Here is a 56,340-nt window from a genome sequence, read left to right on the forward strand (position 1 = left end):
GACGCGGAAACCATCGATGCCCTGCTCGAGCGGATCAGGGCCATGGTCCATTCGCCGCGCCGACTGCTGTTCGAGATCACCGAAAGCTCCCTGATTGCCGAGCTCGACAACGCCCGCAGCGCCCTGAAGCGCCTGCGCCGCACCGGCGTGCGCATAGCGCTGGACGATTTCGGCACCGGCTACTCGAGCCTCTCCTCACTTCACCAACTGCCCCTCGACATGGTGAAGATCGACCGCAGCTTTGCAGCAAGGCTCGATGAAACGAAGGGCCGACGGCTGATCGAGGCGATTCGCAGTCTGGCCCGCGCGCTGTCGCTGGACTGCGTGATCGAAGGCATCGAGACTGAAAACCAGCTCTTGAGCGCAAGGGTTGCCGGTTTCGCGCTGGCGCAGGGCTTCTTCATTGCCCGACCGATGCCGCTCGAAGAACTGATCGCGCATATCGACAAGGTCCGGCCCCAGTCGATTCGCGCGGCCTGACCGGCCCCGCGCTTCAACCTGCCATTTTCGACCCGTAGTCGATCCGGATGCGGACCCAGGTGCCAAGCTGCGGCTTGCCGTTGATCCGCGGCGGAACCACCTGGAACTGCCACGCCGCACTCTGCACCGCGCGGCCATACCCCGAACCGCGCGGCGATTCGCCAAGGATCTGGCAGTTTTCGACCTTGTAGTTCTCAATCGTCTGACAGGCGATTTCGCCCCATCCGGTGCGCGGGGCATTGGCGGGAATGTAGCCACCGAGTTCGGCACCGCTGGGTTCACGGTACCACTGGGCACGGTAGAGAATCGCACCGCCCGGCCCTTCGCCCGGCCCATATGCGGAACCGGAACCGCTCCCCGATTCGCTGCTGACGGCAGGGGCCGGCGCCTTCATCTGTCCGATGTCCGCTGACGCGAAATCCTCGTGCGAGAGCTTCAGGAAGGTGAAGGCGGGCTTCTTCACGACAGGCGTTTCAACCGGCGGCGTGATCACCGGAGGCTTCTTGACCTCTTCCTTCTGGACCGGCTCGACCTTCTTCTTTTTCTCTTTCTTTTCCTCGGCCTTGGGCTTGTCCTTGGCTTTCTCGCCCTTGTCCTTTTCCTGGCCGGTGACATCGAAGGTAACCGGATTGTTGCGCTTCTCCGGCATGCTGACCACCCCGCTCTGGTAAATCGCCAGAAGCAGGACGAGCGCGATCACGCCCGCGGACAGCAGGGACGAGACGATACGTTGGCGGGGCGAACCGGGCTGGTAGCCGGTGACAGCCCGATTGAGCTCGGAGCGCATGGGCGGCCTCAATAGGGACCGAAACTGCGCATCGCAATTACGGCCTTGCTGCAGGTGCCCGCAATCTGACGAACCGTTGCTTAACCGCGTCAGTACCGGCGCGCGACGGCGAATTCGACCGCTTCAGCCATGGCATTGCGCGCTTCGCCGGAGGGGAAGCCTGCAATCGAATCGATGGCGCGCTGGGCGAAGTGGCGGGCCCGCTCGCGGGTTGCCTCGACGCACTTGTGGCGATTGATCAGTTCGACCGCGTGGGCAAGGTCCTCGTCCTCGGTGCGGAAGCCGGCAATGGCTTCCTGCCAGAACTTGCGTTCTTCCTCAGTGCCTCGGGCATAGGCGAGGATGACCGGAAGGGTCATCTTGCCCTCGCGGAAGTCATCGCCCTTGTCCTTGCCCGATTCGGCAGCTTCCGAATCGTAGTCGATCGCATCGTCGACAAGCTGGAAGGCGATCCCGAGATTGCGTCCATAGGCATCGAGCGCCTGCTCTTCGGCTTCGCTCTTCTCGGCCACGACCGCGGCGATCCGGGTCGCCGCCGCAAACAGCGCCGCAGTCTTCGAACCGATGATCTGGAGGTAGTGCTCCTCGCTCGTCTCGATCTTGCGCTGGGCGGTCAGCTGGTCGACTTCGCCCTCGGCGATGATCGAGCTGGCCTTCGACAGGATCTTGAGGACGCGCAGGCTGCCGTCCTCGACCATGAGTTCGAATGCGCGGGTGAACAGGAAGTCGCCCACCAGGACCGTCGCCGGATTGCCGAAGACGATATTGGCCGCCGCCTTGCCGCGCCGCAGGTCGGAACCATCGACGACGTCGTCGTGCAGCAGGGTCGCGGTGTGAATGAATTCGACGGCCGCCGCCAGCTTGTGGTGACGGGTACCCTGGTAACCGCACAGCTCGGCTGCCGCGACCGTCAGCATCGGGCGCATGCGCTTGCCGCCGCCGGAGATCAGATGTCCGGCAAGCGCCGGGATCAGCGGGATCTCGCTTTGCATGCGGTCGAGAATGACGGAATTGACGCTGTTCATGCCTGCCGCAGTCAGGGCGAGCATGGGAGCCAGGGAGGGCTGCGTCTCACGTGAACGCAGGTTAATCACTTGTGCAGTCATCGCCCCGCGCATTGCGCTTTCAGCGGCTTGAACGCAAGTGGGAATGCCGCCCGGAGCGCCATTTGCGCAGGCTGGCACAGTAACAAGAGCCGTGCTAGCGGGGCTCCACCATGACCCAGGACACTCCCGCCACCGATCCGGTGCTCGCCGGCTTCCGCTCCAGCATCGACAATATCGATGCCGCCCTGATCTTCATCCTGGCCGAGCGCTTTCGCATCACCCAGGCCGTCGGCGCCTACAAGGCCGAGAAAGACTTGCCCGCTTCCGATCCCGGCCGCGAGGAACGGCAGATCGCGCGCCTGCGCAAATTGGCGGAGGACGCAAATCTCGATCCCGACTTCGGCGAGAAGTTCCTGCGCTTCATCATCGACGAAGTGATCCGCCATCACCAGCAGGCAAAGGCCGGCTGAGCCGGCCTTTCGCGCTATTATTCTTCGACGTAGTCCTGAAGTTTGCTCATCAGGGTCTGGATGCGCGTGGCAGCATCGGTGAACGTCTTCACGTCATCGCGATTGCCGTTGCCGCGCGCTTCCTTCGCTGCCTCGACGTAGCCTTCCATGTCGGCTTCGAGGGCATCGACGAGGATTTCGACTTCGTCCTGCGTGAGCGACAGTTTGATGGTCTCGTTCATGGGTACTCCTTGATTTTCGAACGCCGCCAATGAAGCGGCAGGGCCGGCGCTGCAACCGCGCACGTGGCGCGCATCCCCAGCTTCCGACCCCGCATTCCTTCAGGTCGCGGTGCGCGGCAGCTGCAACTTGACCAGCAGGCCGCCCAGGTCCTCGCTCTCATCGAGTTCGACCCTTCCGCCATAGATTTCCACCACGTCGCGGACAATGGCAAGGCCAAGCCCGGTGCCGGGCTTGCCAGTATCGAGACGGGCCCCGCGATCGAAAATGCGGGTACGCTCGGCAGCCGGGATCCCCATGCCGTCGTCCTCGACCCAGATCTCGCAGAACTGCGGGTCCTGCCCAGCATCGACCGTGACGAAGACGCTGCCTCCGCCATACTTGGCGGCATTCTCGATCAGATTGCCGAGAATCTCCTCGAGGTCCTGTTTCTCCACCGCGACGGTCACGCCGTGATTGCCATCGAGGTCGAAGCGCGTGTCATCGTAAAGGCGCTGGACGGCGCGCAGCACTGCCTCGAGACTTGGCCACACGCTGGCACGCGACATCCCGGCCGCGCGGCGCCCGACGGCCCGGGCCCGGGCCAGATGGTGATCGACCTGCCGCCGCATCACCGCCGCTTCGCGGATCACCGTGTCGGACAGGTCGGGCGACTTGGCCGTGGCCGCATTCATGATGACCGTCAGCGGCGTCTTGAGTGCATGGGCCAGGTTGCCGGCGTGGCGACGCGCCTCCTCCGCCTGCAGTTCGGTATGCGACAGAAGGGCATTGAGTTCGTCGACCAGCGGCTCGACTTCCTGGGGCAGCGGGTCGGTCACGCGGCTGGCGCCCGTCGTTCGCAGCTTCTGGATCGCGCGGCGCACATGGCGCAGCGGAAACAGGCCGTACCAGGTCTGCATCCCCGCCATGAGCAACAAGCCGAAGCCGAGCGCGACGAAGCTGTAGACGAGGATCGAGCGGATCATCTTGATCTGTTCGTCGAGATCCTCGCGACTGGCCGCGACAGTGAACATCCATTGAGTGTCGCTGCCCGGCAGAATGATCGAGCGCTCCATGATCCGCAGCGGCTCGCCGGGGAACTGGTCGCTATCGTAAACATGCGGCTTTGCGTCGAAGTTGTCCTCGGGAACGTCGAGGCTTCGATCCCACAGCGAGCGCGAGGGGAAATCCTCGTGCCCCTTGGCGCGAATCTGCCAGTACAGGCCGCTGTTCGGCTCGAGGAAGCGCTGGTCGCCCAGCGGTCGGATGAAGAACACCTCGCCATCCGGACCGATCTCGGCCGAACCGATCATGCCGGTGAGCATGTAACCGAGCTGTTCGTCGAAATTGCGGGTGACCAGCGAGGTCAGCGTGCGATCGAGCGCCAGTCCGCCGAACAGCAGGAGGATCGAGATCCACCCGGCCGCAATCAGCATCATGCGCCGCGCGAGCGAGCCGGTATGGCGGGCCTTCACCGTCTCGGCGACAGTTGCCTCGCTCCCTGCCCCGTCTGCTCGCGGAGCGTCCATCTGCTCCTCAGTTTCGCGGTGCGTCCGCGGGATCGTCGAGGCTGTACCCGAGACCACGGATCGTGGTGATGACATCGGCGCCCAGCTTCTTGCGGATCCGCGTGACGAAGACCTCGATCGTATTGGAATCGCGGTCGAAGTCCTGATCGTAGATGTGTTCGATCAGTTCGGTACGGCTGACCACCTTGCCCTTGTGGTGCATCAGGTAGGACAGCAGCTTGTATTCCTGCGCGGTCAGCTTGACCGGTTCACCGGCCAGCGTGACGCGGCCCGAACGCGTGTCGAGGCGCACGTCGCCCGCCATCAACTCGCTCGAGGTATTGCCAGAGGCACGGCGGATGAGCGCGCGAAGTCGGGCGATCAGTTCCTCGGTCTGGAATGGCTTGGCGAGATAGTCGTCCGCGCCGGCATCGAGCCCGGCGACCTTGTCCGACCAGGAATCACGGGCGGTAAGTACAAGCACAGGGAAATTGCGCCCTTCCCTGCGCCACATGCCAAGCACGGTGAGGCCGTCGATCTCGGGCAGGCCGAGATCGAGGATGACGGCGTCGTAATCCTCGGTCGATCCAAGAAAATGGCCGTCTTCGCCGTCTGTCGACAGGTCGACGGCATAGCCGTTCTGCTCGAGCGTGGTCTTGAGCTGGTTGCCGAGCGTAGGTTCATCCTCGACGATCAGGATGCGCAAATCAGGTCTCCCTTGGAAGTCACCGACGAGATGGGGCGTAAGCCCGCGAGCGTCAAGCGAAGCACAGGCTCGTATCCTCAGCGCGACCGGCCGATGACGCGGCCCGTGCGGGCATCGACATCGACGAAATAGACCTTCCCGTCCTGAATGAATTTCAGGCGATAAGCCATTGCCGCAGGATCATATTCCGGTCCGAGGTACTGCATTCCCGACATTTTCGGAAGCACCTGCTGCTCGATCTCGCGAAGGGAACGCACATTGCCTGCCTTGCGTTCCTTGCGAACCTGCCCCTGCTCTGCGCCCGGCTCGGCATGGACCGGCATGGCGGTCGCAACAAGGCCAAGGGCCGCAACCGATAGAAAAGAGGCAAGAAGTTTTGTCATCCTGACTGGGTGCCTAAGCTTGCGGCATTGAACAAGTCCTGAATGCGGCTCAAAGCTGGCAGCAATGTTTCACTGTTGCGCAGATCCCACGTGCTTGCCAGCCCCCCGCTGCTCGCTGTAGGGCGCCGGCCATGGCAATCGCACCAATTCTCAGCTGGGAAGGCCTTGGCCTGATCCAGGGCTCCGGCTGGCTCTTCCAGGACCTCGACATCAACATCGGCCCGCGCGACCGGCTGGCGCTGATCGGGCGCAACGGCGCCGGCAAGACCACGCTGCTGCGCCTGATTGCGGGCCAGGTCGAGGCGGACAAGGGCAAGCGCTCGATCCAGCCCGGCACCCGCGTCGTCACCCTCGAGCAGGACCCGTTCTTCACCGGCTTCGACACCCTGCTGGATTTCGCGATCAGCGGCGACGATGCGCCGCAGCGCCATGAGGTGGAAGCCATTGCCGACCAGCTCGGCATCGATCTTTCGCGTGAGGCCGCCAGCGCATCGGGCGGCGAGCGCCGGCGCGCCGCCCTTTGCCGGGCGCTGGCCTCCGAGCCCGACCTGCTGCTGCTGGACGAGCCGACCAACCACCTCGACCTTGCCGCAATCGAATGGCTGGAATCCTGGCTGCAGCGCTACAACGGCGCCTTCGTAGTCATCAGCCACGACCGCACCTTCCTGACCCGCCTGACCAATGCGACGATCTGGCTCGATCGCGGATCGCTGCGCCGCAAGGAAGTGGGCTTCGGCGGGTTCGAGGCCTGGGAAGAGGAAGTCCAGAAGGAAGAGACCCGCGCCGCCGAGAAGCTGGACGCCAAGCTCAAAATCGAGGCGCACTGGCTCGAACGCGGTGTCACCGCCCGGCGCAAGCGCAACCAGGGCCGCCTCGCCAAGCTGTGGGAAATGCGCGCCGAACGTGCCGCGATGCTCTCCCCCACCGGCACCGCCAAACTTGCGGTCGCCGGCGACGGCAGCAAGACCAAGTCGGTCATCGTAGCCGAGCACGTGACCAAGCGCTTCGGCGCCGAAGACAACCAGCGCACTGTCATCAAGGATTTCTCGCTGCGCATCCAGCGCGGCGACCGCATCGGCATCGTCGGCGCCAACGGATCTGGCAAGTCGACCCTGCTCAAGATCCTGACCGGCGAACTGACCCCCGACGAAGGCTCGGTCACCCTGGCCAATACCCTGACCACCATCGTCATCGACCAGCAGCGCAGCCTGCTCAAGCCCGACATGAAGCTGCGCGACGTGATCGCGGAAGGTAGCGACTGGGTCGATGTTCGCGGCGTGCGAAAGCACGTGCAGGGATACCTCAAGGACTTCCTGTTCGACCCCGGCCTGATCGACGCCCGGGTGGGCACGCTCTCGGGCGGCGAACAGTCACGCCTGCTGCTCGCCCGCGAATTCGCTCGACCGTCGAACCTGCTCGTGCTCGACGAGCCGACCAACGACCTCGACCTCGAGACCCTCGACCTGCTGCAGGAAGTTATCTCGGACTACGACGGCACGGTCCTGATCGTCAGCCACGACCGCGACTTCCTCGACCGCACCGTCAACCTCACGCTTGGCCTCGACGGGACCGGCCATATCGACATGATCGCCGGCGGCTACGCCGACTGGGAAGCCAAGCGCAAGCAGCGTTCGGCCCCGGCAAAGGCGAAAGCCAAGGCGGAAAGCGCCGCCCCGCCACCACCCGCACCGCCGAAAAAGACCAAGCTGTCCTACAAGGACCAGCGCGACTACGATCTTCTGCCCGGTCGGATCGAGGAACTGGAAGCGGCCATCGCCCGCGACGAGGCGGCCATGGCCGATCCCGATCTCTACACCCGTGACCCGAAGAAGTTCGCCGCCCTCTCCGCCGCGATCGAGAAAGCGCGAGGCGACAAGGAAGCGGCGGAGGAACGCTGGCTGGAACTGGCAGAACAAGTCGAAGGCTGACGCACCGCGGCAAGGGCCCGGTCACGGGATGCGGTAGAATGCCGCAACCCGGTCCAGCGCCAGTCCCAGCACGAGCTTGCCGCTGCGGGCCGGCCAGCCCAGTGCCTTTTCGGCAGTGGGAAGCCCTTCCCCCGCGCACACCACCCGCCAAAGGACATCGGACAGTCCGGCTCCTGCCGCTTCGATGGCACCGTCGAAGCGCGCCTTGGCCGCGACCTGCCGCTCTCCCGGAGTCAAATCGGCGTCGGGGCCTCCCGATGCCCGCACCGGATCCCAACGCATCGTCATGCGCGGTGCCAGCTGCGCCAGTTCCCAATCGATCCGCAGTCGCTCGCCCGCAGCGAAGCGGCAGTCATCCAGATGGCCGCGCGCGTGAAGCCAACTGAGGGGCGATTCGGCGAGATTGACGGCCACGGTGCGCGGCGAACGCGCTGGGGCGACCCTGGCGCCGCGCCTGCGCACGGGACCTTCGCTGGTCAATTCACGCTCGACGAGTTCCTGCTTCATACATGCCTCCAATGCTTGGGATCGAGCAGGAACCTTGCCGAATCGGCATGTCTGTAGGAAAGTGAAAACCAAATCGGTTACACAGGACCAGCCATGATAAATCGCATCCGTGACATCCGCCTGCAGAAGGGCCTTACGCTCGCCGATGTCGCGGCAGCCTGCTCCCCGCCCACGACGGCGCAGACGATCGGGCGGCTCGAAACCGGCATGCGCAATCTATCGCTGGCATGGATGAACCGAATCGCCGCTGCGCTCGAGGTGGAACCCGAAGTCCTGCTGCGCAGCGAAGCCAGCGAACCGGCGCGTATCGTTGCCGTGCTCGGACCGGACGGCACCGAACCTGCGCGCGCGCGGCTCGAAGCGGTCACGCCCAGCGACCTTGCCGGCGATACCCCGTGGCTCGTGCTCGAAGTAGAAGCCTCCTGCGGGGAATATCGCGCCGCCGACCAGGTCTGGCTGCGCCAGCACCCACCCGAGGAAGCCGCCCGCCTGATGAACCGCGATGTCCTGGCCCCCCGCCCCGGCGGCCGTTTCGCTTTCGGCCGCCTGATAGACCGCGACGGCGATCGCATCGCCCTGCTACCCCCGGCCAGCGGACAAAGGCAGATCATCGTGGAACATCCCGCATGGCTGGCCGTTGCCGAAATGCTCGTACGTAAGCTTTGAACCGCGCACCCTAAGGCCGCCGTTATGCGAATCCTCTCCATCGCCACGCTCTTCCCCAACCCGGTGAAGCCTTCCTTCGGCGTCTTCGTGGGCAACCAGATGCGGGCGGTCGTCGCACGCGGCGAAACCGACCTGACGATGATCAGCCCGATCGGCATTCCACCCTGGCCGCTTTCGCTGCGCGAGCCCTATGCCCGGCTGAAAACCATTCCCGAAGTGAGTGATGCCGTCGGGCTGAAAGTCCACTACCCGCGCTTCACCACAATCCCCAAGATCGGCGGCGACAGCAATCCTGGCCGGATCGCCGGGGCCATCCTGCCGCTGGTTCGCCGCCTGCACGAGGAAAAGTCTTTCGACCTTGTCGACGCGCAGTTCTTCTTTCCGGACGGCCCTGCCGCGGCCATCGTCGCGCAAGAACTGGGCCTGCCGCTCACGATCAAGTCGCGCGGCGCCGACATCCACTATTGGGGGCAGCGCCCGCGCGCGCTGGAGCAGATGCAGGAGGCGGCACGGCAGGCTTCTGGGCTGCTCGCGGTCTCGCAGGCGCTGCGCGATGACATGATCGAACTGGGCATGCCGGGCGAACGGATCGACGTGCATTATACCGGACTCGACCGTGAGCTGTTCCATCCGGTCGAGCGCGGCGCGGCCCGCGCGCTCGTATCCGCCATGCCCAACCTCGGCATATGGTCCCAGGGGCCGCTGCTGGTCACCCCGGGAGCGCTGATCGAACGCAAGGGACAGCGCCTCGTCATCGAGGCCCTGACCCACCTGCCCGAAGCGCGGCTGGCGCTCGCCGGGTCCGGCGAGGACATGCCGCAGCTCGAAGCGCTCGCCAGACGCCTCGGCGTCGAGGACCGCGTCCACTTCCTCGGCCTCGTCAACCACGAGGTCCTGCCCAACCTCCTGTGCGCTGCCGACGTCCTTGTCCTTCCCTCTTCCAGCGAAGGACTGGCCAATGTCTGGATCGAGGGGCTGGCCTGCGGAACCCCCATCGTCATTCCGGACATCGGCGGAGCAGGCGAAGTCGTGAAGGATTCGAGCGCCGGGCGACTGGTCGAGCGCAATCCCGAATCGATCGCCAAGGCCGTCGCGGAGATCCTCGCCGATCCGCCCAGCCAGTCCGACGTCGCCGCCAATGTCAGCCGCTTCAGCTGGGGCGTGAACGCCGAAAACATCGTGCGCTTCTGGAAAAGCGTGCTGGAAGACCGGAACGTCAGCATCCCGGCCTGAAGGCGCCGGACGCAGAATCGAAAAAAGGGGCGGTCCGGAGCGTTTGAAGGCCTCCGGACCGCCCCTTTTGCGTCAGGGCTTCACATCAATGCTCAGGGGCGTCCGACGCCCTCGCGCGCCTTGCGCTCCTGCCGCTCGATCGCGGATTCGGTCGGCACGAAGCTGTCGCCGCTCACGCCAAGCCAGATCAGAATCGGCGCAGCCATGTAGATCGAGCTGTAGGTACCCACGAAGATGCCCAGCACGATGGCCGCAGTCAGGCCGAAGAGGCTTTCCGGCCCGAACAGCAGCAGAGGGATCAGCGCGACCAGCAGTGTGGCCGACGTCATCACCGTACGCGCCAGCGTCTCGTTGACCGACATGTCGAGAAGTTCCGGAAGCGGCATCTTGCGATACTTCTTCAGGTCCTCGCGGATGCGGTCATAGACGACGATGGTGTCGTTCAGCGAGTAACCGATGATGGCCAGGATCGCGGCGATGATCTGCAGGCTGAATTCGAGCTGGAACAGCGCGAACATGCCGAGTGTCAGCGACACGTCGTGGAACAGCGCGAAGAGCGCTCCGACGCCGAATTGCCACTCGAAACGGACCCAGATGTAGATCGAAATCGCCAGCATCGCGGCCAGCAGCGCATAGAGCGCCATCTGGCGGAATTCTCCGGAGACCTTGCCCGAGACAGTGTCATTTCCGTCGATGCGCACGTCGGGATGGTTCGACTGCATGGCGCCCACGATCCGGTTAGAAATCGCTTCGGCCGCGCCCGGGTTGCCCTCGGCTTCATCGGGCAGGCGCACGCGGATCGAGACCGAGTTCGGATCGCCGAAACGCTGGATGATCGGGTCCTCGAAGCCGAGCGCCGAGATCTGCTTGCGCAGGTCCGCGACCGGGGCTTCGGCCTCCTTCGTGAAAGTGGCGCGCACTTCCAGGCCGCCAGCGAAGTCGACGCCATAGTTGAGGCCCCGGGTCATGACCAGGCCCCAGCTTGCCGCGATGAGCACGACGCTCATGATGTAGAAGGGAACACGCCACTTCAGGAAGTGGATGTTGGTGTTCTCGGGAACGAGTTTCAGGAGGCGCATGGCAGCAGGCCCTTACACGTGCAGTTCGGTCGGCCGCGCCTTGCGCAGCCAGGAGGCGACCCACATGCGGGTCAGCGTCACGCCGGTAAACACCGAGGTGAACAGGCCGATGATCAGAACGACGGCAAAGCCGCGAACCGGACCCGAGCCGAAGGCGAAGAGCAGCGCACCGGCGATCGCGTTGGTGACGTTGGCGTCGTAGATCGCGCGGCTCGCTTCCTTGTAGCCGTTCTCGACCGCGGCAATGACGCGCCGGCCCTTCTTGCGCTCTTCGCGCATGCGTTCGTAGATCAGCACGTTGGCGTCAACGGCCGCGCCGATGGTCAGCACGAAACCGGCGATGCCCGGCAATGTCAGGGTGGTGCCCATGACCGCCATCACGCCCAGGATCATCATCACGTTGAAGATCAGCGCGATCGTCGCGTAGATGCCGAAGCGGCCGTAGGTCACGATCATCAGCAGGACGACGAGCAGCGAGCCCACGCCCATTGCGATCAGGCCCTTCCTGATCGAGTCGGCACCCAGGTCAGGCCCGACCGTGCGTTCCTCAACGACGGTCAGGTCGACCGGAAGCGCGCCGGAGCGCAGCGCGATGGCGAGCTGCGTAGCCGACTGGACCGAAAAGCTGCCCGAGATCTGCGCGCTGCCGCCGAGGATGGGTTCGTTGATGTTGGGGGCCGAGAGCGCCTTGCCGTCAAGAATGATGGCGAAGCGCTTGTTCACGTTCTCGCTGGTCAGCTTGGCGAACTTGGCGCCGCCGGTCTGGTCGAAGGTGATCGACACCACCGGAGCGTTGGTCTTGGGATCGAAGCCCTGCTTGGCATTGGTGAGCTGGTCGCCCTTGATGCCGCCGAGGCGCTTGACCGCAAGCATCGGTACGCCGCCCGAACCGGGCGAATTGGGATCGGCCCAGGGCACCAGTTCGTCGCCCGGCGGGACAATGCCCTGCTGGATGTCGTTGGGCGCAGCCGTCTCGTCGACGAGCTTGAATTCGAGCTTGGCGGTCTGGCCGATCAGGCTCTTGAGCGCTTCGGGATCGTCGAGACCGGGAACCTGGACGACGATGCGTTCCTCGCCCTGGCGAATGATCGTGGGCTCGCGCGTGCCGAGTGCGTCGATACGCTTGCGGACGACCTCGATGGCCGAGTCCATTGCATCGGACACTGCCTGGTCCAGGCCTTCGCGGGTCGGCGTCAGCACGAAGCGGTTGCCGTCCTCGACCTTGATGTCCCAGTCGCGCTGGCCGGTAAGGCCGGCGCCAGAAGTGAGCGCGAGGATTTCGTCACGCGCGGCGTCGACCTGCGCGGGATCCTTGAGCATGAAGCTCAGGCGACCGTTGCTGCTGGAGATATCGCCGATGGCAATGCGCGGATTGGCGAGACGCAGGCGTCCGCGAACCGATTCCTCCATGTTCTCCAGCCGCTGCTGCGCGACCTGGCTCTTGTCGGCCTCGAGCAGGATGTGACTGCCGCCGGCAAGGTCGAGCCCCAGATTGACTTCGGGGGCGGGAAGGACGCTGGGCCAGGGAAGGCCGGAAACGGAAAACAGTGAAGGCAGCGCGGCTGCGGCGATGACAAGCGTCAGGCCCCAGTACCAGAGCTTCTTCCAGGTAGGAAATTCGAGCATTGCCTTGGGCTTCTCTCCGAGAGGGCGCGCCGGAATAGACGCATCCCGGATGTGTTTCGGGCCTCACGTGGCCCGGGCAGAATCGACTCAGTCGTTCGCGGGCTTGCTGCCTGCGGGCGGAATCACGTCGACGATGGTCGACTTGAGCGTCTTTGCACGCACGCCCTGCGCGATTTCGACTTCGGCGTAGTTCTCATCGACCTTGATGACCTTGCCGATGAAACCGCCGCCGGTCAGCACTTCGTCGCCCTTCTTCAGGCCCGAAAGCTTGGCCTTGTGCTCCTTCTGCTGCTTCATCTGCGGACGCAGGATGAGGAACCAGAAGATCACGGCCATCGCCACGAACGGCAGGTACTGCACCCAGGCGGGCGGCCCGCCGGCAGGTGCAGCGGCAGCGAGCATGGGAAGAATCGAGTTATGCATGAAACAGATGCGCCTTCTTGTGTGGTCCCTCGAACGACTCGCCTGCAGTCATCCAGACCGATGCGCGCCTGCCCGGGAAATCCACTTCACGGAAATTCCAAGTGCGCGGGCGGTTAGCAATAAAGCGAAGCACTGGCAACGCGCGGCCTCGGAACGGTACCGGGACGGGGCGAAACATAGGTGCGACGGGAAACCGTTCAACCCATGCACAAAAGTATGTTCTTCGCGCTTGCGCTCCTCGAATGAGGTGCCTATAGGCGCACCCCTCGGTCGGGACGTAGCGCAGCCTGGTAGCGCATCACACTGGGGGTGTGGGGGTCGGAGGTTCGAATCCTCTCGTCCCGACCAAGATTTTCCAGGACATTCGGAAAATAAGGAAGCATCGCGGCGCAGCCGGTCGCGATGCCCAGCGTGTACCGCAAGGCAAACGCAGCGTTTTCCTACACGCGCCGATTTGGTTACCTACCTGCGATCGCCAATTGCATTGCAGGAGTGTCCCATGCCGCTGCTCGATTCGCTGATCAGCCCGATTTCACACATCATCGACAAGGTCATTCCCGATCCGGACGCCCGCGACCGGGCCAAGCTGGAACTGCTTCGACTCGAAAATTCGCAGGAAATCGAGAAACTTCAGGCCAGCCTTTCCGCCGTCGTCGCCGAGGCCGGATCTACCGATCCATGGACGAGCCGCGCCCGTCCCAGCTTTCTCTACGTCATGTACGCCATGATTCTCTGGGCCCTGCCGATGGGCCTGATCGGTGCCTTCAGCCCTTCGACCGCGCAGGCCATTGCCACGGGCATGACCGCCTACCTGCGCGGCATTCCCGAACCGCTCTATGCGCTTTTCGGTACCGGCTACCTTGGCTATTCCGCCATGCGCCAGTGGGGCAAAGCCAAAGGAAGCGACCGTTAACCGCTGCATGACATCAGGAGCGTACGGATTTTCGCGGTAAAACATTCCTAAGCTTTACCGTTCTAGGAGCAGATCGAAGCTTGCTCCTTTTCGTGTCGGACGCAGCAAGGACAACAGAATCGTGGGTCGCTCAATCTTGCGCACTTTCCTGGCAATCGCGCCTGCCTTGGCCCTTTCCGGATGCGGATCGGGCCGGGAAGCCGAACTCGAACAGCAACTCGCAAAGGCCAAAGCCCAGGCGCAGGAACAGGCCCAGGCACGCGAAGCTGCCGAGCGCGAGGCCGCGGCTGCGCGAGACCAGGCCCGCCAGGCCGCCCTTTCCGACTTCTACGCGGGGTCCGGCGACGACGAGGGCTATGCCGATGACGCGCCCGATTCCGATTCGGCCCCGGCCGACGATGCCCCTCCTCCCGATCCGAGCCTGCCTGCCATCGACGCCTGAGCGAGCCGATCAGCCACCCCGACTTGCATGGCCATGACCAGTCGCTAAGGCTGTTCCCGAAAGACGAGGACCTTGCGCCGCTGCGTGAGAGACCGCACTCAAGGGAATGGTAAAAGATGGCATCGAAGCTGGTCTATGTTCTGAACGGGCCCAACCTCAACCTGCTCGGCCAGCGCGAACCTGGAATCTACGGCGCCCAGACGTTGGATGACATCGCCGCGATGCTGGTCGAACGTGGGGGCGAACTCGATTGCGAAATCGAGATGCGCCAGTCGAACCATGAGGGTCATCTCGTCGACTGGCTGCACGAAGCACAGGCCGAGGGCGCGCACGCGGTGCTGCTGAACGCGGGTGCCTATACACATACCTCCATCGCCCTGCTCGATGCGATCCGCGCGATCGATACGCCGGTCATCGAAGTGCACTTGTCCAACCCGCACAAGCGGGAGGAATTTCGCCACAAATCATGGGTCGGCATGGCAGCCAAGGGGACGATCGCCGGCTTCGGTGCGAATAGCTACCTGCTCGCCCTGGAAGCTGTCGCCTCACTCTGACTTGCGAGAGTTGGCAACCGTCCCGACCTCCGTCAGCCTACGCGCTGAAAACGGGAAAGGACTTGCCGCAGATGTCGCAAACACGTGAAGGCAGCTGCTTGTGCGGCAGCGTGCGCTACGAAGTGGACTGGCCCCTCGCCGCCCTTGTCGTGTGCCACTGCACCCATTGCCAGAAGCAGGCGGGGAGCGCCTTTTCACTCGTGGGCGTTACCGCGCGCGAGGGTCTGCACCTTACCGGTGAACTGAAAACATACGAGGACAGCGGCACCACGGGCCAGACGGTCTATCGGCAATTCTGCCCGCAATGCGGCTCACCGGTGCTGACCGATACGCCCGCGGCCCGTGAACAGGGCATAATATTCATCAAGGCAGGGACGCTGGACAGCACCGAAGGGCTGGAGCCTTCGCTGCATTACTGGTGCGACAGCGCGCACGACTGGTTCGCGATACCCGACGGTGTCCAGAAGCTAGCGAAGCAGTAGCACGTCAGCCGCCCAACGGGACGCCGGGCTGGTTCTTCGAGGTTCGGATGGTCAGCGAGGTCTTGACGCTGTCCACGTTCGGCGCCGGCGTGAGCTTGGAAGTCAGGAACTCCTGAAAGCTCTGCAGGTCGCGGCTGACGATCTTGAGGATGAAGTCGATCTCGCCGTTGAGCATGTGGCACTCGCGCACTTCGGGCAGGCCCTGCATGTGCTCCTCGAATGCCCGCAGCGCTTCTTCCGCCTGGCTCTTCAAACTCACGAGCGCAAACACGGTGATCGTGAAGCCAAGCTTGGAGGCGTCGAGATCCGCATGATAGCCTTGGATGATGCCTGCTTCTTCAAGGCTGCGAACGCGGCGCAAGCACGGCGGCGCGGTCAGCCCGACGCGCTGAGCCAGCTCGACATTGGTGATGCGTCCTTCGTCCTGCAGTTCGGCGAGCAGTCGACGGTCGATTTCATCGAGATTGAACATTAGAACCTTCCTGTCGGCCGCAGCCCTGCAGCCACCCCTGATTGCAATTTCCACATCGAAAATGCGGCCAAGCTGTAATATTATTATCCCATAGCGTAATCGTCCCGCTTTGCAACGCCCCGAAACTGCCTGCTTCCGCTATTTCGCCACTTTGCTAGGATATTTTTCGGGTCAATTTGGCACCCCAGCGGAAGGACGTGGTTAACCTCTCACCCTCTAAGCGGACGGGACGCTCCTGGAGATTAGATGCATTTCGACGATCGCCTTGCCACGGTTATGCGCTTGCCCGCCTCCGGCGATGCACTCGCGCGTATCCAGTACAGGCAGCTCGTCGACCTGCTCGGCCGCCTTCCCTGCGATGCCCAGTCGGACATGCTCGAGGCCGGACTGGCCCGTGTCGAGGAACTGGCCGCCCGTATTCCCGCAGCCGACCGTGCCCGCCTGCTGCGCCAGCCCCTGCAGCCGATCACCAATTCGCGCCTGCTGGCGATGCTCGCTGCCGACGAGCCCGATGTCGCCACTGCCGCGATCACCGGCGCGCGCCTGCAGCAGGACGAATGGCTCAAGCTCATTCCCGAACTGCCGGTCCGCGCGCGCGGCATCCTGCGCCACCGCCGCGACCTTGAACCGAAAGTCGAAGCCCTCCTCGAACGGCTCGGAATCCGGGATCGCGGCCTGCCTCCCGTAGCCAATCCGGTGCCAACTGCAATTGAACCTAGCGGCCCCAGCCTCGATGACATTCTCGACCTCGCCGACGAATCCGCGATAACAACGCAAGCCGCGGCGCAGCCTGCGACTGCAGAGCCTGCGCCGCGCGCACAGCCCGCGCCTGCTCCTTCCAGTTCACCGGTCACGCCGGACCATGCGGCGGAATGGGCCCGGGCCGCAGCGGCCGTCCAGGCTGAACGCCCGCGCAATTCCGAGGCAGGGATCGGCGCCATCGTTCGGCGTATCGAGGAGTTCCGCAGGGCCCGCCAATCGCACTCCACGTTCGAAGTGGCGAACGACGATCCCCGCCTGCCGCTTGGCGATCTGGCGACGACGGCACCGCGCCTGCCCGTCACGGTCGATTTCGAAACCGACCAGGAGGGCCGCATCACCTGGGCGGACAGCGCCTATGCGCCGTCGCTGGTCGGCCTCAGCCTCTCCGCCCATGAAGTGTCTGAGCAGCAGACCATGGCCGATCAGGACATGGCCACGACCATTCGCCACCGCCTGCCCTTGCGGGCGGCCCATGTGCGGATCGCGGGCGCTCCGCGCGTAACCGGTGAATGGCAGGTCGACGCGATCGCCAGCTTCGACGAACAGACCGGCCGCTTTTTGGGGTATCTTGGACGCCTGCGGCGCCCTGCTCGCCCTCGGCCGCACGACGTGCGTTCGGGCGGCAGCCTGAGCGAAGCCGATCGCATGCGCCAGATCCTGCACGAACTGCGCACGCCGGCCAATGCGATACAGGTGGCTGCCGAGATCATCCAGCAGCAGCTCTATGGCCCTGCCCCGCACGAATATCGTGCTCTCGCCGCAGCCATCGCCGGCGACTGCGCGCACATCCTCGCCGGGTTCGAGGAACTCGACCGCCTCGTAAAGCTGGAATCGGGCGCCATGCAGGTCGAATCGGGCGACTGCGACATCAGCGACATCCTGATCCAGACGGTCGCCCGGCTGCGAACCTGGACCGATCCGCGCCGCAGCGGCTTCGCGCTGCCGGTAGACATCGACTTCAACCCTTACCCGATCCAGGTAGACCGGATCGAGGCCGAACGTCTCGTCTGGCGCCTGCTCGCCGCGCTCGCGGGATCGACGGCCCCCGACGAAATTCTCGAACTGGCCTGCTCACGCGAAGCGGACACCTGCGTGGTCCTGCGCATCGCCCTGCCCACCGCGCTTGCCGCGCGCGATGGAAGCGAACTGTTCGACACGCCTCCGGGCGAACGGGGCCAGACGCTGTCTGCCGGCATGTTCGGCCTGGGCTTCACCCTGCGCCTGGCCGCCGCCGAAGCGGTCGCTGTGGGCGGCGCTTTGCGGCGGGAAGGCAATGACCTTCAATTAACCCTGCCCGGGTTGACCGCCGCGGCCGCTAGCCATAGCACCGCTGTCAATCATTCGCGCTGACACTTGCGGCGACTGGCAGGTGCAGGCGGATCGAGGGGGAATTCTTCTTGCCAGCGTCAAACCTGCTTGAGCCGCCCAAAGCGGCTGATCTTGCGACATTTTCCAGCGAATTCGGCCAGCGGTTCATCGTCACCGTCGATACCGAGGAAGAATTCGACTGGGACGCGCCGCTCAATCGCGACCGCCATGGCGTTGCGACGGTTCCGGCCCTTCGCAAGTTCCAGCAGTTCTGCGAAGGTTTCGGCGTCATTCCCACCTATCTGATCGATTATCCGGTCGCCAATTCGGCTCTCACCAGCCAGGTGCTTGGCGAAGCCGTCAGCTCGGGCCGCGCCGAAATCGGGGTCCAGCTGCACCCATGGGTCAATCCGCCCTTCGAAGAAGAAATTAGCGAATTCAACAGCTACGCTGGAAATCTTGGCTTCGAGCTTGAAAGGCAGAAATTCCTGCAGCTGCGCGAGAAGATCGAATCCGTCTTCGGTATAGCGCCACAGATCTACCGCGCAGGGCGTTACGGCCTGGGTCCGCGCACCAGCGAGATCCTGACTGAGTTCGGCATTGCCATCGACACCTCGGTCCGTTCGCATTTCGACTACAGCGGCAAGGGCGGCCCGAACTATCGCAGCCATCCGCTCCAGCCCTATTGGGTGGACCGGGAACGCCGCCTGCTCGAACTGCCCCTCACGACCGTTTACTGGGGCCCGCTGCGCCAGCTCGGCAACGTCATCTACCCACATCTATGGCGCACGCCGACCGCACGCGGCGTCCTCGCCCGCACCGGATTGCTGGAGCGTATCCCCCTCACCCCAGAAGGCGTGACGGCTGACGAAGCGCTTCGCGGGGTCGACATCGCCATCGATGAAGGCCTGCCCGTCCTCGTCTTCTCGTTCCACAGCCCTTCGCTCGCGCCGGGCCACACGCCCTATGTGCGCACGGACGAGGATCTCGACGCGCTTTACGACTGGTGGCGCACGCTTTTCGCCCATCTCGAGCGGCGCGGCGTCAAGCCCACCAATGTTGCACAAATCATGTCGAGCGTGGAGCTTGCGTAGTTCGATGATGCAAGCTAACGCGCCTCAGCCCGGCTATGTCGATTGAAGCCGGGTCGGCGATTTGGGGCCTGTAGCTCAGCGGTTAGAGCTGGCCGCTCATAACGGCTAGGTCGCGGGTTCGAATCCTGCCGGGCCCACCATCGCCTGATATCGACGCCCGAGAGGTCGGGGAGTGGCGCAGTCCGGTAGCGCGCCTGCTTTGGGAGCAGGATGTCGCAGGTTCGAATCCTGTCTCCCCGACCAACTCGACTTCCGATCAGCCCGGCGCGCACCTTTTGCAGCCCCATAGACCAGCGGGAGCGCAAAGCCGTGCCCTGCGCCCCCGTCTGTGCTTTTGCGCTATCGCAGGTCCGTCAGTCCTGCGGGATGAGGCGCATGGCCGTACCGCCGCCCGGGGCCAGCCAGATCTCGATCCTGTCGCCCTTGCGCACCGCTTGGGTTTCATAGGCAATTCGGTGGCGGGCCTCGGTCTGGTAAGTCGCGCCCTCGCCGTCCTTCCAGATCCTGGCCTCGTAGGTCTTGCCCGCATCGAGGAAGTCGAAGCCGAGCGTGACCTTGCGCGCGGTGGCATCGTTCACGCCGCCCACGAACCATTCCGGCCCGTTGCGGTCCTTGCGGGCGAAGATCGCATAATCGCCAACCTGGCCCGCGATCAGGTGACTTTCGGCCCAGTCGGTCGGCACATGTTCGATGAATTCCATCTCGCGCGGATGGGCCTTGAGGTTTTCAACGAAATCGGCCGCCATCTGGATCGGTGAATAGAGCGCGAGATAGAGCCCGAGCTGCTTGGCCAGAGTCGAGGCCAAGGGGGCATGTTCCGCCCCTTCCAGGCTGAGCACGCCGGGTGTGAAGTCCATCGGCCCGGACAGCATGCGCGTATAGACGAGCGTGGGTTCATGGTCCGGCCCGTTGGCGAAAGCCCCCCAGGCATTGTACTCCATACCGCGCGCACCCTCGCGCGAGACCCAGTTGGGATAAGTGCGTCGCAGGCCGGTATCCTTCACCGGTTCATGCGAATTGACCGCGACTTGATACTGCGCAGCGACTTTCACGACATCGAGATAGTGGTTCACCATGCGCTGGCCATCGTGCCAGACCATCTTCGTTTCGCCCGGCTTGTTTCCGGGGGCGATGATCCCGCCGGCATCGGCGACGTAGCCGGTCTTGACCACGTCGACGCCCAGCTTTCCGTAAAGCGCCATGGCGTCGTCGAGTTGCGGTTCGTAGTTGGCGATGTTGCCGCCGGTCTCATGGTGGCCGATCAAGTGCACACCCCTTCTGGCTGCATAGGCGCTGAGCCCCTCGAGGTCGAAATCGGGCGTGGGCTGGGTGAAACTGAAATCATCGCCGTGGCCGAACCAGTCGCCGTTCCAGCCCTTGTTCCAGCCTTCGACGAGCACGCCGCGAAAGCCATGCTGCGCAGCATAATCGATGTACTGCTTCGTCCGTTTCGTCGTGGCGCCATGGCGCGGTCCTTCCGCCCAGCTCCAGTCGCCGCGGATCATGCCCCACCAGATGCCGATATAGCGCGCCGGCTTGAACCAGCTCACATCGCCCAGCTTGTTGGGCTCGTTGAGGTTGAGCTCGAGGTCGTTCTCGACCAGACCGGCAGCGTCATTCGCAATGCGGACCGTTCGCCATGGCGTGGCAAAAGGCAGGTCGCGCACGACTTTCGCGCTGTCCGATCCCGGCGCCAGCTCGGTACGGAAGAGCTGCCCGCTCGCGCGCTTGAACCAGTAGCCGGCATAGTCGACCAGCGCCGCTTCATGGAACGAGAGGTGCGTGCCGTCATCCAGCCGCATGGTGATCGGCGTATGCGCGGTGGAAACCGCATCGATCGGCGTCTCCTGATAGACCTGTTCGTAGCGATTCCATTCGCCGCCCGGAATCCACCAGGCCTTGCCCTTGGGGACGATGTCGAACTCGGTCGTCTCCTCGGCAATGCGCATGGTCTTGAGCGCGGGCTGCTCGGGCAGTTCGTAGCGAAAGCCAATGCCGTTATCGAAGAGCCGGAAGCGCACGTTCATACGCCGCGCGCCCTGCACTTGCGACTGCTGGAAACGCACAACGACCTCGTTGTAGTGGTCGCGCACGAAGCGGCGCTCCCCCCAGGGCTGCTCCCAGGTGTCGTCGGCAGACGCTTTCTCGCTGCCGGAAATGGAAAAGCCGCGCACCATGTTGAGGCCATCGGTCAGGACGAAGCCCAATTTGCTGGGCGCAATCAGCAGCTTGCCCTTACGCGATAGCGACCATGTCGGGCGCGCATCGTTGTCGGTCGTGACCGAAAGCACCAGCGAGCCATCCGGAGATGACGCCGTCACGCTCGGCCGCTCCTCTTGCGCTGCGGCGGCATTGGCGCAAATCGCGGCGAGGCAAAACCCCGCCACAGCGAGAATACGTGTCGGTTTCATGATCGGTATTCCTCAGTTGATCCAGAGCGCGCCCCAGGCAGGCAAGGTGCCGGGCTCTGCTCCATTGACGGCGGCGACAACATTGGCCTGCGTCGGCACCTCGACCGGCCATGCGGCCGGCTCGGCGCTCATGTTGAACAGGGCCAGGATGCCCTGCCCCTCGCATTCGCGGCGCAGCACGAGGCGGGTTTCGTCGGCCAACAGAACCTCGCATGAACCCCGCCGCAAGGGCGCATTGCCGCGCCGCACGGCAATCAGGTGGCGGGTCAGGCTAAGCAGCGATTGCGGGTCGTCCTGCTGCCGGTCCACTGCGCGCGCGAGGTTCTCTGCACCCAGCGGAAGCCACGGCTCTGCGCTGGTGAACCCGCCAGCGGCATCATCGCCCTGCCATGGCATCGGCGTGCGTGCGCCATCGCGTGAGAGGGTCAGCGGCCAGTTCGCGATGGCCTCGGGGTCCTGCAGCATTTCGAAAGGCACATCGACCTGCAGCAGGCCCAGTTCCTCGCCCTGGTAGACGATCGGATTGCCCCTCAGCGAGGCCAGCAGCATCGCCTTCATCCGCGCGAAGGCCGCGCGATCCTGCGCCTTGCACCAGCGTGAGAGGGCGCGCGGGGCATCGTGATTCTCGAAGGCCCAGCTCGGCCACCCGGCAGATTGCTGCTCGGACCAACCTTCGAGAGCGCTTTGGACGAGCGAGGGAGAGAGCGCGTCGGCGTAGAGGAAGTCGAACCCGTAAGCACTGTCAAGCCGCTTGGCCCCTGCCGTGAACTCGCGCATTTCGCGTTCGGCGTTTCGACCGCCGACTTCGGCGAGCGAGAACGTACCTGGGTAGCTGGCGATCAGCGCCTGCAGTTTTTCGATGAACTGCGGGATATCGGCATGAGACTGGTTATAGGTCTGCAGCTGGTAATCGAACGAGCGCGTGCGCAGCTTGCCGTCCTCCGGTGCGGGCGGATTGTCGCGCAGCAGGGGATCGTGCATCGTGAAGTTGAGCGCATCGATGCGAAAGCCGGAAACGCCCCGGTCGAGCCAGAACCGCGCGACATCGAGCAGCGCCTCCTGAACCCTGGGGTTGTGCACGTTGAGCTGCGGTTGCTGCGGCAGGAAATTGTGCAGGTAATACTGGCGGCGCCGCGCGTCCCAGCACCACGAAGGTCCGCCGAACACCGATTGCCAGTTGTTGGGCGGAGAGCCGTCGGGCTTGGGATCGGCCCATACGTACCAGTCGGCGAAGGGATTGTCCCGGCTTGCGCGGCTCTGTTCGAACCAGGCATGCTTGTCCGATGTATGAGCATAGACCTGGTCGACGATGACCTTCAGGCCAAGTGCGTCCGCACGGGCGACCAGCTCATCGAAATCCTCCAGCGTGCCGAAAATCGGATCGACCGCCCGATAGTCAGAGATGTCGTATCCGAAGTCGGCCATCGGCGAGGCGTAGAACGGAGAGATCCAGATCGCCTCGACGCCAAGCGAGGCCACGTAATCGAGCCGCGAGGTAATCCCCGGCAGGTCTCCTACGCCATCGCCGTTGGAATCGGCAAAGCTGCGCGGGTAGATCTGGTAGATGGCGGCTCCGCGCCACCATTCCGCTTGCCCGGTCGCAGCAGGGGGGGATGAAATGATATCGTCTGTCATCGTTGTCCAGGAGGGAGGAGTTGCACTGGTCTGGGGGATCAGTCGTCAGCCGCGCAGACGGCAAAACCCAGCGGCGGAAGGGAAACGGCGGCGCTGCCCGGCGCCGTCGCCATGGAAGGACACCCTGCGCCGGCCAGCGTCTTGAACTTGAGCGAACCGGTCTCGACAGAGACTTGCGCGGTGATGGGTTCGGCCGAGGTATTGAAGGCCAGCAGCACTTCCTTTCCGGTGTCGGGATCGAAGCGAGAGACGGCGAAGAGCCCCGGGCCTTCCGACGTTGCGCGCAGCCTGGTGGTGCCGGAGGTCAAGGCAGGCGTCTTCACCCGCAGCGCTGCGAGTTTCGCGATGAACCTGTAGAGCGGATGGCTCTCGTCGAAGTTCGATGCTGCGCTCGTGTCGTCTGTGCCGACCAGGCTGTCCGCATTGTAGATCGCGGTGCGCGAGGGGAACATGTCCTGCCGCGATAGCTGGTCGCCGCCCTCGCCCCCGAAACCCTGCTCGTCGCCATAGTAGATCGTCGGCACGCCGCGCAAAGTCAGCAGCATGGCGTGGCCCAGCTCTACGCGCGCCAGCAGGTTTTCAGGCGCGATCCCGGGATTGGCCTTCCTGATGAAGTAGGCGAAGCGCCCGGCATCGTGGTTGCCGAGGAACGTGGGCAGTTGCAACGCCGCCTGCGCTCCGCCCTGGTAGAGTGCATCGTCTTCTCCCAGCCGCGCCAGTTCCTGCGTCCCCGCCTTGCCGTCCACAGCAGCGATGACGGCGTGCATGAAAGCGAAGTCGAGCACGGCGGGCAGACCGGCATTGCGCGTCCAGCTCGCCAGCAGTGCCGGGTCGTATTCACCCGTCGCGACTTCCCCGAAGATATGAAAATTGGGGATGCCTTTTTGTCGCGCGCGCGATAGCATCGCGGGGACGAAGGCGCGCCAGAATTCCGGATTGACGTGTCTGGCCGTGTCGATGCGAAAGCCGTCTATGCCGAACCGGTCGATCCAGTCCCCGTAGATCGCGATCATCCCTTCCACGACGCGCGGATTCTCGGTCGCCAGGTCGTCCAGCCCGACGAAATCGCCGTATTGCGAGGATTCGCCCTTCCAGTTCGTGTCGCCGCGATTGTGGTAGTAGATCGGATCGTTGAGCCAGGCGGGAACCTTCACGTTCTTCTCGGCCTTGGGCACGAACGGCGTGTAGGCGAACGACGGATCGGTCAGCTTTGCCCAGTTCCGAGGCGTCGCCACGTCGTCACCGGCAAAGCCCGGGTTGATCGCCTTGCCGCTGGCATCGCCGTGGGTCGAATAGGGATAGTCCGCCTTGCTGCGATAGGCGTAGTTGCCCTCCTTGCCTTCGCGGTACTGGATGACGTCGGCGGTGTGATTGGCGATGATGTCCATGTAGACCTTCATCCCGCGCGCATGGGCCGCATCGACGAGGGCCTTGAAATCGCCATTGGTGCCGAAATGCGGATCGACTTGAGTGAAGTCGGTGATCCAGTAGCCGTGATACCCTGCGCTCTTGTTTCCTTCCGGGCCCTGCACGGGCTTGTTCTTGAAAATCGGGCCGACCCATATCGCCGTCGCGCCAAGGCGCTGGATATAGTCGAGCCGCTGCATCAGCCCCTTGAGGTCGCCGCCGTGGTAGAAGGCCTTGTCCGCCGGATCGAAACCGGTCGAGAACTTGTCACCCTTCAACCCGCCCTTGTCGTTCGACCGATCGCCGTTCTCGAAGCGGTCGGGCAGAACGAAGTAGATCACTTCCTGCTCGGGCTTGCGCGCGCGAAAATCGCTCTGTGCCGCCGGAGCGGCAGAGGCCGTCTGTGCGAGCAGGCATGTGGCCATCGCGGCCAGCGAAGCGGTAAATCTGCTCAAGGAAGTGTCTCCAATTCGGGGGAGCTGGACAATGCCGAAGCGCAAGTCGCCGCCAGGAAATCCATGTGGCGCGGCATCGGGCCTACCGTCTGCAGACAAGCCTGTTCGACGGCGCCGAGGAAGCCGGCGAGATCTTCCTCGCTCAGGGCATCGGCAATAGGGTTCCAGCCGTTCGGCTCGATCCCCTGCCCGGCCATCACCTGCAGCCAGGCCGCCTCCTGGAACAGTTCGTCACCGGCAGGCTGAATCTGGCAGGCTTCCTCGAACTCGGCGATGCGGGCGGCCAGCGTATCAGGCACGGCCATGTCGCGGCAACGATCCCAGAACGGCTCGCCTGCGCGGGCATTGGCCTTGTAGTGCAGGATCAGGAAGTCGCGGATGCACTCGAATTCTTCCGCGGTCCGGCGATTGAACGCGCTGACGATGGCAGGGCTTGCAGGACCGCAGGGCAATACGGTCAGGAACCGCATGATCGTCGACTGGATCAGGTGGATAGAGGTCGACTCCAGCGGTTCCATGAACCCGCTAGCCAGACCTACGGCCAGGACGTTGCGGTTCCATGCCTTGCGGCGCCGACCGGTCGTGAAGCGCAGCAGGCGCGGATCGGCCTGCGCCGGCGCCTCGAGATGCGACAGCAGCAACCCGGTTGCGGCGTCGTCGCTCAGGTACTCGCTGCAATAGACAAGACCGTTGCCGATGCGATGCTGCAGCGGAATGCGCCACTGCCAACCGGCGCTGCGGGCAATCGAACGGGTATATGGCGTGAACGGTCCCGCCGCCTCGCAAGGTGCAGCGACCGCGCGGTCGCAGGGCAGCCAATGGCGCCAATCCTCATAGCCGGTCTGCAGCTCCTCTTCGATGAGCAGGCCCTTGAAGCCCGAGCAATCGATGAAGAAATCGGCCGCAAGCGTCTGACCGCCCTCGGTCTGCACCGCAGCGATATCGCCTTCATCCTTGCGGATGACCCGGGCGATGCGTCCCTCGTGCCGGGTGACGCCCATGCTCTGCGCCAGGCGACGCAGGAAGGCGGCATAGAGACCGGCGTCGAAATGATAGGCCCAGGGCAATTCGGGAATGCCGGGACCGGACACGCCGGTTGCCATGCGTCCGGTGCGCGCGGCCAGTTCATTGGCAGCGTAGTGTGCCAGCGGCTTGGCATTGCCCGCCGCCTTCGCGCGCGCCCAGTAATGGCGGAAGGGCAGCAGGCCGAGGGGACGGCCCACCGTTCCGAAGGCGTGCATGTAGCTGTGGCCTTCGCCTAGCCAGCCGTCGAAGGCGATGCCCAGCTTGTAGGAAGCCGATGTCTCGCGCAGGAACTGCGCCTCGTCGATGCCGAGAGCCTTGTTGAACAGGCGGATGGCCGGGATCGTCGCCTCACCGACGCCGACGGTACCGATCGCCTCGCTTTCCACGAGCGTCACCGCGTATCCGGGAGGGGCAAAGCGGGCGAGTGCCGCGGCGCTCATCCAGCCGGCCGTTCCGCCGCCGACAATGACGATGCTGAAGCGGGTCTGGGTCACGCCTGTTGCTCTCCCGTCTGGTTCGGCCCGGCGCGCTCCACCGGCAGTGCCTCCTCATATCCCCTGTGCAGGGAGCGGCGGAACCGCAAAACTGTGTCCCAAATTGCGGTTCCGCCGCCCGGCGCCGAGAGCTGGAGGAGGAGGGATTCCCGGCGCCGAATTCTCTGGTCCGGCCCGGGATTGCGCCCGGGCCGGGGCATTCGTCAGAACTTGTAGGAGAAGCCGGCCAGGAAACGACGACCGTAGCGCTGGTAGTCGATGATCTGGCGCGAATCGCCTCCGGGGTTGGTGGTGATGAAAGGTTCGTCGGTCAGGTTCTGGCCCTGCAGGTAAAGCGAGAGACCTTCGAGTGCGCTGCCTTCCTGGAAGTCGTAGCCGATCTGGCCGTCGACGATCAGCTCCGAAGCCGCCCGGCGACGTACGCGATTGGCCGCGAAACCGGAAACCTCGCCAATGAAGGTCGAGCGGTACCGAACCGAACCGCGCAGGTTGAAGCCAGCCTTCTCGAAGTAGGCGGTACCGTTTGCGACCCACTTGGAATAGCCCGGAAGGTCGCTGGAAGGCGCGCCCGGCTCGGGCTGGATCTTCGTCTTCGTGTAAGCGACGCTGCCGGTCACGCCGAAGCCTTCAAGCGCCGGTACGAACGTGTCGAACGGCAGTGTTGACGCCAGCTCCACGCCGTAGAGCTTGCCGCCCTGCCCGTTGATCGGAACCTGGATCTGCGCCGTCGGCGAGATGGTCACGCCATTGCCCGGATCGGCAAGTGCCAGCAGGCTCGACGGGATCGTGATGTCCTGCTTGTAGACGTAGCTCTTGAGTTCCTTCCAGAAGAACTGGGCCGAGATATAGCCCTTGCCGCCGAAGTACTTCTCGAAGGTCAGGTCGAGGGCATTGGCGCGCCACGGACGCAGGTCCGGATTGCCGGATTCGCCGGTGACCTGAGCCACATTGCCGGTAATCGTGTAGCTCGTGCTGAGCGAAGCGCGCATGTCGTCAAGGCGCGGACGAATGATCTCGCGCGATGCGGCGAAGCGGATCACGAAGTCGCTCGGCAGGCGCAGCGAGAGGTTGAGGCTCGGCAGCACGTCGAGATAGTCCGTGCTTTCGTTGCGCACGAGCGAACCCACATTGGGCGAACCGTTGGGATTGGTGCCAAGCAGGACAGCCGTCGCGCCCTTCGAGTTCTGGTCGGTCCAGTTCGCCTGCACGCCGATGTTACCGGTCAGGTTGGCCGAACCGATATCGGCATCGAAGTTGGCCTGGACATAGCCGGTCATGATCCGCTCGCGGATCGAGTAGCTCTTGACCACGACATCGCCGTAGGGGTTCGCGACGAGGTTGTAGATACCGTCGTTGATCAGGTCGATCGGGTTGTAGCTGATCACCGGACCGAGGCCGAGGTACTTCAGGTCGGTAGTGCCGAGGCGGTATTCCTCGGGCACCGGAACGCTGGTGAGCCCGTCGGTATTGGCGGCAAGGCCGAGGAAGTATTCTTCCGGAACGAGCGACTTGGAGCGGTTGTTGTAGTTCAACCCTGCACGGATCGAATCCAGCCAGCCGTTCTGGATGTGCTTCTGCACCTCGACGCGGAACTGCCAGAGTTCGTCCTTGACGATGCGATTGTTGTAGTAACCGTCCTGACCACCGACGATGCTGGTGCCATCCTGCGCGATCTGGGTACCGCCCCAGCCCTGCGGCGAGGTCAGCTGGATCAGGTCATAGTCGCCGTAATCGAGGCCATGGGTAAAGCCCGTGCCGCTCGACTTGCTGGTGAAGCCGATGGTATCGGTCGCTCCCAGATCACCGCGCCCCGTGCCCGAATAGCTCTCGATAGAAAGCTCGTTGCGGTCGGTCTTGGAGTAGCTGGCGTCGAACATGGCATCCCAGCCGTCGTCGCCTTCCCACTTGTTGTTCCAGCCGAACGAGTAGAGCTTGGCATGGCGCTGGAACACGTCGTTGCGCAGCACGCCCTTGACGTCGTCGAAGCTGCCCGAAGTGATCAGGCCGTCGCTGGCGGTATAATCGGGATTGAGCGTTGCATTACCCCAGTAGAGCGGAAGCTCGATGCCGCGCTTGATCTGGTCGTCCTTGAAGTTCGAGTAGAACGCATCGATCGTCGAGGTGAAGCGCGGGTCGGGCCGCCATTGCAGCGTACCGTTAAGACCCAGACGCGTGAGCTTGGTCGAGGTGTTGTACGACTTCGAGCCGCCGATCACCTTGTTGCCGTCAGGCGTGTCGGCATAGCCCCAGGCGTTGAATTCCTCGATCTGATAAGGCTCGTCAGTGTAGCTGGCGCCCAGTGCCACGCCGATCGTGTTGTTGGCGAACTGGTCCACGTACATGCCGTTGACGCGGTAGCCCATGTCATCGGAGCCGGTGTTGAGCTTGCCGAGGTCCGCATAGGAACCGCGCGCACCGAAGGAGACGACCCGCTTGCCCGCCTCGAGCGGACGGATCGTGCGCATGTCGACGGTGCCGGAGAGACCCTGCCCGACAAGGCTCGCCATCGGCGTCTTGTAGACGTTGACCTGGCTGATCACCTCGGACGGATACTGGTCATACTCGACGGCGCGGTTGTCGCCGGTCGAGGTCTGCTCGCGTCCATTGAGCAGCGTGGTCGAGAAGTCCGGCGCAAAGCCGCGAATGGCGATGGCGTTCGAACGGCCGGAAACGCGCTGCGAGGTCAGGCCCGGCAGGCGAGCGATCGATTCCGCGATCGAGGCATCGGGCAGCTTGCCGATATCTTCGGCCGAGACCGATTCGACGATCTGCTGGGCCTGCTTCTTCTCGTTGATGGCATTCTCGAGACTGGCACGGAAACCAGTGACGATGATCACCTGATTGGCTGTGTCCGCATCATCGGCCGCGGCGGTATCCTGCGCCTGCGCCGCGGCGGGAATGCCGGCAACAAGCGCTATGGCAATGGCCATTCCGGACGCAGTCCGGGCAGCCGAAAACTCTTTGCGAAGCGACATTCTGGTCCTCTCCTAAACCTACCTGCGGGGACCCGGAAAACTGGTGACCCACAACTGCTTCGATGAGGCCCGAAGTTCCATCCGCGACTCTCTCGATGACCCTTGCATAAGGGACGTTTTCATTACGCATAATATGGCATACGTATGCGAAGGTACGGCATGGCTCGCCGCATCGTGCCAGCGTACTTTGTCGGAAAACTGAGAAATTCATTCGATTGCATTAATTTGGCGATCGTCAGGATGGGGTTGCCGGAATCCAGGCTACCTGGCGTGGGAGAAGAAGAAAATGGGACGCAAGCCGACCAACCGACCGACGAGTTTCGACATCGCCTATCGCGCCGGTGTATCCCAGCCCACCGTCAGTCGCGCATTGCGTGGCAGCAAGTCCGTGAGCGCCGCCACACGCGCCCGGATCGAGGAGATCGCCCGCGAACTCAACTACTCGGTCGACAAGAACGCATCCTCGCTGCGCACCCAGCGTTCGAACACGATCGCGCTGCTCTTCTTCGAGGAACAGACCCCCGACGATTCCAAGATCAACCCCTTCTTCCTCTCGATGCTGGGGTCGATCACGCGCCAATGCGCCCATCGCGGCCTCGACCTGCTGATCTCGTTCCAGAAGATGGAGGACGACTGGCACGTGCGCTATCAGGACAGCCACCGTGCCGACGGCCTGATCCTGCTCGGCTACGGCGACTACACCCTCTATGAAAGCCGACTGGAACAACTTGTCGGACAAGGCACGCATTTCGTGCGCTGGGGTTCGGTGGGCGACGACAACATTGGCTCAACCGTGGGATCGGACAATCTCGGCGCAGGCAAGCTTGCGGGCGAACACCTGCTCGGCCTGGGCCGGAACAAGATCGCATTTCTGGGACAGGCGGACGAACACTATCCCGAATTCGCGGATCGCTACCGCGGCCTGTGCATGGCGCTCGAAGCGGCCGGAATAGCGCCTGACCCGGTGCTCAAGCGCAATGTCATCAGCCACGAGGAACTGGGCGGCGAGGCGATGGCCTCGATCATCGCAAGCGGCGTCCCCTTCGATGCCGTCTTCGCCGCCAGCGACCTCATCGCCATCGGCGCGATGAAGGCCCTTGCAGCGGCAGGCCTCTGCGTTCCCGAAGACGTGGCAGTTATGGGCTTCGACGACCTGCCGGCAGCCAGCATGACCAATCCTCCGCTGACTACGGTGATGCAGGACCTGCGCAGCGCGGGGGAACTCCTGGTCGATACGCTGGTGGCCCAGATCGAGGACTCCCCCCCTCCGCCCCGCCAGATCGGCACCCGGCTGATCCCGCGCAAAAGCACGACGGGGTGAGCCTGCCGCCCGCCCCCTACATGCCCATCCGGCAGTCACGCCGTGCATATTAGGCATTCGTATGCATGTTGCCGAGCGCTGCGCCGCATGCCACGCGATTGCTCTTGTGACGCGGCCGCGCCTTGGGGCGATGCATTCCGCGCCGACCTTTGGGGATGATGCCATGGAGATGCCCGTGCAGGGAGACATGCCTGCGGTGAACGAAAAGCCCCGGCTGGGGTTTGCCGGACTGTGGAACATCAGCTTCGGCTTCTTCGGCATCCAGATCGGCTTCGCTCTCCAGAACGCAAACATGAGCCGGGTATTCCAGTCTCTGGGTTCCAGCATCGATGACCTCCCCGCCCTGTGGGTGGCCGCACCGCTTACCGGCCTGCTGGTTCAGCCGATCGTCGGACACATGTCCGACCGCACCTGGCTGGGACGGTTCGGCCGTCGTCGTCCCTACTTCCTCGCCGGAGCGATCCTGGCGACCATCGCTCTCCTGCTCATGCCCGAAAGCGGCGGACTGCTCATGGCGGCGATGCTGCTGTGGATGCTCGATGCCAGCCTCAACATCTCGATGGAACCGTTCCGTGCCTTCGTCGGAGACATGTTGCGCAAGGACCAGCATACTGCCGGCTATGCAGTGCAGACCGCCTTCATCGGCGCAGGCGCGGTGGTGGGATCCTTGTTTCCCTACGTACTCGATCACCTCGGCGTTTCGAATATCGCGCCTGACGGCGGAATCCCCGACACCGTGCGCTTCAGCTTCTGGGCCGGCGGCGCGGCTCTGCTGGCCGCCGTGCTGTGGACCGTGCTCAGCACGCGCGAATATTCACCGGAGGAACAGACCGCCTTTGCCGAAGCGCAGGAAGGTGAATCCACGGCAACGTCACAGGCGCTGGCAGCGCGCAGCCCGCTCGGCGGACTGGTCTGGATTGCCGCAGGCGTACTTGTCGCGCTTGCAGTAAGCGGGTGGGGCCTGGAAAAGGAAGTCTACCTGCTCGCGGCCCTGCTGGCAGCCTACGGCGTCGCGGTTATCGTCGCGATCCGACTGGCGCGTGCCGGTCGTTCCGCCTCCATGCTGGCGGGAATTGTCGGTGACTTCTCGGGCATGCCTCCGATCATGAAGCGCCTCGCACTGGTGCAGTTCTTCAGCTGGTCGGCCCTGTTCATCATGTGGATCAACACGACACCGGTGGTTGCCCAGTATCATTTCGGATCTGCAGACCCTGCAAGCGCGGCCTATCAGGAGGCAGGCAACTGGGTCGGCGTGCTGTTCTCCGTCTATAACGGCGTCGCGGCACTGGCTGCCCTGCTCATCCTGCCTTGGCTTGCAGGTCGTATCGGCAAGGCGCGCACCCACGCCCTGTGCCTGACGGCGGGTGCGGCCGGTTTTGCCGGCTTCATGCTGCTGCGCGATCCCGATGCGCTGGTCCTGTGCGAAATCGGCATCGGCATTGCCTGGGCCTCGATCCTCGCAATGCCTTACGCGATCCTCGCCAGCAGCCTGCCGCAGGCCAAGCTCGGCATATTCATGGGTCTGTTCAACGTCTTCGTGGTTCTGCCCCAGTTGCTGGTGGCCACCGTCATGGGCTCGATCATGAAAGCCTTCTTCCCGGGCGAGCCGATCTGGACGATGGCCTTCGCCGCCGCCACGCTGCTGGTCGCCGCTGCCGGAGCGCTGCGGATCGGCCAGGGAACCTAGCTGCAGCTGTTGGTGCCGCTGGTTCCGGTGACGCCTGGCGTCAGGTTGCGATCGTCCCTGACCACGTAAGCCGCTTCCTGGTGGAACTGGGTGTTCGAGGTGAACATCGTGCCGAACAGCGGCTGATACTGGTAATAGACCTCGGCATACATCACCGCCGATCCGCTGGGTGCGGTGACCGTGTGTCCCGAAGTCCCCATGGCCGTAACCGAGTCCCCCTGCTTGCCGTATGCGGAGTTCTTCGCAAGGCTCCCGCTGCACCGCTGCCAGTGGATGTACTGACCGCCGGTCGCGCCGTTCTTCTCCAGGCTGGAGAGTATAATCCGCCCATTCTTCTCGAAGTCGAAGGCATTGCCTTCGACCAACGCGCCCTTGATGACCGAGGAGATCTGGTCTTCCGTCACCGTTGGCGTGACCGAGCTGTTGTCCGTCTGGCCAAGGCGCGAGGCATTGTCGGCCACCGAGGTCGCGATCTGAGAGACCTGCATGTTGATCGTCGCCATGTAGGCCAGTTCAGTGCCGTAGAGCCCCAGCGTGATCAGGATCGGCAGGATCAGCGCGAATTCGAGGATCGAGACGCCGCGGCGATCCCGGCCGAGACGAGCGATCCGATCCGCCAGAGCGGCGCTGGCAATCATGTGCAGGTCCTCGCCGAAGAACCGTACCGTTCCTGCAGGGCATAAGGCTGGTTCTTTTTCACTGCGGTGGCCGAAAGCGTGCGCGTGTTGTCCATGCTATCGAGGAACGGCAAGGGAAACACCGGTTCGTACGTGACTTTCACCGTGTAGAGCACGACATCGCCCGAACCGCCGTTTCCGTCCTGCCCGATGTCTGCGTCCCACTGGCCATTGCCGTTTTCATCGACGTAGCTTTCGGAATTGTCGCACACCCCGTTGCCGTTGTTGTCGTTCCACGATTCAGGCCGGCTGATATCGGCAAAGTCGTAATAGCTGGTGCGGCTCGTCGTGATCCTTGCGCCGGGCGCGACGCCGGACACCACCTTCTTCACGTAGTCGTCGTCCGCCGAGGTGTCCGCGCCTTCGATCGTGCCCTTGCGCGCAACTTGCTGCACTGCGCCGTGCATCACGGCGGACAGGTAGGCCATGTGACCGATATCCCAGATCCCGACCAGCAGCATGATCAGCACCGGCGATGCCAAGGCGAATTCCACCGCAGTCACGCCGTCGCTCTCGCGGCGGCAGCGACGCAGCATGGTAACCAGGGGACTGCGCACGATCATTCCACGATCCTCAACTCGCCGACCTGCTTGGCGATTTCCTGGAAGGCGGTGTTGAGTTCGGCCGAACTGTTCGCCGTAAAGGAACTGTTGTCCGACGCGCAGGTCTTGAGGTCGTCCGATAACCCGGAAGTGAAGGCGACAACCCAGATTCGGATGCCCTTGTCCTTGATCGCGTTACAGACCGCGAGGAAACGGGAGGTATGGCGGGCAGTATCGTCGCTGTAGCCATCGCTCGTGACCCGGCGATCCCAGTATTCCATGCCCCAGGCCTGCTGGATGTCGTAATTGGGTTCCATCACACCGTCTGTCATGAACACGATGTGGCGTGAAACCTCACCACCATTGGATGGCTCGGTGTTGACGTTGTCCGCGAAGATGCCGTCCGGGGACAGCATTCGACCGCCCCAGATCATGCCGATATCGAGGTAGGTGCTGCCTTCCGCCGACAGTGAATCCGCATAAGAATCGAAGGTGCCTTCGCTCATTCCGGTAAGCAGTTGTGCCTTTGCCGGGCAATAGGATGACGCGGAACGCCCTGAATCCGAAGTAGCAGTCGTGCGATAGCCATATTGGTTGAAGCGCCGGTAGGCCACTTCGGGCCACATCGGAGCCCATTTGGTCGAATCCGCCGAGGACGGTGCCGTGTCGATATCGATATCCAGCGCACCCGAGGGCGAATAGCCGTTCGACGAGGAATAGCTGAAGCTCGACGAAGCGGTCGTACTACGCTCCTCGATGCAGCCGGCCCAGGTGGAGGAGACAGTCGCGCCACTTTCACCTGTATAAGTCGTGACAGGCGAGAACGCCTTGTATTGGCTGGTGGAATAAGAAACCGGCTTGTATTCCCAATAGTAAAAATCCGAGTTTGAAGTCGGCTTTGTTACCACCTGGGCGTTGCTATATGTATCAGACGTAACTTTATCCCGGGTTTCATAATATACCCATATATAGTAGCTATAACCATAGCTCGACCTGGAGCACTGGTAACTCGCCTTTCTCTGCCCCTGTGTCGTCGTCTTGGTTATCGTCAAGCTGGATCCGCTTCCCGATTTACTCGTGCTGGAACTGGGCGAACCATAATCCGAATAGCCCGCATCGTTCGAAGGGACCTGGTATCCGCACTTGTTGTTGGAGTAGCTCGTGTTGCTGAGGAGATACCAGCCTGCGCCAGAGTAATTCTGATAACTCGGCGTACCGGCGCTCTTCGTTGCCGAAGTGTAGTCTATGAAATAGGCCTGCCGCGACTGGTAGGTCCGCGTATCGACAAGATAGCTTGGGTCCTCATCGTAAAGCAGCCGACCGACGTTCACACTGGAGGAATAGGGCACGAAGCCATAGCGGATGCGGGCATTGGTGCCGGACGTCGCATTGGCAAGCGTGTCGTAGAAATTCTTCATCGCGTCGCGCAGCGCCATGATGCGGGTCTGCGAATAGGACAGCGAATTGTTCATCGATCCGGTGGTATCGAGCACCATCATGATGTCGGCATTGCCCACGCCCATCGACGATCCGCAGGTCACCGACAGCGTGAAGTCGTTGTAACCGAAAATGCGCATGATCAGGGTGTCGAGCACGGTCGTGGCCTTGCCGGTCACCGTGTTGGCCTTTTCGTCCGCCGTGACCGTGAAAGCCGTCGAATGGGTTTCCTGGCGACCGTCGTCGAAGTTCGCGGCGAAGAACGCCTTGGCCGCGCTCTGGGAAGCCGCGTCGAAGCCATTGGTCGTGACCGTGCGGCGACCGGCAAGCACGCCCGCATCGCAAGCGGACTGAAGCCTGTTCTCCACCTTGTAGGCGCGGCTGAGGTCGATGCCCGAGCCCACCACCGCAGCGGCCACAAGCATGCCCACCGCGGCAAGGGGCAAGACATTCCCGCCGTTCTCGCGGGCAACCTGTGCCGGCAAGGACATCACATCACGCATCTGTTAACCAGTTCGCTACCGTTCCACATCGGTCCCCGCAGCGTTCACTACATTGCAATCCTTAACATTCCTTGCGAACCGCATGACGGTGGCCCCGCAGTCCACCCGATGCTTTTAAGCAAGCAAGGATGACGCCGCCTGACGCCCCCGCTAAAAGCCGGCACATGACCCGCGAACCCTTTCAGTCGTCCGTCCTCTTCGTCTGCCTCGGCAATATCTGTCGTTCGCCGCTGGCCGAGGCCGCGCTGCGCCATGAAGCACTACAGGCCGGGCTGGAGCTATGCGTCGATTCAGCGGGCACCGGCTCGTGGCACGTCGGCAACCCGCCCGATCCGCGCGCGCAGGCGGAAGCCTTGCGTCACGACATCGACATCTCGACCTACCGCGCCCGGCAGGTCAGCCGCGAAGACTTTGAGCGCTTCGACCATGTCATCGCGCTCGACCGGGCGAATTATGCCGATCTTGAGCGCCTCGCCCCACGCAATCCGCGCGCGCGACTGTCGATGCTCCTCGATCATGTTCCGGGCATGGAAGGCAGCGACGTCGCCGATCCCTATTTCGGCGGTCCGGAGGGTTTTGAGGAAACCTGGCAGGAAGTCGCGCTGGCGGCTCGCCATCTCGTCACCGCACTGCTGGGCGATTCCCGCTAGTCAGCCAACGCACGCATCCAATACTGCATCGCTTTCTCGCTCTCCCGCGCGTCACGATGGTCCTTCCACGCGAATTGCGTGACCAGGCCATCCACGGGAGAATAGCCGCGTTTGCGCCAGAAGCCGTCGAGCGGCACGTAGTCCGGCGGACGATCCGGATGATCGGGCGGGCGAACGACGGCTGCAAACGTGGCCCATGCCGCATTGCACTGCTTCGCCTGCGCTTCGCGATGGTCGAAAAAGGCATGGCCTATCCCCTGCCCGCGATACTCGCGCAGCAGGACGGACTCGCCGAAATAGAAAAGCCGCGAAGAATCGATGCCCCTTCCATCGAAAGGATCGCGAAACTCCGCCTTCTGAGCCGCCATCGGCGAGGCCGTCGCTGCCCCTACGATGCGGTTGCCATCAAATGCAGCGACGAGAATGCCCTCGGGCGCTGCCACGAATTCGCGCAGATAGTCGCCCTCGTAGGCTGGGTCGCCGTCATAAAGATAGGGCCACTCGGCGAAGACCGCGATGCGCAATGCGGCCAGATCGTCGATCGCCTCGAGAATCTGCGCGCCCGTCAGGGCCTTGATGGCTATCGTCATGTCGCTGGCGTGTTCCCTCAGGTCATTGCCATGATCAGCCAGTCTGCCACAAGCGCCGGTCGCACCCGCCCCTCGATCTCGACACTGACCTTGAGGGTCTGGCGATACCGGCCCGGGCCCGTCCCGACAATCTCCGCAACGCTGAAATGACCGCGTACCCGGGCCCCGGACGAAACCGGCTCGAGAAAGCGCACGCGATCAAGCCCATAGTTGAACCCCTTGGTAATCCCTGGAAGCCTGGGCGTCTGCGCGCGTTCCAGAAGGACCGAAAGCAGCGAGAGCGAGAGAAAGCCATGAGCGATGGTGCCTTCCAACCCGACCGACCGCGCCGCATCTTCGTCCACATGCAGGAACGTCCAGTCCTGCGTGACATCGGCAAACCTGGATATCATCGACTGGTCGACGGTCAGCCAGTCGGAAACGTATGTCCTGCCTAGGCTTTGCGCGATCCAGTCTTGCACGGCATCGGCGGTGTTCGTCTTCAATGCTACCGGCTCCCTTCTGGGCCGCGACCTTGCCTCCTTGCGCGGCTGTCCTCAAGTGTGAAGCCGCGCAGTTTGCTTTTGATCGGGCTTGCATTATATGCGCGAAGCGAACGCCCCGGCCCGCGCAGTCGTGAAAGCGACTCCATCGTGCCGGGGTTTGTACTTTTACCGTATCAAGGACGAATCCGATGTCCCGTCGCCGCCAGATCTACGAAGGCAAGGCCAAGATCCTTTATGAGGGCCCCGAGCCCGGCACGCTGATCCAGTACTTCAAGGACGATGCCACTGCGTTCAATGCGCAGAAGAAGGGCACGATCCAGGGCAAGGGCGTGATCAACAACCGCATCAGCGAGTATGTCTTCACGCGCCTCAACCATATCGGCGTTCCCAACCACTTCATCCGCCGCCTCAACATGCGCGAGCAGCTCGTGCGCCAGGTCGAGATCATTCCGATCGAGGTCGTCGTGCGCAACGTGGCCGCTGGTTCGATCTCCAAGCGTCTCGGCATTCCCGAGGGCGAACCGCTGCCCCACACGCTGATCGAGTACTACTACAAGGACGACGCGCTGGGCGATCCGCTGATCGCCGAAGAGCACATCGCGTGCTTCGGCTGGGCCAACAACGAGGAGATGCAGGACATCTCCGCCATGGCCATCCGCGTGAACGATTTCATGTGCGGCATGTTCGCGGCGATCAACATCCGCCTCGTGGACTTCAAGCTCGAGTTCGGACGCATCTGGGACGGCGACTACAGCCGCGTGATCCTCGCCGACGAAATCAGCCCCGACGGCTGCCGCCTGTGGGACATGGCAACCGGCGAAAAGCTGGACAAGGACCGCTTCCGCCGCGACCTCGGCGGTGAGGAAGAAGCCTACCAGGAAGTCGCGCGCCGCCTCGGCCTGCTGCAGGACGATAACGGCCCGAGCGAAGTCTTCGATCTCTCGAAGCACCGCAAGCTGCGCGGCAAGTAACCGGCCACGCGCCTCGATCGGGGCGCTGACAAAGCCTTTCAGGGTCCGGAACGCGGTGGCAATCGCGATCCGGGCCCTTGTTATATGCGCGCCGCTGGGGCAGGTCTGGGCGCGATGAGAGGACTCCTGATTGCGCTTCTCCTGCTCCTGCCGGCCCCGCTGGCAGCCCGGGAGAACACGCCCCCCCGCGACGACACTTCCTGGGCCTTCGAGGCCAGCGACATTCCGCTCGATCCGGACTATCGCTTCGGGCGCCTCGCCAACGGCATGCGTTACGTCGTCCGGCACAATGCCACCCCTGCCGGGACCGGCGTGGTGCGCATGCTGGTCGAAGCCGGCTCGCTCGACGAAAGCGACAGCGAACAGGGCTACGCCCACTTCGTGGAGCACATGGCCTTCAACGGCAGCAAGCGCGTGCCCGAAGGCGAGATGATTCCCCTGCTCGAGCGCGACGGCCTCGCCTTCGGCGCGGACACCAATGCCTCGACCAGCTTCGACCGCACGATCTACAAGCTGGACCTGCCGCGCAGCGATTCCGCCCTGCTCGACACGGCGCTGATGCTCATGCGCCAGACCGCCAGCGAACTGACCATCTCGCAGGGCGCAGTAGAGCGCGAGCGCGGCGTCGTTCTGTCCGAAATGCGCGATCGCAACACCTTCGGTTTTCGCAATGCGGTCGACGGGCTGAAGTTCTTCTACCCCGGCTCGCTCTATGCCAATCGCCTGCCGATCGGCACGGCACAGACACTCAATGCCGCCACGTCCCAAAGCCTGCGCGCCTTCTACCACCGCGAGTATGTGCCTGCGCACGTTACCGTTGTCGTCGTAGGGGATTTCGACATCGACGAGATGGTCGCCGGCATACAGCGCCATTTCGGAGACTGGCAGGCCGAACCGTCCGAGCCGCAGCCCGATGCCGGACCGATTCGGGCGAAAGACAAGAGCCGCACGGAAATCTACGTCGACCCTGCCCTTTCCGAGCGGATAACCGCGCTGCGCAACGGCCCCTGGCTCTACGAACCCGACAGCGTGAAGCAGCGGCAGGAAAACCTGCTGCGCTCGATCGGCTACGACATCGTCAATCGCCGCCTCCAGCGCCTCTCGCGCCAGGCGTCCCCGCCTTTCCGAGGCGCCGGGTTCGGCACCGGCGACGTTTTTGAAACCGCGCGCTCGACGCGCCTCATAGTCGATACCGTCGATGGCAAGTGGCGCGAGGGACTTCAGGCCGCCGTGGCTGAATATCGCCGCGCCCTCGCCTACGGTTTTGCCTCCTCCGAAGTCGCCGAGCAGGTGGTCTCGATCCGCAACACCCTGGTCGATGCCCTGGGCTCGGCCGACACGCGCAGCAACCCCGCGCTCGCCGAGTCCGCGCTGGCGCTCGTCACCGACCGGACAGTGCCCTCCACGCCCAAAACCGTGCTGCAACGCTTCGAGGCCTTTGCTCCGCAGATAACCCCCGAAGCCGTCCTCGCCGCGCTTGAGCGCGAAGCGATCCCGCTCAGGAAACCGCTTTTGCGTTTCGAAGGCCGGATCGCGCCCGAAGGCGGCGGCGAAGCGCTGCGGGAGAGCTGGAAACAGGCGATGAAGGCCCCGGTCGAGCGCAGCGATACCACCGCGCTCAGCGATTTCGGCTACACCGACTTCGGCGCTCCGGGAGAAGTGGTCAGCGACCGGATCGGGCCCGAACTCGGCATCCGCGAGATCCGCTTCGCCAATGGCGTAATGCTCAATCTCAAGCGCACCGACATCGAAAGGGACAAGGTGCGCGTCAGCATCAGCATCGATGGCGGCGACAAGCTCGATACCAGGAGCGACCCGCTGGCGACGGAAATGGTCTCCTATCTCGACGAAGGCGGGCTCGGGAAGCACAGCCGCGACGATCTCGATACGATCTTCGCCGGACGGACTGTCGGCTTCGGCCTCACCAGCGCGGATGCAAGCTTCGACGGACGCTACCAGACCACGCCGCGTGACCTCGAGCTGCAGCTTGACCTCATCGCCGCGCTCATCACCGACCCCGGCTATCGCCCGGAGGGCGCGGTGCAGTACCGCCAACAGGTGAACAACTATTTCGCCCAGCTGCGGGCCACCCCGGCTTCGGCCCTGAGCGCGGACCTCGGCGCGATCCTTTCGGACAAGGATCCGCGCTTCAGCCTGCAGCCGGTCGACGCCTATCGCCACCGCACTTTCGACGAACTCAAGCGCGACATCGGCGACAGACTTGCCCACGGCGCCATCGAACTGGGCATCGTCGGCGACATCGACGAGGACAAGGCTATCGCTCTTGTCGCCCAAACGCTGGGGGCGCTGCCGCCGCGCGAAGCGGCATTCCGCGACTATGCGAACCAGCCGCCGCGCACCTTTACGCCAGATCGGGAACCGCGCGTCCTGCGACACACCGGCGCATCCGACCAGGCATTGCTGCGGTTGACCTTCCCCACCCGCGACGACAGCGACCCGCAGCAGACGCTCGAGCTGGAACTGCTCGAACGGGTCATGCGCATTGAGCTGACCGACGAATTGCGCGAAGCGCTGGGCAAGACCTATTCGCCTTCGGCCAGCAGCAATCTCTCGCGCGAGTGGAAGGGATACGGCACGTTCTCGATCAACGCCTCGGTCGACGTGGCGGATGTCGCGGCGACCCGCAAGGCGATCCAAAAGGTTCTCGCCGCACTAAGCTCAGCACCGGTCAGCGACGACATCCTGACCCGGGCGCGCCAACCGCTCTACGAAGCCTTCCAGAACGCCTTGAAGACAAACACCGGGTGGCTCTCACTGGTCGATCGCGCCCAGTCGGAAAGCGACCGGATCGACCGCTTCGTCAAGGCGCGCGAGCGCCTGATGGCGCTCACCGCCGCCGATGTCGAGGCGACGGCCAAGCGCTACCTCCAACCGGATGCCGGCGTGGAAGTGCTGGTCCTTCCGGAAGGCGTCGATCCGCCCAAGCCCTGATCTGCAACGGAACCGCGCCTGTTGGCTCAGCGCACAGAGGCGGTTCCCAGATAGTCAAGCGCGGGAATGAGCTGGTCGAAGTGATCGATCACCGCATTGGCACCCAGCTCGCGGGGCGGCTTGTCGCAGAAGCCAAAGCTCACCGCGACGCAGGGTAGCCCCGCCGCGGCAGCCGCGCCGGTATCGTAAGTCGTATCGCCGACATAGACAGCGCGCGCCTCCTGCCGCGAGACACCGGCCCGGTCGAGCATCTCGTAGATGAGATCGGGGTTGGGCTTGGCCTTGCCCGGCCCCAGCGTATCGCCGCCGATGACCGTGAAGAAGCGATCCGACAGGCCAAGCTCGTCGAAGATCCGCACGGCGAAGCGCTCAAGCTTGTTGGTCACCACCGCGATCTTCACGCCGCGCGCAGCCAGACCGTCCAGCATTTCGAGTCCGCCCGGGAACAGGCGCGTCTCGACCGCGATATTGGCCTCGTAGAAATCGAGCAGGATGCGGTGCAATTCGTCGAAACGCGCATCGGAAACCGGCTCCCCGGTAACCTCCAGCGCGCGGGCGAGCATCTTCTTCGCTCCGCCGCCGATCAGGTCACGCACTTCGGACGACGGGATCGCCTGCCTGCCCTCCAACGAGATCGCGTGGTTCACTGCCGCTGCCAGATCCCCGTGACTGTCGAGAAGGGTTCCGTCGAGGTCGAACCCGACGATATCGAATGGAAATGTGCTCATCGCGTCCCCAGTTAAGACTTGATGTGGAAACCGCAACATTTTGCTGGCACATGAGCGCCATGGCCGAAGACTCATCCCCCCTCGCCCCGCTCGCGGTCGTTGTCCTTGCCGCCGGCAAGGGCACCCGCATGAAGAGCAACCTGCACAAGGTCCTGCACCCCATTGCGGGCAGGCCGATGCTGGAGCATCTCATGGCCAGCGCGGCCGAACTCTCCCCGCAGCGGCAGGTCGTCGTGGCCGGGCACGGGCTGGAGCAGCTTGAAAAGGCCCTGGGCGAAAGCGTGACTTTCGCAGTGCAGGAGCCGCAGCTGGGCACCGGCCATGCCGTCCAGCAGGCACAGGGCGCTCTGCAGGGCTTCGACGGCGATGTCCTGATCCTTTACGGCGATGTGCCTTTCGTGCGCACCGAAACGATGCGCGCCATGATCGAACGCCTTCACGCAGAGGATTCCCCGGCGGTCGTAGTGCTCGGTTTCGAGCCGGAAGATCCTCTGCAGTACGGCCGGGTGCTCGCCCACGACGATGGCCGCATCGCAATGATGGTCGAGTACAAGGACGCAACCGATGAGCAGCGCGCCTGCCGCCTGTGCAACTCCGGCCTCATGGCGGTGAAGTCGGCGGACCTGTTCGACCTGCTCTCACGCGTGGGCAACGACAATGCGCAAGGCGAGTACTACCTCGTCGACATCGTCAATGTCGCCACGCTCGAGGGCCGCACCTGTGCGGTCATCACCACGGACGATCCGGACGAAGTGGGCGGCATCAACAGCCGCGGCGAACTGGCCGAGGCCGAAGCACGCTGGCAGGCCCGTCGCCGCAAGGACGCCATGGCCGATGGCGTGACGCTTGCCGCGCCGGAAACGGTGTTCTTCGCATGGGATACGCAGCTTGGCCGCGACGTCACGATCGAGCCCAATGTGGTCTTCGGCCCTGGCGTGACGGTCGCCGACGATGTCACCATTCGCGCCTTCTCGCACCTGGAAGGCGCAACGCTGGAAAGCGGGGTCGAGATCGGCCCCTACGCCCGCCTGCGCCCCGGTGCGGTGCTCAAGTCCGGCTCCAAGGTCGGCAACTTCGTCGAGATCAAGAAGGCGGTGCTGGGCGAAGGCGCCAAGGCCAATCACCTCAGCTACCTGGGCGATGCAGAGATCGGCGCGGGCGCAAACATCGGCGCGGGTACGATCACCTGCAACTACGACGGCTACTTCAAGCACAAGACTGTGATCGGCGAGCGCGCCTTCATCGGCTCGAACAGCGCCCTGGTCGCCCCGCTCCAGATCGGCGCGGATGCTATCGTCGCGGCCGGCAGCGCAGTCACGCGCAACGTCGCCCCGGGCGAACTGCGCCTCGTGCGCGGGGAACAGCTGGTCAAGCCCGGCTGGGCAGACCGCTTTCACGATACGATGAAGAAGAAGAAGGCCGAGCAGAAAAAGTAGTTCCGCCCGGCCTCCGGAGCTGAATTACGAACCGATTGCCTTCTGCCGGGCGATATGTCCCAGTTCGATGCTGGCGGCCTTGTTCCCAGGCTCGAATTCCAGCGACTGCCTGAACGAATTCTCGGCCGCTTCGAGGTTGCCGAGCATCATCTGGTTGTAGCCGATCCCCCGCAGCGCCCGCGCGGCAAGGTCGGCGTCAGGCCCAGCCGGGTTCTTGTCGGTCACGTTCCAGGCGCGCAGGAACAGTTCGAGCGAAGTCTTCCAGTCGCGGCGCGACTTGTAGAGTTCGGCATATTCGTTGGCGTAATGCGCATCGAAGGGCGCCAGTTCGGTCGCGCGGCGCAGTTCCGCTTCGGCCAGATCGCCGCGCCCCATGTCGATCAGGGCATAGCCCTTGCCGAAGTGCGCATCGCACACCGCAGCATCGATCAGCACGGGGCTTGTACCCGAAGCACCGGTCGCGGTCGTGATCTTCGAGGCATCACGTTCATCGCGCGCGCAGAAGCGCGGACGCGGATCGCCCAGGTGCCTGCGGTCCGCCGCAGAAATCACCGCGTCGAATTCTGCAATCGCCTTCTTCAGCTTGCCCGCGCGTATGAAGCCGAAGCCTGCCGAAGTGCGCTGCTTGTCCATGACATTGGGCGCAACCACCAGCTGGCTGACTTCGCCCAGATGGCCCGGCGAAACCGATTCGGCACGCGCCGGGAACGACCCTGCAGCCGCACCGACCGCCATGACCATGCACATTCCGGGAATTAAGGCCTTCCAGTGGTTCATGCTTTCATCCTCACCCAAATGCGCCGCGCACCTTTTGGAGGTCGACGAATCCGCTGAAATGCCGCGCACCTTGTTAGTGGTCGACGAACTGCAAAGCGTATCCGATGAACGCGGTTTGACAAGGATAATCGCTCACCCCAAACCCGGGTTCCAGCAATTCACCCCCAAAGGAGGCATCATGTCCGGCAGTCCCTGGAGCCATTCGCGCAGTTCTTCGATTTCCGACGACGTCGACTTCGAGATCAAGGGCCAGGAACTCCAGTTCGTCGAGATCGAGCTGGATCCCGGCGAAAGCGCCGTGGCCGAAGCGGGTGCGATGGTCTGGAAGGATGCCCCTATCGAGATGTCGACCGTGTTCGGAGACGGTTCGGGCGGCGAAGGCAGCGGCTTCATGGGCAAGCTGCTCGGCGCAGGCAAGCGCCTCGTTACCGGCGAAAGCCTGTTCACGACCGTCTTCACCCATCACGGCAAAGGCAAGGCGCGCGTCGCCTTCGCCGCTCCCGTGCCCGGCGCCATTCTCCCGATCAAGCTGGACGACGTCGGCGGGCGCCTGATCTGCCAGAAGGACGCCTTCCTCGCCGCGGCTCGCGGCGTCTCCATCGGCGTCCACTTCCAGCAGCGGATCATGACCGGCCTGTTCGGCGGCGAAGGCTTCATCATGCAGAAGCTGGAAGGCGATGGCTGGGTCTTCGTGCAGATGGGCGGCACGGTGATCGAGCGCGAGCTGGCCGCGGGCGAAGAACTTCACATCGACACCGGCTGCGTGGCCGCATTCACATCGGGCATCGATTTCGACGTGATCCGCGCCGGCTCGGTCAAGTCGATGATCTTCGGCGGCGAAGGCGTGTTCTTTGCGCGCCTGCGCGGCCCCGGCAAGGTCTGGGTCCAGTCCCTGCCTTTCTCGCGCCTCGCCGGTCGGATGCTGGCGGCCGCCGGTTCGCGCGGGGGACAGAACCGGGGTGAAGGGTCGATCCTGGGCGGCCTTGGCGACCTGCTCGACGGCGACTGAGCGAACTTTCCACCGCTCGCTTGCGAAGGTCGGCGGCTAAACCGATTTTCAAGCTTGTCCATTGCAGGACGGAGCGCCATCTGCTGGACCAGCAAGGCTGGGTCCAGCGACAACAACATTCATCCGGAACAAGGCGGCAAGCGCGGCACATGTGTGGAATCATCGGTATCGTCGGCAAGGAAGAGGTTGCAGAGCGCCTGGTGGACGGCCTCAGGCGCATGGAATACCGCGGCTATGACAGTGCAGGTGTCTGCACCGTTCACGATGGCCAGTTGATCCGCCGCAGGGCTGAGGGCAAGCTTCTCAATCTCGTCAAGGAACTGGCCGTCGATCCTGCGCCGGGCCTCGTCGGCATTGCCCACACCCGCTGGGCCACCCACGGCGCGCCGACCACGGTCAATGCCCATCCCCATGCGACCGGGGAACTGGCACTCGTCCACAACGGCATCATCGAGAACTTCCGGCCCTTGCGCGAAGCGCTCGTCGCGCGCGGACGCAAGTTCGAGAGCCAGACCGATACCGAAGTGGTCGCGCACCTCGTCTCCGAACTGGTCGAGGCCGGCCAGTCGCCGCAGGAAGCGGTCAGGGCAGCCCTTCCGCAGCTGCGCGGCGCCTTCGCGCTTGCCATCGCCTTCCGCCGCTTCCCCGACATGCTGATCGGCGCCCGCCTCGGCTCGCCCCTCGTCGTTGGCTATGGCGAGGGTGAGACCTACCTGGGCTCCGACGCGCTGGCGCTGGCCCCGCTCACCCAGCGCATTTCCTACCTCGAAGAGGGCGACTGGGTCGTCATCACCCGCGAGGGCGCACAGATCTACGACGTCGAAGGCCATGCGGTGGAGCGCGAGATCGTAACCTCCGGCGCTTCGGCCGTGGCGATCGAGAAGGGCAACTACCGCCACTTCATGCAGAAGGAGATCTTCGAGCAGCCGACCGTCGTTGCCCAGACCCTGCGCAGCTATATCCGCCAGATCGACCACTCCGTCGCCTTGCCCCAGATCGATTTCGACGTCACCAGCGTCAACCGCATCACCATCGTCGCCTGCGGCACCAGCTATTACGCCGGCATGGTCGCGAAATACTGGATAGAGCATTTCGCGCGCCTGCCGGTGGACATCGATGTCGCCAGCGAGTTCCGCTACCGCGAACCGGTGCTGGAGCCGGGCGGGCTGGCCCTGTTCATTTCGCAGTCCGGCGAAACCGCCGATACGCTCGCCGCGCTGCGCCACTGCAAGGAGGCGGGCCAGAAGATCGCCGTCGTCGTCAACGTGCCGACCAGCACGATGGCGCGCGAGGCCGACCTGCTTCTGCCCACCCATGCCGGTCCGGAAATTGGCGTTGCCTCGACCAAGGCCTTCACCTGCCAGCTTGCCGTGCTCGCCGCCCTCGCCGCACATCTTGCGGTCAAGCGCGGGCGCATGGCACGCGAGGAGGAGATGGAAGTCGTCAATCATCTCGTCGAAACGCCTGCCTGCCTCAACGCTGCGCTGGCCCATGACGAGGAAATTGCCGAGATGGCGCACCTCATCGCCCCGGCGCGCGACGTGCTTTACCTGGGGCGCGGACCGGACTTCCCGCTTGCCCTCGAAGGGGCGCTCAAGCTCAAGGAAATCAGCTACATCCATGCCGAAGGCTATGCCTCGGGCGAGATGAAGCACGGTCCGATCGCGCTGATCGACGATGCCGTCCCGGTGATTGTCCTCGCCCCTTCCGGGCCGCTCTTCGAAAAGACCGTCAGCAACATGCAGGAAGTGCGCGCCCGCGGCGGCAAGGTCGTGCTGATTTCCGACAGGGAGGGCATCGAGGAAGCCGGCGAAGGCTGCATCGCGACGATAGAGATGCCCAAGGTCCACCCGCTGATCGCGCCGCTGGTCTATGCTGTGCCGGTCCAGTTGCTCGCGTACCACGTCGCCTGCGTAAAGGGCACCGACGTCGACCAGCCCCGCAATCTCGCCAAGAGCGTAACCGTCGAATAACGGCCGTTCGTGGAAATAATTCAGGCCCTGGCGACTGATCGTACGACTTTTACCCTGTAATAACACTTGGTCGGTTATTGCAGGGGAGTGAACACGCACACGTCCACCTACTGCGCCATGCCACGGGAACTGCCAGTATTGGCGGTGCTCGGCCTATCGGATCCGGACGACGGCGATTGGAGTCGGCTGCGGGGAATACAGTATTCCTGCCTCGGCCACTCCACTTTCGCGCGGGTCACGACGCAGATCTCCGCCATGCTCGCAACCGCGGCGCTCGTCTTCGGGCAAGTGCCGATGGCAGCTGTCGCGGTCTGGATCGCAGTGGCCTGCGTCACGCTCTGGCGAGGGGTCCGCATAGACCGCACGCTCATCGACGCGGACAAGCGCCGCATCTCGCGCGACGAAGTCCACGCGCAGATGATCAGCTCCATTCTCAACGGCCTGGCCTGGTCCGTCCCGATCGGCGGCCTCGGCTTCTTCGTCGACGCGCAGACGCAAGTGAAGCTGTGGATCGTGCTGGCCATGCTGATGACAGCATCGGCCGTGCTGCTGCCCGCTGTACCGCTAGGAACCTTGCTGTTCACCGGAATCACCGGCGCTACCGCCATCGTGTTCTTCCTGAGCCGCGGCATGTTCGACATGGCCGCGGTCAGCATCGCCTTCTCGGGAATCGTGATTGCTGCCGCCATCGAGAGCGCGCGGCGCCACGTCACTACCAAGATCGCCGAAGCCGGCATTGTCGAAAAGGACGAAGTCGTCTCGATGCTGCTGCGCGAGTTCGAGGAAGGCGAGGCAGACTGGCTCTGGCAGATCGATACCGCACGCCGCGTGCGGTCGGTCTCACCGCGCTTCGCCTTTGCCCTGGGCATGGATGCCAAGGAGATCGAGGGGCAGCCCCTGATCCAGCTCATCGCCGGATCGGCGTGGGAAAGCGGCCAGTTCTCGACCAGCCTCCACGACCTTGCCGAGCGCATCAAGCGGCGCGAGAACTTCAACAACCTGCTGGTGCGCGTGACGATCCACGGCCAACCGCGCTGGTGGGAGCTTTCCGGCACGCCCAAGCTCGACGAAAAGGGCAATTTCGACGGCTTCCGCGGCGTCGGCTCCGACGTCACCGAAGCGCGCGAGAATTCCGACAAGATTGCCTGGCTCGCGCGTTACGACACGCTCACCGGCCTGCCCAACCGCATGATGCTCACCGAAGCGCTGGGCGACGCGCTCGACTACGCGGACAAGTGGCGCACGCGCTGCGCCTTCCTGATGATCGACCTCGATCGCTTCAAGGCGGTCAACGATTCGCTGGGCCATCTCGTCGGCGACCAGTTGCTGGCCCGGGTATCGGAGCGACTCAAGGAGCAGATGACCGACAACGAACTGTGCGGCCGCCTTGGCGGCGACGAGTTCGCCATCGTCATCCGCGACGCTTCGGACCTTGCCCATATCGACCGTGTCGCCGAACGCGTCATCAAGCGCCTCTCACAGCCCTACGAAGTCGATCACCACACTCTCTACGTCGGCGCCTCGGTCGGCTCTGCGATCGGCCCGCGCGACGGCTCGACTGTCGAGACCCTCATGCGCAATGCCGACCTGGCGCTCTACCGCGCCAAGGATACCGGGGGTAACGAGCACTTCACTTACGAACCGGCCCTTCACGCCCATGCCGAGGAGCGGCGCAAGCTGGAATTCTCCCTGCGCCGCGCCCTCGAACGAGACGAATTCAAGGTCGTGTACCAGCCCGTCGTCGCGGCAGACACCGAGGGCGTCGTCAGCTTCGAAGCGCTGCTGCGCTGGGAAAGCAAGGATCACGGCAGCGTCAGCCCAGCCAAGTTCATCCCGCTGGCGGAGGATACCCGCCTCATCGTGCCGATCGGGGAATGGGTGCTCCGGGAAGCCTGCAAGGAAGCGATGAACTGGCCCGACCACATCCGCGTGGCGGTGAATGTTTCGGGCGAACAGCTCCTCGACCAGAACTTCGTGGCCAGCGTGGTCGGTGCGCTCCAGCACAGCGGGCTCAGCCCGAACCGGCTCGAGATCGAGGTGACCGAGAGCATCTTCCTGCGCGACACGACCATGGCCAATGCCGCGCTGGAGGAAGTCATGGCGCTGGGCTGCGGCATCGCGCTCGATGACTTCGGGACCGGCTATTCCTCGCTGGGTTACCTGCGCAAGCTGCGCTTCTCCACGATCAAGGTCGACCGCATGTTCGTGCAGGGCGCCGCCACGGGCAATCCCGAGAGCCTGGCGATCATCCGCGCCGTCGTCGCCATGGCGGACAGCCTCGGCATGTCGACAACCGCCGAAGGCGCCGAGACCCAGAAAGAGGTCGACATGATCCGGCAGCTCGGCTGCCGCAAGATCCAGGGCTATTTCTTCGGTCGCCCGATGGCCCCCGAAGATGCAATTGCACTATTCGGCAGCCCGGCCAATCCACGACAGAGCGCGGCCTGAGCGGATCACCCGCGCGCAGCGGCAACAGCACCGGAATAGCGCTCAGGTCCTGCCAGCGCTTGCAGCCAAAGGCCCAAGACCAAGCCGACTGCCCCGGAACACGCCCGGGACGCCGGCCTGCCTGGCGATCAGGCGCCGACCAAGCCCCTGATAGCGCTTTCGAACAATGCGCGACCATCGGTGCCACCGTGGGTAGCCTCGATGGCACGTTCGGGGTGCGGCATCATGCCCAGCACGTTGCCGGCATCGTTGAGCACGCCGGCGATCTGCCGGGCCGAACCGTTGACGTCCTCGGCATAGCGGAAGGCCACGCGGCCCTCGCCCTCGAGACGGTCGAGCGTCGCTTCGTCGGCGAAGTAGTTGCCGTCGTGGTGGGCGACCGGAATGAGGATTTCCTGTCCCGCTTCATAGCCGCTGGTGAACAGCGACTGCGCGTTTTCGACCTTGAGGCGAACGTCGCGGCAGACGAAGCGGATCACCGAGTTGCGCAGCAGCGCACCGGGCAGCAGCCCGCTTTCGGTCAGGACCTGGAAACCGTTGCAGACGCCGAGCACCGGAACGCCGCGACCGGCAGCCTCGATGACGGCGCGCATCACCGGCGAGCGCGAGGCAATCGCACCGCAGCGCAAGTAGTCGCCATAGGAAAAGCCGCCCGGCAAGGCGATGAAGTCCAGTCCCTCTGGCAGGTCGGCGTCACCGTGCCAGACGCGATGCGGCGCGGTGCCCGAAACCTTCTCCAGCGCGTCCGCCATGTCGCGGTCGCAATTGGAGCCGGGAAAGGTGATGACGGCGGAGCGGAAGTTCATGCGGCGACCTTCTCGATGCGGTAGTTCTCGATCACCATGTTGGCGAGGAGCTTGCGGCACATGTCGTCGAGCGCTTCGTCGCTGACGTTGTCGGCAACGTCGAGCTCGATCAGGCGGCCGGCGCGGACGTCGTTCACTCCCGAGAAGCCGAGGCCTTCGAGCGAGTGATGAATCGCCCGACCCTGCGGATCGAGGACACCGGGCTTGAGGCTGACGTGGACGCGGACTTTCATCGCGGGGGCCTTTCGCTTGGGCGGTCTGGTCAAATGCAATCCCGCTTCGCGCGGAATCGCCGGATTCGTTCGGACCGCCTATGGCCCCGAGAACGCGCGGGAGCAAGCGGCAGCACGCGCTTCATGGGCAAGCTTTGCAATTGAACCGCGCCGCGCAACCTGCCATCTCGCGGCAAGCCCCCTCAAGCGCCAAGCCGGAGTGCCAAGAATATGCCCATTTCGTTCGAAGGACAGGTCGCAATCGTGACCGGTGCGGGCAATGGACTGGGACGCGCCTATGCCCTCGAACTGGCGCGGCGCGGCGCGAAAGTCGTGGTCAACGACCTCGGCGGCGAGCGCGACGGGCGCGGCCACTCCGACGCCGCACTGGCGGTGGTCGAGGAAATTCGCGTAGCTGGCGGCGAGGCCATGGCCGACGGCGGCGACGTTTCGGACTTCGCCCAGATGGAAGCGATGGTCGCGCGCACCAGGGAAGCATGGGGCGGCGTCCATGTCCTGATCAACAATGCCGGGATCCTGCGCGACCGCACATTCGCCAAGATGGACCCGGCCGATTTCGAGCTGGTCGTGCGCGTCCACCTGCTGGGCAGCGCCTTTGCGACCAAGGCGGTTTGGGAAACCATGCGCGAGCAGCGCTACGGCCGCGTTCTGATGACGACTTCGTCCTCCGGTCTTGGCGGCAACTTCGGCCAGGCCAACTACGGCGCGGCCAAGGCCGGCGTTCTCGGCCTCGCCCGTACCTTGCGCATGGAAGGCGCCAAGTACGACATCCGCGTCAACTCCATCGCCCCGACGGCGGGCACGCGCATGACCGCCGACATCTTTCCCGATGAAGCCTATAATGCTTTCGTTCCGGAAGCCGTGGTGCCCGCCGCCCTCTTCCTCGTATCGAAGGATGCGCCAAGCGATGCCATCGTGGGTGCGGGTGGCGGCGTCTACCAGGGCGCCTTCATCACCATGAACGACGGCGTCCTGCTGCCCGAGGCAGAGCGGACCGTCGAAGGATTCGCAGCGGCCTGGGAACGTATCCGCGACCGGCGCGGCGACCGTGTCTTCGACAACGGCATGGAGCAGTCGCATCATGCGATGGCGATGCTGTCAGGCAAGCGCGGCTGAGAACGGGAGCAAAACAGCCCCCTGCCCTCAATCCTCGACGACCTTGAGGAGCTTGCGTTCGAGGGGGCTGAGAATGCCGGCCAGTTCATGCCCGCGCTTGAGCACTTGCCCGGCCTCGCCGAACAATGTCCACATGCCCTGCTTTGCGCGCAGTGCCGGGCGCTTCTCCAACCGCGCCTGCGGGCGTTCTGCAGCGCGGCGAAAGGCGCTGAAATTCGCGGCGTCCTTGCCGAAGTCCATGGCGTAGTCGCGCCACAGTCCGGCCGCGACCATGCGCCCGTAAAGATCCAGAATGCGCATCAGCTCGTCGCGCTCAAACCCCACCTGCAGAGGCTTGCGCCCGGGGAATGCAACGACACTGCCGTGATGGGAATTCAGTCCGGCCGGCCCAACCGACATTCAGCTCAAACGCCCTTGCATGCCGGTTCGGTCGACTTAGCGGCCTCATCACGTTCGGCCATGAGCGCCTCGACTTGCGCTCGCAGGGCATCGATCTGCTCTTCGAGCTGGTCGACGCGCTGGTTGGGCGCAGGTTCGCACGGTTCCTTGCAGGGCGTGCCGTAAGGCATGAAATCCTTGGCGTAAGTCTCTGCGGCGACAAGGGTCGAGCGCGCCTTGACGCCGATCATGGTCGCGCCATCGGGCACGCTCTCGGTCACGACGGCGCTGGCGCCGATGCGGGCGCGCTTGCCGATGGTCACCGGACCGATGATCTGGGCCCCGGAGCCGACGATGACATTGTCCTCCAGCGTGGGATGGCGCTTGCCGCCCTTGCCGTTCGTCGGGTTGGAACCGCCAAGCGTGACGCACTGGTAGATGGTGACGTTGTCACCGATCACGGCCGTCTCGCCGATCACGGTGAAACCGTGGTCGATGAAGAAGTTCTTGCCGATGGTCGCGCCCGGGTGGATGTCGATCGCGGTCATGAACCGGGAGAGGTGATTGACCGCGCGCGCGAGGAAGAACAGGCGCGCATTGAACAGGCGATGCGCGATCTTGTGCCAGAACAGCGCCCACACGCCGGGATAGAGCAGCACTTCCCAACGCGAACGAGGCGCAGGATCGCGCGCCACGACAGAATCCAGATATCGGACAAGATTACCGAGCATTGCCCGAATCTCCCATCAATTCGCCTGCAAGGCAAGCATCGTAGAGCAGACCTAGTTCCCGAGGCCTTCCGGAGCACCGCCTTTAGTCTCGATCAAGGCTTCGCGCCAGATGGCCAGTGTGGGGGCCTGCTTGCGTTCCAAACTGAGCCGATCGATCGCTTCGACCAGCCGTTCGACCCCCAGATGGCTACGCTCGCACCGTGGTACAAGATAATCGGTTGCGGAATGGTCAAGAACGAGGCCGCGCATCTCGGCGTGGACTTCCATCAAGGCGGCCAGCATCTCGTCGTCCGGCACGTCGATTTCGAGGTCAAGTGCGGCTCCCAATCGCGAATTGAGGTCCGGCAGGCTGACTTTCCAGGCTCCTTCGCCATTGCCGCGCGGTCGGTTGCTGACGATGAGCAGGGGCCGTCCGCTCTCCTGCGCACGGTTCCAGCGGTGGAACAGCGCGTCCTCGTCGACCGTGTCGGCATCGTCGACGACATCGCCCACGCCCGAATCGGCAAACCAGCTGGCAAGCAGCGACTTGCCCGAGCGCGGCGGTCCGGTGAGGATCGCGGTATGGAATGGCCAGTTGCCCGGTTCCGACATCGCGTCGATCACGGACGCATTGGCATTGCCCACGACGATGCGCGGGGGCCTGTCCCGATTGGATGAAAGCGGTAATGCAATCTGCCTCATGCCCAAGGCCCGGTCCTAGCGGCTGATCCTCAGCGTGGAACCGCTGACAGAAACATTCCAGCCCTGCGCCTTCAGCGCCGCGGCAAGGCGTTCCGCCCCGCCCGTTGCGGAGACCCGCATGACCGAGGTTCCGCCGATGGCAAGGCTCACCGTAGCGGCCCCGCTCACGCCCGGCACGCCGCGAACGGCAGCCAGCGCCGCGTCGACCGCTCCCGCATCGGGCGTTGCGAACTGTACGGTCACCGTCTCGACCTGACCGGCAGCGACGCTTTCGGACGCGGCGCCCGAGATCGGCTGAGGCGTGAGAAGTTCTGGCGGCGGCGCGCCTTGGGGCATCAGCTTGTCGCGCAATTCGGCGAAAGCGCGGTCCAGCGTGAGGCGACCGGCGGTGATCGTCGGGTCGGGCTGCAGCAGCCCCTGATCGAGCGCACCGCGGTAGATGCCATCGATGCGCTGCACTGCCTTGTCGAGCATTTCAGGCAGCTGCTCTTCGCTTGCGGCCGTCATTTCAAAGCTGGAGAGGAACTTGTTGTCCGGGCCGTAACGCGCCGTGAACGTACCCTTCACCGGGCCGCCCGGCCACTGGCGCTCGAGCCGGGCCACCGGCACGATCACGTCAGCCGCATCGAACTGGTTGAGCACGTTGCGCCACCACAGGCGGCTGCGCCGGCCCGGCTGTCCCGCCGTGAGAATCAGCGATTCGCCACCCGCACCGGCGGGGCGTACGTAATCGATGGTGCTTTGCGCGGCCTGGAACTCGGCCCAGGCGCGCTGCCAGGCCCCGCGCACCTCGAAGACCTGACGCACACCGCCCGAGTAGAGCACGGGAATGACCAGCAGCGGCGCCGAACGGACCGTCGCACCGTCTCCGCCGACGAACTGGCCCGCCTTGGCCTTGTCGAAGATGACGCCCAGCGAGGCGATATAGCGGTGCGGACCGATCTGTTCGTGCTCGATCACCACGGACGAGACCATGGCATCGATCGATTCGACCGGCATGTCAGGACCGCCCAGCTTCTTCCAGGCTTCCTTTTCCGCCTCTTTCCATGCCTTTAGACGGGCATCGGCGCCGGTCTTGTCCGATACGTCGACCTTTATGCCGTTGACCTGAATATCCTCGGAATTGACGAGCGGGGCAATGCCCCGGTCACCATCGATCTGCGCGATCAGCGCCGAGCCGCCCGCCAGGGCGAGCACCGCCGCCGCCACGCCGCCGAGGATCAGGCCCTTGCGCCCAGCGGCGCCCTTGAGCGAACCGGTGCGGGCAAGCCGCCGGAATTTGTGGGAGATTGTCGTGGCCATTGTCAAAACCCGGGCCTTTTGCCCAAACGGCGAGCGAAATCCAAGCAGGAAAGCGACTGCCCCCGAACTTGGGCACGCCCGGCAGTTTTTGTGCGTCATTTTTGCGCCTCGGGCGTGACTCGAAACCAATTGCGCACTATGCGCGCGCAATGTCCGAAGATAACTCCTCGAAGAGCTATAGCTATGAGCAGGCCGGCGTTTCGATCGCGGCCGGCAACGCCCTTGTCAAAGCCATCGCCCCGCTGGCCAAAGCGACCGCCCGTCCCGGCGCGGACGCCGACCTCGGAGGGTTCGGAGGGTTCTTCGATCCACGCGCGGCCGGGTACAAGGACCCGCTCCTTGTCGCGGCGAACGATGGCGTGGGCACCAAGGTCAAGCTCGCCATCGATCACGACCGTCACGACCACATCGGCATCGACCTTGTCGCCATGTGCGTGAACGACCTCATCGTGCAGGGCGCGGAGCCCCTCTTCTTCCTCGACTACTTCGCTACCGGAAAACTCGAGAACGGCGTCGCCGAACGCGTCGTTGCCGGCATTGCCGAAGGCTGCAAGATGTCGGGCTGCGCCCTCATCGGCGGCGAAACGGCCGAAATGCCCGGCATGTATGCCGCTGGCGACTACGACCTTGCCGGCTTCTGCGTCGGCGCCGTCGAGCGCGGCGAGCAGCTGACCGGCGACAAGGTGGCCAGCGGCGACGTCCTGCTTGGCCTCGCGTCCTCGGGCGTGCACTCGAACGGCTATTCTCTGGTCCGCCGCCTTGCCGAGGACAAGGGCTGGAAGCTCGACCGCCCGGCCCTGTTCGATGCGGAAACCCTGCTGATCGACGCGCTGATCGCGCCGACGCGCATCTACGTGAAGAGCCTGCTGCCCTTCATCCGCTCGGGCCGCATCCACGCCCTTGCCCACATTACCGGCGGCGGCCTGCTGGAAAATATCCCGCGTGTCCTGCCCAAGGGCCTGCATGCGCGCATCGACGCAGGCGCATGGCTGCAGCCGCGCCTGATGGCGTTCCTCCAGGCCCAGGGCAACATCGAGCCCGGCGAGATGGCCCGCACCTTCAACTGCGGCATCGGCATGGTCCTTGCAGTGGCCGCCGACGACGCGGGCGCGCTGCAGGCCGAACTCGAAGCGGCGGGCGAAACCGTTCACGTCATCGGCGCGATCGAGCCGGGCGAGAAGGGTTGCACCGTGCAGGGCAAGGCCGAAGTCTGGTCCGCTCGTGAGAACTGGGAAGCGACTCACTTCGCTTGAGACCAAGGATGCTGGTATCCCTCCGGCCTGACGCGAACGGAAGTTTCGAATGAACCGCGAAAAGGTTGCCGTCCTCATTTCCGGCAGCGGCACCAACATGGCCGCCCTGCTTTACGCGAGCCGGGCCGAGGACTGTCCTTTCGAGATCGTCCTGGTCGCCTCCAACGACCCGGCAGCCAAGGGC

At 64.0% G+C, this 56,340-nt stretch carries 51 protein-coding genes, 3 tRNA genes and 1 pseudogene (2 of these 55 only partly in view); 26 read left to right on the plus strand and 29 right to left on the minus strand.

All coding sequences use genetic code 11. From position 1 onward, the window contains the following. On the plus strand, positions 1–480 hold the final stretch of the coding sequence (locus J3474_RS12975) for a bifunctional diguanylate cyclase/phosphodiesterase (protein WP_242528395.1). Its footprint begins 1,473 nt before the window's first position; only the last 480 of its 1,953 coding nucleotides appear in the window; the start codon falls outside the window, past its left edge; its stop codon occupies positions 478–480. 13 nt (positions 481–493) lie between these two features. Here the strand turns inward: J3474_RS12975 and J3474_RS12980 are convergent, their stop codons facing one another. After that, positions 494–1,267, minus strand: a complete 774-nt coding sequence (locus J3474_RS12980; RefSeq protein ID WP_051010050.1) for a hypothetical protein — start codon at positions 1,265–1,267, stop codon at positions 494–496. An 89-nt stretch (positions 1,268–1,356) separates the two neighbouring features. Next, positions 1,357–2,373 (minus strand): polyprenyl synthetase family protein, encoded by a 1,017-nt coding sequence (locus J3474_RS12985; RefSeq protein WP_013833279.1) that lies wholly within the window; start codon positions 2,371–2,373, stop codon positions 1,357–1,359. Between the two features lie 110 nt (positions 2,374–2,483). Here J3474_RS12985 and J3474_RS12990 point away from each other — a divergent pair, with 110 nt between their 5' ends. Next, positions 2,484–2,783, plus strand: a complete 300-nt coding sequence (locus J3474_RS12990) for a chorismate mutase (RefSeq protein WP_007011174.1) — start codon at positions 2,484–2,486, stop codon at positions 2,781–2,783. A gap of 17 nt (positions 2,784–2,800) precedes the next feature. On the opposite strand, the gene J3474_RS12995 is transcribed toward J3474_RS12990, so the two are convergent. The 4 genes from J3474_RS12995 to J3474_RS13010 form a co-directional block, all read right to left on the minus strand. Beyond that, the gene (locus tag J3474_RS12995; protein ID WP_013833278.1) at positions 2,801–3,004 is read right to left on the minus strand and encodes a hypothetical protein; all 204 of its coding nucleotides are present in this window, start codon (positions 3,002–3,004) and stop codon (positions 2,801–2,803) included. 99 nt (positions 3,005–3,103) lie between these two features. Further along, the gene (locus tag J3474_RS13000) at positions 3,104–4,510 is read right to left on the minus strand and encodes a HAMP domain-containing sensor histidine kinase (RefSeq protein WP_376706532.1); all 1,407 of its coding nucleotides are present in this window, start codon (positions 4,508–4,510) and stop codon (positions 3,104–3,106) included. Positions 4,511–4,517: 7 nt separating this feature from the next. Next, positions 4,518–5,195 (minus strand): response regulator transcription factor, encoded by a 678-nt coding sequence (locus tag J3474_RS13005; RefSeq protein WP_007011177.1) that lies wholly within the window; start codon positions 5,193–5,195, stop codon positions 4,518–4,520. Positions 5,196–5,272: 77 nt separating this feature from the next. Then, on the minus strand, positions 5,273–5,578 hold the full coding sequence (locus J3474_RS13010; RefSeq protein WP_007011178.1) for a PepSY domain-containing protein: 306 nt from the start codon (positions 5,576–5,578) through the stop codon (positions 5,273–5,275). Between the two features lie 131 nt (positions 5,579–5,709). On the opposite strand from J3474_RS13010, the gene J3474_RS13015 reads away from it, so the two are divergent. After that, a complete protein-coding gene (locus J3474_RS13015) occupies positions 5,710–7,506 on the plus strand; it encodes an ABC-F family ATP-binding cassette domain-containing protein (RefSeq protein ID WP_207094482.1) in 1,797 nt (598 codons plus the stop codon). Between the two features lie 21 nt (positions 7,507–7,527). On the opposite strand, the gene J3474_RS13020 is transcribed toward J3474_RS13015, so the two are convergent. Then, positions 7,528–8,013, minus strand: a complete 486-nt coding sequence (locus tag J3474_RS13020; protein WP_207094483.1) for a DUF6456 domain-containing protein — start codon at positions 8,011–8,013, stop codon at positions 7,528–7,530. Between the two features lie 93 nt (positions 8,014–8,106). Between J3474_RS13020 and J3474_RS13025 the strand changes: the two genes are divergently transcribed. Continuing rightward, entirely contained in the window at positions 8,107–8,679 is a 573-nt protein-coding gene (locus J3474_RS13025; protein ID WP_007011181.1) for a helix-turn-helix domain-containing protein, read from the plus strand. Between the two features lie 24 nt (positions 8,680–8,703). Then, positions 8,704–9,912 (plus strand): glycosyltransferase, encoded by a 1,209-nt coding sequence (locus tag J3474_RS13030; RefSeq protein ID WP_207094484.1) that lies wholly within the window; start codon positions 8,704–8,706, stop codon positions 9,910–9,912. A 92-nt stretch (positions 9,913–10,004) separates the two neighbouring features. Here the strand turns inward: J3474_RS13030 and secF are convergent, their stop codons facing one another. The 3 genes from secF to yajC form a co-directional block, all read right to left on the minus strand. Continuing rightward, on the minus strand, positions 10,005–10,991 hold the full coding sequence (gene secF, locus J3474_RS13035; protein ID WP_007011183.1) for a protein translocase subunit SecF: 987 nt from the start codon (positions 10,989–10,991) through the stop codon (positions 10,005–10,007). 12 nt (positions 10,992–11,003) lie between these two features. Continuing rightward, positions 11,004–12,617: a protein translocase subunit SecD gene (gene secD, locus J3474_RS13040; RefSeq protein ID WP_007011184.1), complete on the minus strand. Its 1,614-nt coding sequence runs from the start codon at positions 12,615–12,617 to the stop codon at positions 11,004–11,006. Between the two features lie 87 nt (positions 12,618–12,704). Then, the gene (yajC, locus tag J3474_RS13045; RefSeq protein ID WP_038576590.1) at positions 12,705–13,040 is read right to left on the minus strand and encodes a preprotein translocase subunit YajC; all 336 of its coding nucleotides are present in this window, start codon (positions 13,038–13,040) and stop codon (positions 12,705–12,707) included. A gap of 271 nt (positions 13,041–13,311) precedes the next feature. On the opposite strand from yajC, the gene J3474_RS13050 reads away from it, so the two are divergent. From J3474_RS13050 to J3474_RS13070, 5 genes are all read left to right on the plus strand, one after another. After that, positions 13,312–13,388, plus strand: a tRNA-Pro gene (locus tag J3474_RS13050). A 151-nt stretch (positions 13,389–13,539) separates the two neighbouring features. Beyond that, positions 13,540–13,953 carry a holin family protein gene (locus tag J3474_RS13055; protein ID WP_207094485.1) on the plus strand — a complete coding sequence of 138 codons (414 nt, stop codon included), beginning with the start codon at positions 13,540–13,542 and terminating at the stop codon, positions 13,951–13,953. A 121-nt stretch (positions 13,954–14,074) separates the two neighbouring features. Next, on the plus strand, positions 14,075–14,395 hold the full coding sequence (locus J3474_RS13060) for a hypothetical protein (protein ID WP_207094486.1): 321 nt from the start codon (positions 14,075–14,077) through the stop codon (positions 14,393–14,395). A gap of 116 nt (positions 14,396–14,511) precedes the next feature. Further along, positions 14,512–14,949, plus strand: coding sequence for a type II 3-dehydroquinate dehydratase (aroQ, locus tag J3474_RS13065; RefSeq protein ID WP_207094487.1), 438 nt, complete (start codon positions 14,512–14,514; stop codon positions 14,947–14,949). Between the two features lie 71 nt (positions 14,950–15,020). Then, positions 15,021–15,431: a GFA family protein gene (locus tag J3474_RS13070; protein WP_013833270.1), complete on the plus strand. Its 411-nt coding sequence runs from the start codon at positions 15,021–15,023 to the stop codon at positions 15,429–15,431. 4 nt (positions 15,432–15,435) lie between these two features. Here J3474_RS13070 and J3474_RS13075 read toward each other — a convergent pair whose 3' ends face one another. Continuing rightward, entirely contained in the window at positions 15,436–15,903 is a 468-nt protein-coding gene (locus J3474_RS13075; RefSeq protein ID WP_013833269.1) for an Lrp/AsnC family transcriptional regulator, read from the minus strand. A gap of 246 nt (positions 15,904–16,149) precedes the next feature. Between J3474_RS13075 and J3474_RS13080 the strand changes: the two genes are divergently transcribed. From J3474_RS13080 to J3474_RS13095, 4 genes are all read left to right on the plus strand, one after another. Further along, positions 16,150–18,015, plus strand: coding sequence for a HAMP domain-containing sensor histidine kinase (locus J3474_RS13080; RefSeq protein WP_207094488.1), 1,866 nt, complete (start codon positions 16,150–16,152; stop codon positions 18,013–18,015). A gap of 47 nt (positions 18,016–18,062) precedes the next feature. After that, complete coding sequence (locus tag J3474_RS13085) at positions 18,063–19,067, plus strand: polysaccharide deacetylase family protein (protein ID WP_207094489.1); 1,005 nt, start codon at positions 18,063–18,065, stop codon at positions 19,065–19,067. A gap of 64 nt (positions 19,068–19,131) precedes the next feature. Further along, positions 19,132–19,207, plus strand: a tRNA-Ile gene (locus J3474_RS13090). A 26-nt stretch (positions 19,208–19,233) separates the two neighbouring features. Beyond that, positions 19,234–19,310, plus strand: a tRNA-Pro gene (locus tag J3474_RS13095). Between the two features lie 110 nt (positions 19,311–19,420). Here the strand turns inward: J3474_RS13095 and J3474_RS13100 are convergent. From J3474_RS13100 to J3474_RS13120, 5 genes are all read right to left on the minus strand, one after another. Further along, positions 19,421–21,478 carry a glycoside hydrolase family 97 protein gene (locus tag J3474_RS13100; protein WP_207094490.1) on the minus strand — a complete coding sequence of 686 codons (2,058 nt, stop codon included), beginning with the start codon at positions 21,476–21,478 and terminating at the stop codon, positions 19,421–19,423. A gap of 12 nt (positions 21,479–21,490) precedes the next feature. Continuing rightward, complete coding sequence (locus tag J3474_RS13105) at positions 21,491–23,113, minus strand: alpha-amylase family glycosyl hydrolase (RefSeq protein ID WP_207094491.1); 1,623 nt, start codon at positions 23,111–23,113, stop codon at positions 21,491–21,493. 38 nt (positions 23,114–23,151) lie between these two features. Next, a complete protein-coding gene (locus tag J3474_RS13110; RefSeq protein ID WP_207094786.1) occupies positions 23,152–24,945 on the minus strand; it encodes an alpha-amylase family glycosyl hydrolase in 1,794 nt (597 codons plus the stop codon). 26 nt (positions 24,946–24,971) lie between these two features. After that, positions 24,972–26,495 carry a tryptophan halogenase family protein gene (locus J3474_RS13115; protein ID WP_207094492.1) on the minus strand — a complete coding sequence of 508 codons (1,524 nt, stop codon included), beginning with the start codon at positions 26,493–26,495 and terminating at the stop codon, positions 24,972–24,974. A 203-nt stretch (positions 26,496–26,698) separates the two neighbouring features. Further along, complete coding sequence (locus J3474_RS13120; protein ID WP_013833262.1) at positions 26,699–29,425, minus strand: TonB-dependent receptor; 2,727 nt, start codon at positions 29,423–29,425, stop codon at positions 26,699–26,701. Positions 29,426–29,756: 331 nt separating this feature from the next. Here J3474_RS13120 and J3474_RS13125 point away from each other — a divergent pair, with 331 nt between their 5' ends. Together J3474_RS13125 and J3474_RS13130 are read left to right on the plus strand one after the other, a co-directional pair. After that, positions 29,757–30,791: a LacI family DNA-binding transcriptional regulator gene (locus J3474_RS13125; RefSeq protein WP_207094493.1), complete on the plus strand. Its 1,035-nt coding sequence runs from the start codon at positions 29,757–29,759 to the stop codon at positions 30,789–30,791. A gap of 163 nt (positions 30,792–30,954) precedes the next feature. Then, a complete protein-coding gene (locus tag J3474_RS13130; RefSeq protein WP_376706533.1) occupies positions 30,955–32,478 on the plus strand; it encodes an MFS transporter in 1,524 nt (507 codons plus the stop codon). On the opposite strand, the gene J3474_RS13135 is transcribed toward J3474_RS13130, so the two are convergent. Genes J3474_RS13135 through J3474_RS13145 form a run of 3 tightly spaced genes read right to left on the minus strand, consistent with a single transcriptional unit; the run spans position 32,475 to position 35,625 of the window. Then, complete coding sequence (locus J3474_RS13135) at positions 32,475–33,116, minus strand: TadE/TadG family type IV pilus assembly protein (protein WP_207094494.1); 642 nt, start codon at positions 33,114–33,116, stop codon at positions 32,475–32,477. The two genes, J3474_RS13130 and J3474_RS13135, sit on opposite strands and share 4 nt — an antisense overlap. Next, complete coding sequence (locus tag J3474_RS13140; RefSeq protein WP_051010049.1) at positions 33,113–33,718, minus strand: TadE/TadG family type IV pilus assembly protein; 606 nt, start codon at positions 33,716–33,718, stop codon at positions 33,113–33,115. The genes J3474_RS13135 and J3474_RS13140 overlap by 4 nt, the downstream gene beginning before the upstream one ends. Then, entirely contained in the window at positions 33,715–35,625 is a 1,911-nt protein-coding gene (locus J3474_RS13145) for a pilus assembly protein TadG-related protein (protein WP_242528396.1), read from the minus strand. The genes J3474_RS13140 and J3474_RS13145 overlap by 4 nt, the downstream gene beginning before the upstream one ends. 176 nt (positions 35,626–35,801) lie before the next feature. Here J3474_RS13145 and J3474_RS13150 point away from each other — a divergent pair, with 176 nt between their 5' ends. Then, positions 35,802–36,287: a low molecular weight protein-tyrosine-phosphatase gene (locus J3474_RS13150; RefSeq protein WP_013833256.1), complete on the plus strand. Its 486-nt coding sequence runs from the start codon at positions 35,802–35,804 to the stop codon at positions 36,285–36,287. Here the strand turns inward: J3474_RS13150 and J3474_RS13155 are convergent. Next, positions 36,284–36,877: a GNAT family N-acetyltransferase gene (locus J3474_RS13155; RefSeq protein WP_013833255.1), complete on the minus strand. Its 594-nt coding sequence runs from the start codon at positions 36,875–36,877 to the stop codon at positions 36,284–36,286. The two genes, J3474_RS13150 and J3474_RS13155, sit on opposite strands and share 4 nt — an antisense overlap. A 17-nt stretch (positions 36,878–36,894) precedes the next feature. Then, a complete protein-coding gene (locus tag J3474_RS13160; RefSeq protein ID WP_207094496.1) occupies positions 36,895–37,362 on the minus strand; it encodes a MaoC family dehydratase in 468 nt (155 codons plus the stop codon). Between the two features lie 188 nt (positions 37,363–37,550). Here J3474_RS13160 and purC point away from each other — a divergent pair, with 188 nt between their 5' ends. Both purC and J3474_RS13170 read left to right on the plus strand, forming a co-directional pair. Next, positions 37,551–38,333 carry a phosphoribosylaminoimidazolesuccinocarboxamide synthase gene (purC, locus tag J3474_RS13165; RefSeq protein ID WP_007011290.1) on the plus strand — a complete coding sequence of 261 codons (783 nt, stop codon included), beginning with the start codon at positions 37,551–37,553 and terminating at the stop codon, positions 38,331–38,333. A 114-nt stretch (positions 38,334–38,447) separates the two neighbouring features. Then, entirely contained in the window at positions 38,448–41,285 is a 2,838-nt protein-coding gene (locus tag J3474_RS13170) for a pitrilysin family protein (protein ID WP_207094497.1), read from the plus strand. 26 nt (positions 41,286–41,311) lie between these two features. Here the strand turns inward: J3474_RS13170 and J3474_RS13175 are convergent, their stop codons facing one another. Further along, on the minus strand, positions 41,312–42,013 hold the full coding sequence (locus tag J3474_RS13175) for an HAD-IA family hydrolase (protein ID WP_013833252.1): 702 nt from the start codon (positions 42,011–42,013) through the stop codon (positions 41,312–41,314). A gap of 50 nt (positions 42,014–42,063) precedes the next feature. Here J3474_RS13175 and glmU point away from each other — a divergent pair, with 50 nt between their 5' ends. After that, entirely contained in the window at positions 42,064–43,449 is a 1,386-nt protein-coding gene (glmU, locus tag J3474_RS13180) for a bifunctional UDP-N-acetylglucosamine diphosphorylase/glucosamine-1-phosphate N-acetyltransferase GlmU (protein ID WP_148274994.1), read from the plus strand. A 24-nt stretch (positions 43,450–43,473) separates the two neighbouring features. Here the strand turns inward: glmU and J3474_RS13185 are convergent, their stop codons facing one another. Beyond that, positions 43,474–44,226 (minus strand): lipopolysaccharide assembly protein LapB, encoded by a 753-nt coding sequence (locus J3474_RS13185; RefSeq protein ID WP_242528397.1) that lies wholly within the window; start codon positions 44,224–44,226, stop codon positions 43,474–43,476. A 178-nt stretch (positions 44,227–44,404) separates the two neighbouring features. Between J3474_RS13185 and J3474_RS13190 the strand changes: the two genes are divergently transcribed. The 3 genes from J3474_RS13190 (at position 44,405) to J3474_RS13200 (ending at position 49,656) form a co-directional block, all read left to right on the plus strand. Continuing rightward, positions 44,405–45,235, plus strand: a complete 831-nt coding sequence (locus J3474_RS13190; protein ID WP_013833249.1) for a TIGR00266 family protein — start codon at positions 44,405–44,407, stop codon at positions 45,233–45,235. Between the two features lie 149 nt (positions 45,236–45,384). After that, positions 45,385–47,208 carry a glutamine--fructose-6-phosphate transaminase (isomerizing) gene (gene glmS, locus J3474_RS13195; RefSeq protein WP_207094498.1) on the plus strand — a complete coding sequence of 608 codons (1,824 nt, stop codon included), beginning with the start codon at positions 45,385–45,387 and terminating at the stop codon, positions 47,206–47,208. 117 nt (positions 47,209–47,325) lie between these two features. Then, on the plus strand, positions 47,326–49,656 hold the full coding sequence (locus J3474_RS13200) for a bifunctional diguanylate cyclase/phosphodiesterase (RefSeq protein ID WP_207094789.1): 2,331 nt from the start codon (positions 47,326–47,328) through the stop codon (positions 49,654–49,656). Between the two features lie 128 nt (positions 49,657–49,784). Here J3474_RS13200 and purQ read toward each other — a convergent pair whose 3' ends face one another. Both purQ and purS read right to left on the minus strand, forming a co-directional pair. Continuing rightward, positions 49,785–50,462 carry a phosphoribosylformylglycinamidine synthase subunit PurQ gene (gene purQ, locus J3474_RS13205; protein WP_207094499.1) on the minus strand — a complete coding sequence of 226 codons (678 nt, stop codon included), beginning with the start codon at positions 50,460–50,462 and terminating at the stop codon, positions 49,785–49,787. Next, entirely contained in the window at positions 50,459–50,695 is a 237-nt protein-coding gene (purS, locus tag J3474_RS13210) for a phosphoribosylformylglycinamidine synthase subunit PurS (RefSeq protein ID WP_007011299.1), read from the minus strand. The genes purQ and purS overlap by 4 nt, the downstream gene beginning before the upstream one ends. A 210-nt stretch (positions 50,696–50,905) precedes the next feature. Between purS and J3474_RS13215 the strand changes: the two genes are divergently transcribed. Next, positions 50,906–51,811, plus strand: a complete 906-nt coding sequence (locus J3474_RS13215) for an SDR family NAD(P)-dependent oxidoreductase (protein WP_007011301.1) — start codon at positions 50,906–50,908, stop codon at positions 51,809–51,811. Positions 51,812–51,838: 27 nt separating this feature from the next. Here the strand turns inward: J3474_RS13215 and J3474_RS13220 are convergent, their stop codons facing one another. The 4 genes from J3474_RS13220 to J3474_RS13235 are packed head-to-tail and all read right to left on the minus strand — an operon-like array spanning position 51,839 to position 54,903. After that, positions 51,839–52,210 carry a DUF2794 domain-containing protein gene (locus J3474_RS13220; RefSeq protein ID WP_207094500.1) on the minus strand — a complete coding sequence of 124 codons (372 nt, stop codon included), beginning with the start codon at positions 52,208–52,210 and terminating at the stop codon, positions 51,839–51,841. Positions 52,211–52,215: 5 nt separating this feature from the next. Continuing rightward, positions 52,216–52,920: a serine O-acetyltransferase EpsC gene (gene epsC / locus J3474_RS13225; protein WP_207094501.1), complete on the minus strand. Its 705-nt coding sequence runs from the start codon at positions 52,918–52,920 to the stop codon at positions 52,216–52,218. A 51-nt stretch (positions 52,921–52,971) separates the two neighbouring features. Continuing rightward, a complete protein-coding gene (locus tag J3474_RS13230; RefSeq protein ID WP_207094502.1) occupies positions 52,972–53,601 on the minus strand; it encodes an ATPase in 630 nt (209 codons plus the stop codon). 15 nt (positions 53,602–53,616) lie between these two features. Continuing rightward, positions 53,617–54,903 (minus strand): heavy-metal-associated domain-containing protein, encoded by a 1,287-nt coding sequence (locus J3474_RS13235; RefSeq protein WP_207094503.1) that lies wholly within the window; start codon positions 54,901–54,903, stop codon positions 53,617–53,619. 149 nt (positions 54,904–55,052) lie between these two features. On the opposite strand from J3474_RS13235, the gene purM reads away from it, so the two are divergent. Both purM and purN read left to right on the plus strand, forming a co-directional pair. Next, entirely contained in the window at positions 55,053–56,156 is a 1,104-nt protein-coding gene (gene purM / locus J3474_RS13240; RefSeq protein ID WP_207094504.1) for a phosphoribosylformylglycinamidine cyclo-ligase, read from the plus strand. A 49-nt stretch (positions 56,157–56,205) separates the two neighbouring features. Continuing rightward, positions 56,206–56,340: pseudogene (gene purN / locus J3474_RS13245) on the plus strand (phosphoribosylglycinamide formyltransferase); its annotated part runs 438 nt beyond the window's last position; the annotation flags it as partial.

The organism is Novosphingobium sp. PY1, assembly GCF_017312445.1.
GTDB lineage: Bacteria > Pseudomonadota > Alphaproteobacteria > Sphingomonadales > Sphingomonadaceae > Novosphingobium.

Bases quoted from the DNA above. Each gene is read 5' to 3' on its own strand.
- glmU (WP_148274994.1), top strand. From the start codon at position 42,064: ATGAGCGCCATGGCCGAAGACTCATCCCCCCTCGCCCCGCTCGCGGTC.
- yajC (WP_038576590.1), bottom strand. From the start codon at position 13,040: ATGCATAACTCGATTCTTCCCATGCTCGCTGCCGCTGCACCTGCCGGC.
- J3474_RS13185 (WP_242528397.1), bottom strand. From the start codon at position 44,226: ATGAACCACTGGAAGGCCTTAATTCCCGGAATGTGCATGGTCATGGCG.
- J3474_RS13020 (WP_207094483.1), bottom strand. From the start codon at position 8,013: ATGAAGCAGGAACTCGTCGAGCGTGAATTGACCAGCGAAGGTCCCGTG.
- J3474_RS12980 (WP_051010050.1), bottom strand. From the start codon at position 1,267: ATGCGCTCCGAGCTCAATCGGGCTGTCACCGGCTACCAGCCCGGTTCG.
- J3474_RS13190 (WP_013833249.1), top strand. From the start codon at position 44,405: ATGTCCGGCAGTCCCTGGAGCCATTCGCGCAGTTCTTCGATTTCCGAC.
- J3474_RS13100 (WP_207094490.1), bottom strand. From the start codon at position 21,478: ATGAAACCGACACGTATTCTCGCTGTGGCGGGGTTTTGCCTCGCCGCG.
- J3474_RS13170 (WP_207094497.1), top strand. From the start codon at position 38,448: ATGAGAGGACTCCTGATTGCGCTTCTCCTGCTCCTGCCGGCCCCGCTG.
- J3474_RS13200 (WP_207094789.1), top strand. From the start codon at position 47,326: ATGCCACGGGAACTGCCAGTATTGGCGGTGCTCGGCCTATCGGATCCG.
- J3474_RS13010 (WP_007011178.1), bottom strand. From the start codon at position 5,578: ATGACAAAACTTCTTGCCTCTTTTCTATCGGTTGCGGCCCTTGGCCTT.
- J3474_RS13110 (WP_207094786.1), bottom strand. From the start codon at position 24,945: ATGGCCACATGCCTGCTCGCACAGACGGCCTCTGCCGCTCCGGCGGCA.
- J3474_RS13135 (WP_207094494.1), bottom strand. From the start codon at position 33,116: ATGATTGCCAGCGCCGCTCTGGCGGATCGGATCGCTCGTCTCGGCCGG.
- J3474_RS13055 (WP_207094485.1), top strand. From the start codon at position 13,540: ATGCCGCTGCTCGATTCGCTGATCAGCCCGATTTCACACATCATCGAC.
- purM (WP_207094504.1), top strand. From the start codon at position 55,053: ATGTCCGAAGATAACTCCTCGAAGAGCTATAGCTATGAGCAGGCCGGC.
- aroQ (WP_207094487.1), top strand. From the start codon at position 14,512: ATGGCATCGAAGCTGGTCTATGTTCTGAACGGGCCCAACCTCAACCTG.
- J3474_RS13080 (WP_207094488.1), top strand. From the start codon at position 16,150: ATGCATTTCGACGATCGCCTTGCCACGGTTATGCGCTTGCCCGCCTCC.
- purS (WP_007011299.1), bottom strand. From the start codon at position 50,695: ATGAAAGTCCGCGTCCACGTCAGCCTCAAGCCCGGTGTCCTCGATCCG.
- J3474_RS12995 (WP_013833278.1), bottom strand. From the start codon at position 3,004: ATGAACGAGACCATCAAACTGTCGCTCACGCAGGACGAAGTCGAAATC.
- J3474_RS13025 (WP_007011181.1), top strand. From the start codon at position 8,107: ATGATAAATCGCATCCGTGACATCCGCCTGCAGAAGGGCCTTACGCTC.
- J3474_RS13150 (WP_013833256.1), top strand. From the start codon at position 35,802: ATGACCCGCGAACCCTTTCAGTCGTCCGTCCTCTTCGTCTGCCTCGGC.
- J3474_RS12990 (WP_007011174.1), top strand. From the start codon at position 2,484: ATGACCCAGGACACTCCCGCCACCGATCCGGTGCTCGCCGGCTTCCGC.
- J3474_RS13145 (WP_242528396.1), bottom strand. From the start codon at position 35,625: ATGTCCTTGCCGGCACAGGTTGCCCGCGAGAACGGCGGGAATGTCTTG.
- J3474_RS13230 (WP_207094502.1), bottom strand. From the start codon at position 53,601: ATGAGGCAGATTGCATTACCGCTTTCATCCAATCGGGACAGGCCCCCG.
- J3474_RS13120 (WP_013833262.1), bottom strand. From the start codon at position 29,425: ATGGCCATTGCCATAGCGCTTGTTGCCGGCATTCCCGCCGCGGCGCAG.
- J3474_RS13070 (WP_013833270.1), top strand. From the start codon at position 15,021: ATGTCGCAAACACGTGAAGGCAGCTGCTTGTGCGGCAGCGTGCGCTAC.
- J3474_RS12985 (WP_013833279.1), bottom strand. From the start codon at position 2,373: ATGACTGCACAAGTGATTAACCTGCGTTCACGTGAGACGCAGCCCTCC.
- J3474_RS13125 (WP_207094493.1), top strand. From the start codon at position 29,757: ATGGGACGCAAGCCGACCAACCGACCGACGAGTTTCGACATCGCCTAT.
- J3474_RS13000 (WP_376706532.1), bottom strand. From the start codon at position 4,510: ATGGACGCTCCGCGAGCAGACGGGGCAGGGAGCGAGGCAACTGTCGCC.
- J3474_RS13155 (WP_013833255.1), bottom strand. From the start codon at position 36,877: ATGACGATAGCCATCAAGGCCCTGACGGGCGCGCAGATTCTCGAGGCG.
- J3474_RS13220 (WP_207094500.1), bottom strand. From the start codon at position 52,210: ATGTCGGTTGGGCCGGCCGGACTGAATTCCCATCACGGCAGTGTCGTT.
- purQ (WP_207094499.1), bottom strand. From the start codon at position 50,462: ATGAACTTCCGCTCCGCCGTCATCACCTTTCCCGGCTCCAATTGCGAC.
- secF (WP_007011183.1), bottom strand. From the start codon at position 10,991: ATGCGCCTCCTGAAACTCGTTCCCGAGAACACCAACATCCACTTCCTG.
- epsC (WP_207094501.1), bottom strand. From the start codon at position 52,920: ATGCTCGGTAATCTTGTCCGATATCTGGATTCTGTCGTGGCGCGCGAT.
- J3474_RS13015 (WP_207094482.1), top strand. From the start codon at position 5,710: ATGGCAATCGCACCAATTCTCAGCTGGGAAGGCCTTGGCCTGATCCAG.
- glmS (WP_207094498.1), top strand. From the start codon at position 45,385: ATGTGTGGAATCATCGGTATCGTCGGCAAGGAAGAGGTTGCAGAGCGC.
- J3474_RS13175 (WP_013833252.1), bottom strand. From the start codon at position 42,013: ATGAGCACATTTCCATTCGATATCGTCGGGTTCGACCTCGACGGAACC.
- J3474_RS13130 (WP_376706533.1), top strand. From the start codon at position 30,955: ATGGAGATGCCCGTGCAGGGAGACATGCCTGCGGTGAACGAAAAGCCC.
- purC (WP_007011290.1), top strand. From the start codon at position 37,551: ATGTCCCGTCGCCGCCAGATCTACGAAGGCAAGGCCAAGATCCTTTAT.
- J3474_RS13030 (WP_207094484.1), top strand. From the start codon at position 8,704: ATGCGAATCCTCTCCATCGCCACGCTCTTCCCCAACCCGGTGAAGCCT.
- J3474_RS13215 (WP_007011301.1), top strand. From the start codon at position 50,906: ATGCCCATTTCGTTCGAAGGACAGGTCGCAATCGTGACCGGTGCGGGC.
- J3474_RS13140 (WP_051010049.1), bottom strand. From the start codon at position 33,718: ATGATCGTGCGCAGTCCCCTGGTTACCATGCTGCGTCGCTGCCGCCGC.
- J3474_RS13105 (WP_207094491.1), bottom strand. From the start codon at position 23,113: ATGACAGACGATATCATTTCATCCCCCCCTGCTGCGACCGGGCAAGCG.
- J3474_RS13235 (WP_207094503.1), bottom strand. From the start codon at position 54,903: ATGGCCACGACAATCTCCCACAAATTCCGGCGGCTTGCCCGCACCGGT.
- J3474_RS13075 (WP_013833269.1), bottom strand. From the start codon at position 15,903: ATGTTCAATCTCGATGAAATCGACCGTCGACTGCTCGCCGAACTGCAG.
- secD (WP_007011184.1), bottom strand. From the start codon at position 12,617: ATGCTCGAATTTCCTACCTGGAAGAAGCTCTGGTACTGGGGCCTGACG.